Here is a 44,031-nt window from a genome sequence, read left to right on the forward strand (position 1 = left end):
GCGCGACCACTTCCCACAGCACCGCCAGCACAATCAGGATCAGGCCTTTACGCAACCAGCCCTGCTGCCACAGCCGCGTGCCGAGCGACAGTTCGCGCTCGACCGGCACTTCAGTCAGCGGCTCCAGCACAACTTCGAATTCTTCACGCACAGATGATGAATGGCTCATCGGGTAATCCTCCTGGCCGCTCAATAGGCGATACGAATATCGTTGAAGTCGTGGTCACGCTCGGTTTCCGGCGACTGGCCTTCGTCGAACAGCAGACGATGAATGCGCCGTGCCGACTCCTGGAATGCCACGCCACCGAGGCTGTGCAGATCGTATTGATGGCTGTGCACTTCGGCGCGCACTCGGCCGGGATGCGGCGACAACAGCAGGATGCGATTGCCGACCACCAACGCCTCTTCAATCGAGTGGGTGACAAACAGAAGAGTGAAGCGCACCTCTTCCCAGAGCAGCAGCAATTCTTCCTGCATCTTGCGGCGGGTCAGTGCATCAAGGGCGGCGAACGGTTCGTCCATCAAGAGAATTTTCGGCTGCATCGCCAACGCACGGGCAATCGCCACGCGCGCCTTCATGCCGCCAGACAAGGTATGCGGGTAGGCGTCGGCAAACGCCGCCAGTCCAACCTTTTCCAGATATTGCAGCGCGCGCTCTTCAGCTTCCTTTTTCTTCAAGGTGCGCGACGCGAGCAGCGGAAACATCACGTTCTGTTTGACGGTTTTCCACGGTGGCAGTTGATCGAACTCCTGAAACACCACGATGCGGTCCGGCCCCGGCGCGTCGACGCGCTGGCCTTGCAGACGGATCTCGCCTTCGCACGGTTGAATGAACCCGGCCACCGCTTTGAGCAAGGTGGATTTGCCGCAACCGGACGGGCCGAGCAGCACGTAGCGATCGGCAGGGTCGATTTCAAAACTGACCTGGTGGGTGGCGCGCACCACGCGTTGCGGCGTGCGGTATTCGAGGCTGACATGATCGACCGCCAGCAACGCGTCGCTGCGGGCGATCGGGTTGCTGGCCGCGTGGCCTGGCAAGGGAGCGTTCATGATTTGATCAATCTCCGGCGAATCAGAAAGGCGCGTCGCCCTGAATGGTCGTGCGATACAGCTTGCGGCGCAGGTGCGCGGGGCAGCCGGCGGCGAGATGGATCAGCGAACGGTTGTCCCAGAACACCAGGTCGTGGGGCTGCCACTGATGGCGGTAGATGTTCTGCGGCAGCACGCTGTGGGCGTAAAGCTCGGTCAGCAACTGCTGGCTCTCGTCTTCCGGCAGACCGACGATGCGCGTGGTGAAACCTTCGCTGACGAACAGTGCTTTGCGACCGTTTTCCGGGTGCGTACGCACCATCGGGTGCACGACTTCGGCGACTTGTGCCAGTTGCTCCGGGGTCAGGGTCGGGCGCCAGTTGCCTTCGAATTTGGTTTCGCTGTAACGCGCCGTGTAGGAGTGCGCAGCACTGCGGCCTTCGACTGCTTTGCGCAACGCTTCGGGCAAGCTGTCCCAGGCTTTGTGCATGTCGGCGAACAGCGTGTCGCCGCCCTCCTCGGGCAACTCCTGTGCGTGGAGCATCGACCCGAGGCTCGGCAGCTCTTTATAGGACAGGTCGGAGTGCCAGAACTTGCCGGCATCGCCGAGGCCGATGTTCTGGCCGTTTTCGATGATGTTGGAAACGATGAGGATTTCCGGATGATTGGCCAGCAGGAACTGCTTGAGCACATGGATCTGCAACACGCCGAAGCGGCGGCTGAAGTCGATCTGTTCCTGCGGGGTGATTTGCTGGTCGCGGAACACCACGACGTGGTGATCCAGGTGCGCGCGATGAATGCGTGCGAAGTCCTGATCATTGATCGGCCGAGTGAGGTCGAGACCAATGATCTCGGCGCCGACGGCACCGCTGAACGGGCGGATTTCAAAGGATTGCGGCGCGGCGGTCGCGGCGCTTGGGGAAGCAGTAGCTGCGGACATCTTTCCATCTCCCACGCACGGCGCGCTCACGGGCGCGCTCGTCGATCAGACACTCACGCTGGATTGCGTGTTGGTTCAGGTCGTGCGGCGCGCCGATTGGTCGGCAGGTACGCAGGGGGATGACTTTATAGATATAAGAATTGGAAATTAAATACCGTTAATGAATAACGATATGGCGAATGGTGAGGAATGGACTGAGTGGTGAGTGACGGTTTTTGTCACTTCCTGACAGAGATGTGGTGTTTGGGCTGCCGCTATCGCGAGCAGGCTCACTCCTACAGGGATCGCATTCCATCTGGAGAAATGCGATTACTGTAGGAGTGAGCCTGCTCGCGATGAGGCCGGTAAGGCCGCTAGAGAATCAGCGCTCGTGCAACGCCTCGGCTCGCGCGCGGATGATCGGTTTGAGCAGATAACTCAACACCGACTTCTTGCCGGTAATGATGTCCACCGACGCAACCATCCCCGGGATGATCAGCAACGGCTTCTCGTCCGTGCCCAAGTGGCTACGCTCAGTGCGCACCTTGATGATGTAGTAGGTGGTTTTCTTGTCTTCGTCGGTGATGGTGTCGGCACCGATCTGCTCAAGCTTGGCTTTGAGCCCGCCGTAAATGGTGTAGTCGTACGCGGTGAATTTGACGATCGCTTCCTGCCCTGGGTGCAGGAACGCGATGTCCTGCGGACGGATCTTCGCTTCGACGAGCAAGGTGTCGTCCAGCGGTACGATTTCGACCATGTCACTGCCCGGCTGAATCACCCCGCCGATGGTGTTGACCAGCAACTTGTTGACAATGCCGCGCACCGGCGATGTCACCAGCGTGCGGCTGACGCGGTCTTCCAGCGCCTTGCCGGTCGCGCTGGCCTTGTTCAGGTCGGTGCGCGCCTCATTGAGTTGGGTCAGCGCTTCGCTGCGGAACTTGCCGCGTGTCTCGTCGATCTTGCGCTGCACTTCCTTGATCGCCGATTCGGCGCGCGGGATGGCCAGCGTCGTTGCATCCAGCTGACCACGGGTTTCCACCTCGGCACGCTTCAGACGCAAGACCTCCACCGGCGACACCGCGCCCTGCGCCACCAGCGGCTCGGACATGTTGATTTCCTGGCGCTGCAAGCCGAGCTGCTGACGATACTGCGCTTGCTTGGAGGCGAATTCGCGCAGCTCTTGCTGACGCTGAATCAACTGCTCCTGCAACCCACCGATCTCGTCGTGCAATTGCTGCCGGCGGCTGATGTACAGCGATTCCTCACTTTTCGCCTGGCCCGGCACGGCCTTGAGCACGTCCTCGGGGAAATTCAGCGGACGGTCATCGACTTCGGCGCTGAGGCGTTCTACGCGCAGCAGCATCGACAGGCGATCGGCTTCGGTTTCGCCGACGTTGGAGGCAAATCGTGTGTCGTCGAGGCGAATCAACGGCGCGCCGGCTTCAACAATCTGGCCTTCCTTGACGAACAGTTCGGAGATGATCCCGCCCTCAAGGTTCTGGATTTTCTGGATCTTCGACGACGGAATCGCCTTGCCGTCGCCCTTGGTCACTTCGTCGATCACGGCGAAGTTGGCCCACAGCAGCAGGAAGATGAAGAAGCCGATGATCGCCCAGATGGTCAGGCGCACGACGCGCGGGGCGTCTTCGATCAGCGCTTTGTTGACCTCCGGCAGCGGCTGGCCCTGCAGCGATGCCGAGCCCTTGAAGTAGCGACGGATCGAATCCTTGAAACCCGACTTAAGCAACACTGATCTGCCCCTTCTTCAACGCTTCCATCACGGCGGCTTTCGGGCCATCGGCGAGAATCTGTCCACGGTCGATCACCAGCAGACGATCGACCAGCGACAACAGTGAAGCCCGGTGCGTGACCAGCACCACGGTCTTGTTTTCAATCACCGCCGCGAGGCGTTGTTTGAGGCGTTCTTCACCGGTGTTGTCCATCGCACTGGTCGGCTCGTCCATCAGCAAAATCGGAGGGTTGAGCAACAAGGCCCGGGCCAGCGCGACGTTCTGTCGTTGACCGCCGGAGAGGTTCTGTCCACGCTCGCCGACTTGCAGCTCATAGCCTTGCGGATGCAGACGGGCGAATTCGTGGACGCCAGCCAATTCAGCGGCTTGCAGCACCAGTTCGTCTTCTACATAACGTGCGCCGGAGACGAGGTTGTCACGCAGGGTGCCGGCCAGCAGTTGAATGTCTTGCGGCACGTAGCCGATGTTGTAGCGCAGTTCGCTGACGTCGATCTGGCGGATATCCACACCGTCGACCAGCAAGGCGCCGTCGTCCGGCTGATAGAGGCCGACCAGCAGTTTCGCCAGCGAACTTTTGCCCGAGCCGCTGCGGCCGATAATGCCGATTTTCTCGCCGGGACGGATCACCAGGTTGATGTTCTTCAGCGCCGGGTTCTGTTGTTCCGGGTAGGTGAAGCTGAGCTGGCGGCACTCGATCGCGCCTTGCAGAACCTTGCGGCTCAGCGGGCGTTCTTCGAAATTGCGCTCTTGCGGCAGCTCCATCATTTGATCGACCGAGGTCATGGTCACCCGGGCTTGCTGATAGCGGGTCAACAAACCCGACAGCGAAGCCAACGGGCTCAGTGCGCGGCCGCTGAGCATGTAACAGGCAATCAGACCGCCCATGCTCAGGTTGCCGGCGATGATCTGGTACACGCCGAAGACAATCATGATCACCCCGGCCAGTTGCTGGATCAGCAGGGTGATGTTCATCGCCAGACCGGAGAGCATTTTCACCCGTAGTTCGAGGCGACTGAGGGTGCCGATGGTCTGCTCCCACTGATACTGACGTTCGCTTTCGGCGTTGTTGACCTTCACCGCGTCGAGGCCGGCGAGGGTTTCGATCAGGCTCGACTGGCGCTCGGCACCGAGGGCCATGGTGCGTTCCATCGTCGCCACCAGCGGCTTCTGCAAGGCGTAGCCGATCAGCAGAGCAATAGGGAACGCCAACACTGGAATCCACACCAGATGCCCGCCGAGAATGGCGATGACAATAAAGATGAGGATGGTGAACGGCAGGTCGATCAGGCTGGTCAGGGTCAGCGAGGCGAGGAAGTCGCGCAGGCTCTGAAACTCATGGATGTTCTGCGCAAAGCTGCCGACTCGCGCCGGGCGGTACTTCATGGCCATACCGACGATGCGTTCGAACAACGTTGCAGAGATGATCAGGTCGGTTTTCTTTCCGGCCAGATCCAGGCACAGGCTGCGCAGGCTCTTGAGAATCAGGTCGAAGATATAGGCGCCAGTGATACCCAGCGCCAGCACCCACAGGGTCGCTTCGGCCTGGTTCGGCACCACGCGGTCGTAGACGTTCATCACGAACAGCGGCGCGGCCATGGCGATGATGTTGATCAGGAAACTCGCGGCGATCGCATCGGCGTACAGCCAGCGCGAACGCTTCAGGGTGTCACGGAACCACGAGCGTGCACGCGGAATCAGCGTGCCGTGGTTGACGTCGAATTTGTGTTGCGGCTGAGCGAAAAAGACTTTGCCGGTGTAATCGTCGGCGAGCAGTTCGCGACTGACGATGGACTCGCCGCCGTCGGTTTCGCTGAGCAGCACCCGCGCTTCGTTGTCACCCTGCCAGCCGAGCAGGACGGCGCTGCGACCATCCTTGAGCAGCAGCAAGGCCGGCATGGCGATCGCCGGAATTTCTTCCAGTTTGCGCTGCAATACCCGACCTTGCAGGCCGGCGCGAGCCGCCGCGCGGGGCAGCAACTCGACACTCAGACGTTGTTTGGGCAGCGGCAGGCCGGTGGTCAGCATCGCCGCGCTGGCGGGTTTCTGATGAAGCATGCAAAGGGCGAGCAGGCCATCCAGTAACGGATCGTCGTGCAACGCGCGTGGATCATGACTGAGTTGAACTCGACTGACTTCTGATTCCACGCTCGACACTCTTTGACAGTTGAAAAGGGATAACTCAATTCATCCCAGGCAGCTGGACCTTGGGCTTCACGTCGTTCTGCACAACGGATGCCAACGGTGCGACCACTCCCTGGCTTCTGAGCAACTCGCCCATGGTCGCCTTGATTCGGTACTGAGTAAATAACTGAATGTTTTTGATTTCCGCCAGACGCCGCGAAGCGGTGAACAACTCGTTTTCGCTGTCGAGCAAATCGAGCAGGGTCCGTTCGCCAAGGCTGAACTGACGCTGGTAAGCGGTGCGCACCGAGGTGCTGTGATCGACGTATTGCTGCGCAATCGGCACCTGCGCGTTAGCGTTGTTCAAGGCGTTCCAAGCCAGACCGAGTTCTTCGTTCAACTGACGCAGGGCGTTGTTGCGGATGTCCAGCGCCTGGTTCGACAGGTACGACTTGGATTCCAGATCGGCCTTGTTGCTGCCACCGGAATAGAGGTTGAAGCGCATGCGCAGCATGGCTTGCCATTCGTTGTTGTGACCGTTCTGGCCGTCGAGGTCGTTGTCGGCTGTGCGGCCCAGCTCGGCGTCGAAACGTGGGTAGAAGGTCGATTTGGCGGTTTCGTATTGCTTCTCGGCGGCGGCGATGTCGGATTCGGCCGAACGCAGGATCGGGCTGTTTTCCAGCATCTGCTGGCGCGCTTCATTGAGGTTGGCCGGCATCATTGCCATGAACGGCGCCGGACGCTCGAGTTGATCGGGCATCTGGCCAACGGCGCTGAGGAAGTTGGTTTCCGAGTCGGCCAGATTGGTCTGCTCGGTGATCAGGTTGTTGCGGGCCTGGGCCATCCGCGCTTCAGCCTGATCGAGGTCGGCACCGCTGCCAACGCCGCGTTGGGTGCGCAACTGGATCTGGTCGTAGATGCGCTGGTGGCTCTTGAGGTTTTCTTCGGCCAGACGCACGAATTCGCGGCGGGTCAGCACGTCCAGATAGACCTGGGCGACAGTCAGCGCGGTGCGCTCGGAAGTGCCCAGCAAGGAGTAAGCGCGGGAGTTAACGGTGGCTTGTTGACGCCCGACTTCGCTGGACGTCGCAAAACCGTCAAAAACCATTTGCGAGAGACGTAAACTTGACTCGCTGCGGTTCAGGGTTTCGTAGTGGTTACCGGAATTGGCGCGGGTAGTAACGCTGTCGGTGCCTTCACGACCATAACCGCCGAGCAGATCGACCTTCGGCAGGTATCCACCTTTTGCCGCTCTTAATTGATAATCCGCGGCCAAACGACTGTTGACCCCAGCCTGGATTTCCGGATGGACATCCAGTGCCTGCTGCATGGCTTCTGGTAAGGATTGTGCTTGTACAAAAGAGGCGGCGAGAGCGAAGGGTACAGCCATGAAAAGGGGCAAACGCATGGTAATAATTTTCCAGAACTTCTTGTCTTGAATCACAGCAGAATGTCGCGCTGCGTCGGATGATTGGCAACCGGGTTGACCGTATGTCGGAAAGTTCAAAACAGGAACTGGATCACACGCTGAAGGACAGGTCGCCGCGGAAATATCAATGTGACATTAGTGGGGCGATTGTTTAGGATGGCACCCAGAAGGTCAATAGTTTGGCATAAAGTTAATAGCGAAAGAATATAGCCAAATTATTGACGAAAGTAAGCGTCAAACTTGTTTCGCAAAATTTTAAAGTACGTCCAGACTGAATCGGCATCCATGCCATCAGGTCCATGGAAGTCAACTGAACGTGACACCCCGGAGAGTCTTCAATGAGCAGTGTTGTTGCCATCGTCAAAAGCATTGTCGGTCAGGTATTCGTGGTGTCCCCAGAGGGCGTGCGTCGCGTACTCGTTGAAGGCGATCGCCTGTTCGTTGGCGACCAGATCGACACCGGCCTCTCCGGCGCCGTGTCACTTGAATTGGCCGATGGCCGCACCCTTGATCTGGGCCGTGAAACCCAGTGGAGCGCCAACGCGCCCGACTCCAGCACTGACCTGGCCGAGGCCACCGCGCAGGCTGCGCCGTCGGTAGCAGAACTGCAGCAAGCCATCGCCGCCGGTGTCGACCCGACCACCGCCCTCGATGCCACCGCTGCCGGCCCGAGCGCCGCAGGCACGGGTGGTGCCGCCGGTGGTGGCCACAGTTTCGTCATGCTCGACGCCACCGCTGGCCGCGTTGACCCGACCATTGGCTTCCCGACCGCAGGCATCAATGCTGGCGGTCAGGCCGCACAAAACATCACCGGCGGCCAGACCACCGACACCACCACCAACGCCCTGCGTGAGTCGACCCTGAGCCTCAGCGCCACGCCGTCCATCACCGAAGCCGGCGGCGTGCTGGTGTACACCGCGACCCTGACCCAGGCGCCGCTGACCGACCTGACCATCACCCTGTCCAACGGCGCGGTGATTGTGATTCCGGCAGGTTCCACCACCGGCACCGTCAATGTGCCGCTGGCGCCGAACGACACCGTTTATAACGACCCGACCCAGATCGACGTAACCGTCACCGGCACCACCGGCGGTAATGGCATCACCGTGACGCCGCCAACCACTCCGGCCACGACCCAGGTCACTGACACCATCGACACCACCACCGTCACCCTGACGGCCGGGCCGAGTGTCACCGAAGGCGGGCAGATCACTTACACCGCGACCCTGACCAATCCGGCACAAACCCCGGTGACTGTCACCCTGTCGAACGGCTCGACCATCACCATCGGTGCCGGCCAGACCACCGGCACCGTCAACGTGCCGACCCCAGCCAACGATGTCTATAACAACGGCAGCACCGTCACCACCACCATCACCGGTGCCAGCGGTGGCAACTTCGAAAACCTGGTGCCGAACCCGACGCCAGCGGTGACCACCATCACCGATTCGATCGACACCACCAACCTGACCCTGACTGCCACCGGCACAGTGGTCGAGGGTGGCCAGATCACCTACACCGCGACCCTGACCAACCCGGCGCAAACCCCGGTGACCGTCACCCTGTCGAACGGTTCGACCATCACCATCGAAGCCGGCCAGACCACGGGCACCGTCAACGTGCCGACAGCCGCCAACGACGTCTACAACAATGGCGGCACCGTCAGCACCACCATTACTGGCGCTACCGGCGGCAACTTCGAAAGTCTGGTGCCAAACACCACGCCAGCCACCACCACGGTTACCGACTCGGTCGACACCACCAGTGTGAGCCTCACCGCTACCGGTACGGTCGTCGAAGGCGGCCAGATCACTTACACCGCGACGCTGACCAACGCCGCGCAAACCCCGGTGACGATCACTCTGTCGAACGGCTCGACCATCACCATTGACGCCGGCCAGACTACCGGCAGCGTCAACGTGCCGACCGCGGCCAACGACGTTTACAACAATGGCAGTACCGTCAGCACCACCATCACTGGCGCTACCGGTGGCAACTTCGAAAACCTGGTGCCGAACACGACGCCAGCGACCACCACCATTACCGACTCGATCGACGACACCAACCTGTCGCTGACAGCGACCGGGACCGTGTCCGAAGGTGGCTCGATCGTTTACACCGCGACCCTGACCAATCCTGCCGGCACACCGGTAACCGTGACGCTTTCCAACGGTTCGGTAATCACCATCGAAGCGGGCAAGACCACCGGCACCGTGACCGTTCCGGCGCCAGCCGATGACGTCTATAAAGACGCCGGCAAAGTTGAAGTGACCATCAAGGAAGCTTCCGGCGGCAACTTCGAGAACCTGGTGCCGAGCACCGTTCCTGCGGTTACCGAAGTGACTGACACCATCGACACGTCGACCGTGAAACTGACGGCCGACACCTCGGTTGCTGAAGGTGGCACCGTCACTTACACCGCCACCGTCGGCGCGCCGGTGACCGGTTCACCTGTTGTGGTGACATTGGCCAACGGCCAGAGCATCACCATTGAAGTCGGCAAAACCACCGGCACCGTGACCACTACCGCGCCGAATGACGCGTTGACCGGCAATGCGCCGCTGACCAACTCGATCACCGGTGTTTCCGGCGGCAATTACGAAGATCTGGTGGCCGACAAGACTCCGGTTTCGACCAGCGTTACCGATGTTGCCGACACCACCAACCTGTCGCTGAGCGCGACCGGTTCCGTGGCTGAGGGTGGTTCGATTGTTTATACCGCCACGCTGACCAACGCCGCAGGTTCGCCTGTCACTGTGACCCTGAGCAACGGCTCGGTGATCACCATTGAGGCGGGTAAAACCACTGGCACCGTGACCGTTCCGGCGCCCGCCGATGACGTCTATAAAGACGCCGGCAAAGTCGAAGTCACCATCAAGGACGCGACTGGCGGCAACTTCGAGAACCTCGTCCCGAGCACTGTTCCAGCCGTCACCGACGTGACCGATACCGTCGACACCACCACGGTCAAACTGACCGCCACCGAATCGGCTGCTGAAGGTGGCACTGTCACCTACACCGCCACTGTTGGCGCTCCGGTGACCGGTTCGCCTGTGGTCGTGACCCTGGCCAATGGTCAGAACATCACCATCGAAGTCGGCAAAACCACCGGTACCGTGACCACCACGGCGCCGAATGACGCGTTGACCGGCCACGCACCGATCACCAACGCGATCACGGGCGTGAGCGGCGGCAACTACGAAGACCTCGTCGCCGACAAAACCCCGGTCAGCACCACTGTCACTGATACCACCGACACCACCGACCTGACCCTGAGCGCGACCGGTACCGTGGCCGAAGGCGGCCAGATCACTTACACCGCGACCCTGACTAACGCCGCAGGCTCGCCGGTCACTGTGACCCTGTCGAACGGCTCGGTTATCACTATTGAAGCCGGTAAAACCACTGGCACCGTGACCGTTCCGGCGCCCGCCGATGACGTCTATAAAGACGCCGGCAAAGTCGAAGTCACGATCAAGGACGCCACCGGCGGCAATTTCGAGAATCTGGTGCCGAGCACCGTTCCGGCCGTCACCGACGTGACCGATACCGTCGACACCACCACCGTCAAACTGACCGCCACCGAGACTGCCGCTGAAGGTGGCACCGTTACCTACACCGCGACTGTCGGCGCGCCAGTGACCGGTTCGCCAGTGATCGTGACGTTGGCCAACGGCCAAACCATCACTATCGGCGTTGGCCAGACCGAGGGCACCGCAACCACCGTAGCGCCAAACGATGCGTTGAACGGCCACACCCCGCTGAGCAACGCAATCACTGATGTGAGCGGCGGTAACTACGAGAATCTGGTCGCCGACAAAACCCCGGTTTCGACCACTGTCACTGACACCGTCGACACCACCAACCTGTCGCTGACTGCGACCGGCACCGTGGCGGAAGGCGGTTCGATCGTTTACACCGCAACGCTGACCAACCCGGCCGGCACGCCGGTGACCGTGACCTTGAGCAACGGCTCGGTGATCACCATCGAAGCCGGTAAAACCACCGGCACCGTGACGGTTCCTGCGCCAACAGATGACGTCTACAAAGACGCCGGCAAGGTCGAAGTCACGATCAAGGACGCCACTGGCGGCAACTTCGAGAACCTCGTTCCGAGCACCACCCCAGCCGTAACCGACGTCACTGACACCGTCGACACCACCAGCGTCAAACTCACCGCGACCGAGTCGGCGGCTGAGGGTGGCAGCGTGATTTACACCGCAACCGTCGGCGCGCCAGTGACCGGTTCGCCTGTGGTCGTGACTCTGGCTAACGGTCAGACCATCACCATTGGCGTAGGCCAGACCACCGGCACCGCGACCACCACCGCACCGAACGATGCATTGACCGGCCACGCGCCGATCACCAATGCGATCACTGAGGTGAGCGGTGGTAACTACGAAAATCTGGTCGCCGACAAAACCCCGGTTTCGACCACTGTTACTGACACCGTCGACACCACCAACCTGTCGCTGACTGCGACCGGCACCGTGGCGGAAGGCGGGTCGATCGTTTACACCGCGACGCTGACCAATCCGGCTGGCACGCCAGTGACCGTGACGTTGAGCAACGGTTCGGTGATCACCATTGAAGCCGGCAAAACCACCGGCACTGTCTCCGTTCCAGCTCCGGCCGATGACGTCTACAAAGACGCCGGCAAGGTCGAAGTGACCATCAAGGATGCCACTGGCGGCAACTTCGAGAACCTCGTTCCGAGCACCACCCCAGCCGTAACCGACGTCACTGACACCATCGACACCTCGACGGTCAAACTGACCGCTACCGAGTCGACGGCTGAAGGTGGCACCGTTACCTACACCGCTACCGTGGGCGCGCCAGTCACCGGTTCGCCTGTCGTCGTGACCTTGGCCAACGGCCAGAACATCACCATCGAAGTCGGCAAAACCACCGGCACCGTGACCACCACCGCACCGAACGATGCGCTGACTGGCCATGCACCGTTGATCAATGCGATCACCGACGTTTCCGGCGGCAATTACGAAAACCTCGTGGCTGACAAAACCCCGGTCAGCACCACCGTCACCGACACCACTGATACCACCAACCTGTCGCTGAGCGCGACGGGAACTGTGGCTGAAGGCGGCCAGATCACCTACACCGCGACCCTGACCAATGCCGCTGGCAGCCCGGTCACCGTGACCCTGAGCAACGGCTCGGTGATCACCATCGAGGCGGGCAAGACCACCGGCACAGTGACCGTTCCGGCGCCTGCCGATGATGTCTATAAAGACTCAGGCAAAGTCGAAGTCACCATCAAGGATGCGACTGGCGGCAACTTCGAAAATCTGGTGCCGAGCACTGTCCCGGCCGTGACCGAAGTGACTGACACCATCGACACCTCGACCGTGAAGCTGACGGCCGACACCACTGTGGCTGAAGGTGGCACTGTCACCTATACCGCCACTGTCGGCGCGCCGGTCACCGGTTCGCCGGTCGTGGTGACCCTGGCCAATGGTCAGAGCATCACCATCGAAGTCGGCAAGACCACTGGCACCGTGACCTTCACCGCGCCGAACGATGCGTTGACCGGTCAGGCGTCGCTGGGTAATTCGATCACGGGTGTGAGCGGCGGCAACTACGAAAACCTGGTGGCTGACAAGACCCCGGTTTCGACTACGGTCACTGACACCGTCGACACCACTGACCTGTCGCTCAGCGCCACCAACTCGGTCGCCGAGGGCGGTTCGATCATCTACACCGCGACGCTGACCAACCCGGCTGGCTCGCCGGTGACTGTGACCCTGTCGAACGGCTCGGTCATTACCATCGAGGCCGGTAAAACCACCGGCACCGTGACGGTTCCTGCGCCAGCCGATGACGTTTACAAAGACGCCGGCAAAGTCGAAGTGACCATCAAGGACGCCACCGGCGGCGACTTCGAGAATCTGGTACCGAGCACTGTCCCGGCCGTGACCGAAGTCACTGATACCGTCGACACTACCACCGTCAAACTGACCGCCACCGAGTCTGCGGCTGAAGGTGGCACCGTCACCTACACCGCCACGGTCGGTGCGCCAGTCACTGGCTCGCCAGTTGTGGTGACCCTGGCCAACGGTCAGAACATCACCATCGAAGTGGGTAAAACCACTGGCACCGTGACCACCACTGCGCCGAACGATGCGTTGAACGGCCACACCCCGCTGACCAATGCGATCACTGATGTGAGCGGCGGTAACTACGAGAATCTGGTAGCCGACAAGACACCGGTTTCAACCAACGTTACTGACACTGTCGACACCACCAACCTGTCGCTGACCGCGACTGGCACCGTGGCTGAAGGCGGTTCGATTGTTTACACCGCGACCCTGACCAACCCGGCCGGTACCCCGGTCACCGTGACCCTGTCGAACGGTTCGGTAATCACCATCGAAGCGGGCAAAACCACCGGCACCGTGACGGTTCCTGCGCCAGCCGATGACGTTTACAAAGACGCCGGCAAAGTCGAAGTGACCATCAAGGACGCCACCGGCGGCAACTTCGAGAACCTCGTTCCGAGCACCACGCCAGCAGTTACTGACGTTACCGACACCATCGACACTTCGACGGTCAAACTGACCGCCACCGAGTCAGCGGCTGAAGGTGGCACCGTCACCTACACCGCCACTGTCGGTGCACCTGTGACCGGTTCGCCAGTTGTCGTGACCCTGGCCAACGGTCAGAACATCACCATCGAAGTGGGTAAAACCACCGGCACCGTGACCACCACCGCACCAAACGATGCGTTGACCGGCCATGCGCCGCTGACCAACGCGATCACCGACGTGAGCGGCGGCAATTACGAGAACCTCGTGGCCGACAAAACCCCGGTCAGCACCAACGTGACTGATACCGTCGACACCACCAACCTGTCGCTCAGCGCCACCGGTTCGGTGAACGAAGGCGGCCAGATCACCTACACCGCGACCCTGACCAACGCCGCTGGCTCGCCAGTCACCGTGACCCTGAGCAACGGCTCGGTGATCACCATCGACGCCGGCAAAACCACCGGCACCGTCACCGTCGACGCGCCGAAAGATGACGTCTACAAAGATGCCGGTACCGTTGAAGCGACCATCAAGGGCGCGACCGGTGGCGACTTCGAAAACCTGGTCACCAGCACAGCGCCAGCCGTCACCACCGTTAACGACACCATCGACACCTCCACCGTGTCGCTGACCGCCACCGCCAACGTCGCTGAAGGCGAAACCGTGGTCTACACCGCGACCGTGACCGCGCCAGTCACTGGCTCGCCGGTTGTCGTGAACCTGTCCAACGGCCAGACCATCACCATCGCCGTCGGTGAAACCAGCGGCACGGTGAACTTCGTCGCGCCGAATAGCCCGTTGGCCGGCGGCAGCTCGCTGAGCGTGACCATCGACGGCGCTACCGGCGGCAACTACGAAAAACTCGCGGTCGACGGCAAGTCCGCCGACACCGCAGTGTCGGACACCAACGACACCACCAACCTGAACCTGACCGCGACCGATTCGGTGGCTGAAGGCGGTTCGATCGTTTACACCGCGACGCTGACCAACCCGGCCGGCACGCCGGTAACCGTGACCCTGAGCAACGGTTCGGTGATCACCATCGAAGCCGGTAAAACCACGGGTACCGTGACCGTCGCTGCTCCAGCCGATGACGTCTACAAAGACGCCGGCAAAGTCGAAGTGACCATCAAGGATGCAACCGGCGGCAACTTCGAGAGCCTGGTGCCGAGCACCGTGCCGGCCGTGACCAACGTCACCGACACCCTCGACACCACTACCGTCAAACTCACCGCGACCGAGTCGGCGGCTGAGGGCGGCAGCGTGACTTACACCGCAACCGTCGGCGCGCCAGTGACCGGTTCGCCTGTGGTCGTGACCCTCGCTAACGGTCAGACCATCACCATCGGCGTCGGCCAGACCACCGGCACCGCGACCACCATCGCGCCGAACGATGCATTGAGCGGTCACGCGCCGATCACCAATGCGATCACCGAGGTGAGAGGCGGCAACTTCGAAAACCTGGTGGCGGACAAGACCCCGGTTTCGACCAATGTCACCGACACTGTCGACACCACTGACCTGTCGCTGACGGCGACCGGCACCGTTGCGGAAGGTGGTTCGATCATCTACACCGCGACGCTGACCAACGCGGCTGGCTCACCAGTCACCGTGACGCTGTCGAATGGCGCCGTGATCACCATCGAAGCGGGCAAGACTTCCGGCACAGTCACCGTTCCAGCTCCGGCTGATGACGTCTACAAAGACGCCGGCAAAGTCGAAGCGACCATCTCCACCGCTACCGGTGGCAACTTCGAAAACCTAGTGCCGAGCACTGTTCCAGCCGTCACTGAAGTGACTGACACCATCGACACCTCGACCGTGAAACTGACGGCGACCGAGACCGCCGCTGAAGGTGGTACCGTCACTTACACCGCGACAGTCGGGGCGCCTGTGACAGGCTCTCCGGTTGTGGTGACCCTGGCCAACGGTCAGACCATCACCATCGAAGTCGGTAAAACCACGGGCACCGTAACCTTCATCGCACCGAACGATGCGCTGACCGGTCATGCGCCGATCACCAACTCGATCACCGGTGTCACTGGCGGCAACTACGAAAATCTCGTGGCCGACAAGACACCGGTCAGCACCACCGTGACCGACACCGTCGACACCACTAACCTGTCGCTGACTGCGACCGGTTCTGTGGCTGAGGGCGGCTCGATCACCTACACCGCGACATTGACCAACGCTGCCGGCTCGCCAGTCACCGTGACCCTGTCGAACGGCGCGGTGATTACCATCGAAGCCGGCAAAACCACTGGCACCGTGTCTGTTCCAGCGCCAGCCGATGATGTCTACAAAGACGCCGGCAAGGTTGAAGCGACGATCTCCACCGCTACCGGTGGCAACTTCGAAAACCTGGTGCCGAGCACTGTTCCGGCCGTGACCGAAGTCACCGATACCATCGACACCTCGACCGTAAAACTGACGGCCGATACCTCCGTGGCTGAAGGCGGCACCGTCACTTACACCGCCACGGTTGGCGCGCCGGTTACCGGTTCGCCGGTTGTCGTGACCCTGGCCAACGGTCAGACCATTAACATCGGCGTCGGCCAGACCACAGGCACCGCCACCACCACCGCGCCGAACGACGCATTGACCGGCCACGCGCCGATCACCAATGCGATCACTGAGGTCAGCGGTGGCAATTACGAGAATCTGGTGGCCGACAAGACCCCGGTTTCGACCAATGTCACCGACACTGTCGACACCACTAACCTGTCGCTGAGCGCGACGGGTTCTGTGGCCGAGGGTGGTTCGATTGTTTACACCGCAACCCTGACCAACGCGGCTGGCTCACCAGTCACCGTGACTTTGTCGAACGGCGCGGTAATCACCATCGAAGCCGGCAAAACCACAGGCACTGTGACCGTTCCAGCTCCGGCCGATGATGTTTACAAAGACGCGGGCAAAGTTGAAGCGACGATTTCGACTGCCACCGGTGGCAACTTCGAAAACCTGGTGCCGAGCACTGTTCCGGCTGTGACCGAAGTCACCGACACCATCGACACCTCGACCGTCAAACTGACGGCCGATACCTCCGTGGCCGAAGGCGGCACCGTCACTTACACCGCCACTGTCGGCGCTCCAGTAACCGGTTCGCCGGTCACCGTAACGCTGGCCAACGGTCAGAACATCACCATCGAAGTCGGCAAAACCACCGGCACCGTGACCACCACCGCACCGAACGATGCGCTGACCGGTCAGGCGCCACTGACCAACTCGATTACCGGTGTTACTGGCGGCAACTACGAAAACCTGGTGGCCGACAAGACCCCGGTTTCAACCACGGTCACCGATACCGTCGACACCACTAACCTGTCGCTGAGCGCGACGGGTTCGGTTGCTGAAGGTGGCTCGATCATCTACACCGCAACGCTGACCAACGCCGCGGGCTCGCCAGTCACCGTGACCCTGTCGAACGGCGCCGTGATCACCATTGAGGCGGGTAAAACCACTGGCACCGTCACCGTCGCTGCGCCGGCGGATGACGTTTACAAAGATGCCGGCAAAGTCGAAGCAACCATTTCGACCGCGACCGGTGGCAACTTCGAGAATCTGGTGCCAAGCACCGTGCCGGCCGTGACCAACGTCACTGACACCATCGACACCACCACCGTCAAACTGACAGCGACAGAGTCGACAGCAGAGGGTGGCAACGTCACCTACACCGCGACTGTCGGCGCGCCAGTCACCGGCTCGCCGGTTGTCGTAACCTTGGCCAACGGTCAGACGATCACCATCGGCGTCGGCCAGACCACCGGTACCGCGACCACCACGGCGCCAAACGACGCATTGACTGGCCACGCTCCGCTGACCAACTCGATCACCAACGTGACCGGCGGCAACTACGAAAACCTTGTTGCCGACAAGACACCGGTTTCGACCAACGTCACCGACACTGTTGACACGACCAACCTGTCGCTGAGCGCGACCGGCACCGTGGCTGAGGGTGGCTCGATTGTTTACACCGCGACGCTGACCAACGCGGCTGGTTCGCCAGTCACCGTGACCCTGTCGAACGGCGCGGTGATTACCATCGAAGCCGGCAAAACCACCGGTACCGTGACTGTTCCTGCGCCAGCCGATGACGTCTACAAAGACGCGGGCAAAGTCGAAGCGACGATTTCGACGGCAACGGGCGGCAATTTCGAAAACCTGGTGCCGAGCACGACGCCGGCTGTGACCAGCGTCACCGACACCATCGACACCACCACCGTGAAGTTGACCGCCACTGAGTCGGCGGCTGAAGGCGGCAACGTTGTCTACACCGCTACCGTAGGCGCGCCGGTTACCGGCTCGCCCGTTGTCGTGACTTTGGCCAATGGTCAAACCATCACCATCGGTGTAGGCCAGACCACGGGCACCGCAACCACTGCGGCGCCAAACGATGCCTTGACCGGTCACGCGCCGCTGACCAACGCGATCACCAACGTGACCGGCGGCAACTACGAAAATCTCGTGGCCGACAAGACGCCGGTCAGCACCAACGTCACCGATACTGTCGACACTACCAACCTGTCACTGAGCGCGACTGATTCGGTTGCTGAAGGTGGTTCGATCGTTTACACCGCGACCCTGACCAACGCCGCTGGCTCGCCAGTGACCGTTACTCTGTCGAACGGTGCCGTGATCACCATCGACGCCGGTAAAACCACCGGCACCGTGACCGTTCCGGCACCGGCCGACGATGTCTACAAAGACGCCGGCACCGTGCAGGCCACGATCAGCACCGCCACCGGTGGCAACTTCGAAAACCTGGTGCCGAGCACGACGCCGGCTATCACCAGCGTCACCGATACCATCGACACCACCACGGTGAAACTGACCGCGACCGCCACTGCCGCTGAAGGCGGTAACGTCGTCTACACCGCGACGGTTGGCGCACCAGTAACCGGTTCACCAGTCGTAGTAACCCTGTCGAACGGTCAGACCATCACCATTGGTGTTGGCCAGACCACCGGCACCGCGACCACTACCGCGCCAAACGACGTTTTGACTGGTCATGCGCCACTGACCAACGCGATCACCAACGTGACCGGCGGCAACTACGAAAATCTCGTGGCCGACAAGACCCCGGTCAGCACGAACGTGACCGACACTGTCGACACCACCAATCTGTCGCTGAGCGCTACCAATTCGGTCGCTGAAGGCGGTTCGATTGTTTACACCGCGTCCCTGACCAACGCCGCAGGCTCGCCAGTCACCGTGACGCTGAGCAACGGCGCCGTGATCACTATCGACGCTGGCAAGACCACCGGCACCGTAACCGTTCCAGCGCCAGCCGATGACGTCTACAAAGACGCCGGTACCGTGCAGGCGACCATCAGCACCGCCACCGGTGGCAACTTCGAAAACCTGGTGCCGAGCACGGCGCCGGCTATCACCAGCGTCACCGACACCATCGATACCACCACGGTGAAACTGACGGCAACGGCCACTGCGGCAGAGGGCGGCAACGTCGTCTACACCGCGACCGTCGGAGCTCCAGTCACTGGCTCGCCTGTGGTTGTAACGCTGGCCAACGGTCAAACCATCACCATTGGCGTTGGCCAGACTACGGGGACTGCGACCACTACCGCACCGAACGATGCGTTGACCGGTCACACGCCGCTGACCAACTCGATCACCAACGTCACTGGCGGCAACTACGAAAATCTCGTAGCCGACAAGACGCCGGTATCGACCAACGTCACTGACACCGTCGACACCACCAACCTGTCGCTGTCCGCGACCGGCACCGTGGCCGAAGGTGGCTCGATCGTCTACACCGCGACCCTGACCAACGCCGCTGGCTCGCCAGTGACCGTGACCCTGTCGAACGGCGCCGTGATCACTATCGACGCTGGCAAAACCACCGGTACCGTGACCGTTCCAGCGCCAGCCGATGACGTCTACAAAGACGCCGGCACCGTACAGGCGACGATCAGCAACGCCACCGGTGGCAACTTCGAAAACCTGGTGCCGAGCACGACGCCGGCCGTGACCAGCGTCACCGACACCATCGACACCACCACCGTCAAACTGACAGCCACCGCCTCGGCGGCAGAAGGCGGCAACGTCGTCTACACCGCGACCGTCGGTGCTCCGGTGACCGGTTCGCCTGTGGTTGTAACGCTGGCCAACGGTCAAACCATCACCATCGGCGTTGGCCAGACCACCGGCACCGCGACCACCACTGCGCCAAACGACGCTTTGACCGGCCATGCACCGCTGACCAACTCGATCACCAATGTGACTGGCGGCAACTACGAAAACCTCGTGGCCGACAAAACTCCGGTTTCGACCACCGTCACCGACACCGTCGACACCACGAACCTGTCGCTGTCCGCGACCGGCACCGTGGCTGAAGGTGGCCAGATCACCTACACCGCGACCCTGACCAACGCTGCCGGTTCGCCAGTTACCGTAACCCTGAGCAACGGCTCGGTGATCACCATCGACGCCGGCAAAACCAGCGGCACCGTAACCGTTCCAGCGCCAGCCGATGACGTCTACAAAGATGCCGGCAACGTCCAGGCAACGATCAAAACCGCGACTGGTGGCAGCTTCGAGAATCTGGTGACCAGCACCACGCCAGCCGTGACCAGCGTCACCGACACCATCGACACCACCACCGTGAAACTGACCGCGACCGGCTCTGCGGCTGAAGGCGGCAACGTCGTCTACACCGCCACTGTCGGTGCAGCCGTGACCGGTTCGCCGGTCGTGGTGACCCTGGCCAACGGTCAGACCATCACCATCGACATCGGCAAGACCACCGGCACCGCAACCACCACGGCGCCAAACGACGCACTGACTGGTCACGCCCCGCTGACCAACTCGATCAGCAACGTCACGGGCGGCAACTACGAAAACCTCGTGGCCGACAAAACCCCGGTCAGCACCACCGTGACCGACACCGTCGACACCACCAACCTGACGCTGTCCGCGACCGGCACCGTGGCTGAAGGTGGCCAGATCACCTACACCGCGACCCTGACCAACGCCGCTGGCTCGCCAGTGACCGTGACCCTCAGCAACGGCTCGGTGATCACCATCGACGCAGGCAAAACCACTGGCACCGTGACTGTTCCTGCACCGGCTGACGACGTCTACAAAGACGCCGGCACCGTGCAGGCAACCATCACTGGCACCAGCGGCGGCGGCTTCGAAAATCTGGTGACCAGCAACACGCCAGCCGTGACCAACGTCACCGATACGATCGACACCACCACCGTCAGCATCACTGGCAGCAGTTCGGTGACCGAAGGCCAGACCGCCAGCTACACCGTCAGCCTGAACCACCCGGCGCAAACCGAAGTGACCCTGAAAATCGTCTACAGCGGTACCGCTGCCGACGGTTCGGATTTCACTGGCGTATACACCGTGAAGATCCCGGCAGGTGCGAGCAGCGCGCAGTTCAACGTCGCCACCATCGATGACAAGATCACCGAAGGCACCGAGAACTTCGTGGTCAAGATCGATTCCGCCACCGGCGGCAACTTCGAAAACCTCGCGGTCAGCAGCACCAACGGCAGCGTCAGCACCTCGATCATCGACAACGATGCGCCGCCGGTGCTGGACCTGGATGCCAACAACTCCAGCGGCGCTACCGGTGCCGACTACAAGGTGACCTTCACCGAAAACACCCCGGGCGCGGGCGTGTCGATTGCTGACACCGACATCAGCATCACCGACCCGGACAGCACCATGCTCACCGGCGCCACTGTGGTCCTGACCAACCGTCAGGACGGCGATGCGCTGAACCTGGGCAACAGCGTCAACGGCATCACCATCAACGCCAACAGCACCAACGGCACCGTGACCCTGACGCTGTCCGGTAACGCGACGCTGGCCGACTACATGCAGGCCATCAAGAACATCAACTTCACCAACAGCAGCGAAAACCCGAGCACCGTGCCGCGGGTCATCACCGTGACCGTGACCGATGGCGGCAACTACTCCAACACCGCGACCACCACGGTCAACGTGGTGGCAGTCAATGACGCGCCGGTCGCTGCGCCGAGCAATGTCACCGGTACCGAAGACACCCCGCTGGTGCTCGGCTGGTCAACCTTCGGCGTGACCGACGTCGACAGCCCGGCCAGCAGCCTCGGCATCAAAATCACCCAGCTGCCGGGCGAAGGCAAACTGCAGTATCTGGACGGTTCGACCTGGAAAGACGTCGCCAACAACCAGACCTTCAGCAAGGCTGACATCGACGCGGGCAAGCTGCGCTTCCTGCCGGATGCCAACGAGTCGGGCGTCAACGGTTACGGCGGCACAGGTCTGGGCAACAACCAGGCTGACTACGCACAGATCAAGTTCCAGCCAACCGACGGCCAACTGCTGGGTAACACCGGCACCGTGAAGATCGACATCACGCCAGTGGCGGATGCGCCGACCGTGAGCGTGGCCGACAACAGCGTGAAGTCCACCGGCCTGATCAAGGAAGTCTGGACCGGCCTGTCGGGTCTGGGCACCAACGGCAATGGCGCGGATTCGACCACGTTGAAAAATGTGATCGACGGCGCTGGCACTCCGAACACCAGCACCAATGTGAACAACGTGCAGTCCGACGGCAGCGTGACCGCCGGCACAGCGTCGAAGACCTCGGGCCTGATCTATCTGGAAGCCGGCAAGACCTACACCTTCAGCGGCATCGCCGATGACAGCTTGCTGATCACGATTGGTGGCAAGAGTGTGGCTTCGGGTACCTGGGGCGCGGGCGGCGCCATCAATGGCTCGTTCACCCCGACCACCAGCGGCTACTACACCCTGGACATCTACCACCACAACCAGAGCGGCCCGGGCAGCTACGACGTCAATCTGTCGGTCAACGGCAGTACGCCGATCGACCTGAGCAGCGCCGGCGTACCGATCTACACCGGCGTGAAGGATCTGGTGAATTCGGGCGTGACCGTCTCCGATCTGCACGGCACTAACGGCGAAGGCTATTACGACGGCTACAAACTCAACACCGGCGCCGAAGGCACCACGGTGAAACTGTCGGCAATCACCACCGCGCTGACTGACACCGACGGCTCGGAAACCCTGAGCGTGAAGATCAGCGGCGCGCCGGTCGGCTCGGTGCTCAGCGATGGCGCGGGTCACACCTTCACCGTCACCGCCAGCAGCGGCGACGCCAACGTCACCGGCTGGAATCTCGGCAGCCTCACCGTGACCCCGCCGCCGTACTACAACGGCCAGTTCAACCTGACCGTGACCTCGACCTCCACCGAGATGGTCGGCGGCTCGGCCAGCAGCACCGCGACCATTCCGGTCACGGTGGTGCCGGCGGTCTACAACGCCGTGGTTGCTACATCGGGCGATGACACCGTCACCGGCACCGATGGCAACGACATCATTGTTGCCGACATCGGTGGTCTGACCGTGGTGCCGGGCACCAACTACAACATCGCGTTCATGGTCGACAGCTCCGGCAGCATGAGCGCGTCGTCACTCAACGCGGCCAAAGACTCGCTGACCTCGGTGTTCAACAGCCTCAAGCAGAGCCTGGGCGGCAGCAATTCGGGCACGGTGAACATCTTCCTCGTCGACTTCGATACCCAGGTCAACAAGTCGGTGTCGGTGAACCTCAACGACCCGAACGCGCTGACACAACTCAAAGCGGTACTGGACTCGATGGCCTCCGGCGGCGGCACCAACTACGAGGACGTGTTCAAGACCACGGCCAACTGGTTCCAGAGCGCTGACGCGGTGGCCAACACCGGGGCGAAGAACCTCACGTACTTCATCACCGATGGCCAGCCGACCTACTACCAGAGCGGCGAGCAGACCAACCCGACGCTGTACGGCAACGTGAAGCTCGACGATGTGGTGAAAACCAGCAACTACAAGCCGGGCGACACCTTCAGCACCTACATCGACAATACCCACGCGTTGACGATCAACAGCGCCGGCACCGTAACCCTGCAAACCTACAATTCGTGGTGGGGCTGGAGCGGCACTAATCTGGGCACCATCCACGCGCAGGGCGACGGCACTTATGAGTTGTCGAGCCTGGCGGGTACCGGCAACAGCACCAACTCGTCAACAACCAGTAACTCGACCAGTGGCTTTGCCTTGCTCAGCGGTCTGTCGAACGTCGAGGCTATCGGACTGAACAACGATGTCAGCCTCAACGATCTGAAACCTTACGATTCGGATAAAACCCCGCAGACCAACATCGATCCGAAGGATCTGGCCAACTCGATCATCGGCCACACCGAAGCGACGATGCCGGGCAACGACACCGTCAGCGGTGGCGACGGCAATGACATCCTGTTCGGCGATCTGGTGAGCTTCAACGGCATTGCCGGTGAGGGTTATCAGGCGATGCAGGCGTTCGTGGCCAAGGAAACCGGGGTCGACGTCAGCAAAGTCACCACCAGTAACGTGCACCAGTACATCACCGAGCACTATCAGGCGTTCGATGTGTCCGGCGCGCATGACGGTAACGACACGCTGTTGGGTGGCGCAGGCAATGACATCCTCTTCGGCTCGGGCGGCAACGACTGGCTCGATGGCGGCAAAGGCAATGACATCCTGCTCGGCGGCACCGGCAACGACACGCTGATCGGCGGTCAGGGCAACGACATCCTGATCGGTGGTTCGGGTGCCGACACCTTCGTCTGGAAAGCGGGCGATACCGGCAACGACGTGATCAAGGACTTCAAGGCCAGTGAAGGTGACCGTATCGACCTGCGCGATCTGTTGCAGGGCGAGACCGGCAGCACCATCGATAACTTCCTGAAGATCACCACGGTCGACGGCACGTCGTCGCTGCAAGTCAGCTCGGCGGGCAAGTTCAATTCGGGCGACGCCGCTGCGGCAACCCCGGATGTGACGATCAAACTGGAAGGCAACAACTGGTCGAGTGCCAACATTCACAACCTGATTGCCGGCAGCGACCCGACCATCAAGGTCGACCACAACAACAGCTGATACGTGAACAAAAACGGCCGCCGTTCTGGTGCGGCCGTCACGTTTGTGCGGTCCGGACCGGTGACGATTGCGTCGCCGCCCCGCATACTCGCGTGCAGTTGGCTATGCTGCTGACAGCATGACGCTGGTTCATTTCCGAGGGATGCTCAATGTTTTACGTGCAACGCGATGCGCAAGGTCTGTTGATTCGCGTGGAAGCCGCGGCCTACGCCGAGGCCACGGAAACGCTGCCGGCCGACAGCCATGAAATCCAGGCCTGGTTCGCCAACGAAGTGGTGGAAACCAGCCTGAAACAGCTCAAGCAGAGCGACTTCGAAATGATTCGGGTACTCGACGACCTGATTCAGGTGCTGACCCAGAAAGGCGTGATCCGCGTCACCGACCTGCCACCGGCGGCTCAGGCCAAGTTGATGGACCGGACACAGGCGCGGGAAGCGTTGGGCGGGTTGAGTCAGTTGATCGATGAGGATGAGGGCGGGTTGATCTGATCCGCTCAGAATCAAAGGCCTACCCTCACCCCAGCCCTCTCCCCGAGGGAGAGGGGGCCGACCGAGGTGTCTGGCGTTATACATCGACCTGAGAAATCGAGTCGATTATGGATTCAGCGCAAATCGTTCACGTCAGCGTATTTCCCGAATATCCCCCAATCAGTCCCCTCTCCCTGACCGAGAAGGGCCGATCGAGGTGTCTGGCGCCATACATCGACCTGAAAAACCGGGTCGATTGTGGATTCAGCACAAATCGTTCACGTCGGCGTATTTCCCGAATATCCCCCAATCAGTCCCCTCTCCCTGACCGAGAAGGGCCGATCGAGGTGTCTGGCGCCATACATCGACCTGAAAAACCGGGTCGATTATGGATTCAGCGCAAATCGTTCACGTCGGCGTATTTCCCGAATATCCCCCAATCAGTCCCCTCTCCCTGACCGAGAAGGGCTGACCGAGGTGTCTGGCGTCGTACATCGACCTGAGAAATCGAGTCGATTATGGATTCAGCGCAAATCGTTCACGTCGGCGTATTTCCCGAATATCCCCCAATCAGTCCCCTCTCCCTGACCGAGAAGGGCCGATCGAGGTGTCTGGCGCCATACATCGACCTGAAAAACCGCGTCGATTGTGGATTCAGCACAAATCGTTCACGTCGGCGTATTTCCCGAATATCCCCCAATCAGTCCCTTCTCCCTGACCGAGAGCGGCCGATCGAGGTGTCTGGCGCCGTACATCAACTTGAGAAATCGAGTCGATTATGGATTCAGCGGAGCTCTTTCACGTCGGCGTATTACATCAATATCCCAAGGTCAGTCCCCTCTCCCTCTGGGAGAGGGCTAGGGTGAGGGTTGCTTTTGCAATGACTCACCGCCAAGGCTTCGGCTCACCCAACAACTGCCCTTGAACCCCATACAAACCCATCTCGCGAATCACCGCCAACTCCCCCTCCGTCTCGACCCGCTCGGCAATCAGCGGCAGATCGATGCTGTGCGCCGCACGCTGGATCGCCTCGATGAACAGACGCTTGTCGCTCTCCTGATCAATCGCACGAATGTAGCTGCCATCGATCTTCAAGTACGCCAGCCCCAACCGCGCCAGGTTACCGATCATGCTGAAGCGCCCACCAAAGCGCTGCAGGCTCAGGGAGAAGCCGAGTTCACGCAGGCGCCGGGTCAACTGCTCCAGCACCGCTTGCTCCGGCAATTGCTCCTCGCCGATTTCCAGGGTCAGGCGCTCGCCGAGGTTGGAATGCGCGCGCAAAATCTCGAAGACTTTGTTCAACGCCTGCGGATCCGCCAGGGTCGCCGAAGACAGGTTCAGCGCCAGCGAATCTTCATGTTCTTTCATCTGCTCCAGCACGCGCTCAAGCATCAGGCGATCCAGCCGCGCGGTCCAGCCAAAGCGCTCCAGCCACGGCAAGAAGCGCCCGGCCGGGATCGTCTGGCCCTGATCATCGAGCAAGCGCGAGAGCACTTTGTAATGCAGCACCAGTTGCGTGTCGGCGGCAGCCACCACCGGCTGGAAATACAGCTCGAAACGCTGCTGACTCAAGGCCTGATCGAGCAAACGGTGCCAAGCGTGATGATCGTCGCCAACGTCCGCCGTCAGGCTCTGATCGATGCAGGCCCAGTTCTGCTCGCCCTGCCCTTCGGCTTGCGCCAGCGCCTGATCGCCAAGCGTCAGTACCTGTTGCGGCGAATCGCCGTGAGTGAATGGCGCCAGGCCGATCGACGCCACCGCAGCAACGTCGGTCGCGCCGGTGGCATGCAGACTGCTCAAGGCATTGTCGAGGTTCTGCGCCAGTTGCAGCGCTTCTTCACGAACCAGCCCCGGCGCCAGCACGGCAAATTCGCCGCCGCGAATACGGGTGACGAGATTCTGGGTTTCCGGGTACTTGGCGCATTCGCGGGACAATTGTTCGCCAACTGCTTTCAGCAGTTCATCGGTGCGCTGGCCACCGAGACGCTGGTTGAGCCCGGCCAGATCCTTGACCCGCAACAGCAGCAGATAACCGGAGCTGGCCTGCTCCGGGTTGCTCACCCGATTGTTCAACTGCATCTCGAAATATCGCCGGTTGGCCAACCCCGTCAGATTGTCCTGATAAGACTCGGCCCGCAGTTTTTCACTGCGCTCGGCCTGCTCCTGAAACAGCGCTTTGAGCTTCTCGACCATCTGGTTCATCGCCTGCACCACACGGCGCAACTCAGGCGTGCGCGGCAGATCCGGCAGGCTGAGGAATTCGCGGCGGGCGATGGCGTGGGATTGCTTGACCATGTAATCCAGTGGCTTCAACTGCCGGCGCAGCAGCAGCGCACCGAGGACGGCACTGATCGCACCGCAGATCAGCAGCCAGCCAAGGCTGCCCAACGCGCTCTGCCACAGCTTGGCCACGGCAAACATCGGATGGCTGACCACTTCGACCCGCGCTGCCTGTTCCCAGCCACGACTGACCAGCGCGTCGCCACCGGCAGGTTCCAGGCCAATCAGTTTGACGAACCAGTCCGGCACGTTAGTGACGGCCGGAATGCCGTTGCGCTCGACGATCGTCTGGTCAGTCTTCAGATCGACCACGCGGATGCTCGCGTAGTAACCGCTGTCGAAAATCGAGCTGACCAGCAACTCGACCATCGCCGGGTCGTCGATATTCGGCGTCAGCGACAAGGCCAACGCGGTCGCGGCGTCTTGCGCGTGGGAACGCAACTGGTTGACGTACTGGGTACGCGAGCTTTCCAGACTGACCATGAAGCTGCCGGTGAAGGCGACCACCAGGAACAGACAGATAGCGATCAACAGCTGTTTGAACAAAGACATCTGAGCGCGTGCTCCTAGTTAGTCGTCTCGACCGGGAAACCTTCGGCCTGCATTTTCTTCAACACATCCTGCCAGCGTGACAGGCGTTTGGTATCACCGACCTTCTTGTTGCCCTTGGCGCCCGGCAGATACAACCCCTCAGCATTGAAAGAGTAGACCGGCAGCAAATCGGTTCGCTGCGACGCCGGCTGGATCGGGTCGATCAGGCTGTCGAGCACCAGCGGCATGGCATCGGGGGTGGCATAGTAAGTCAGGACCATGTGCGCGCGGTTCTGGCGCAACGCTTTGACATAGGTGATGCGCAGCTTGTCACTGGAAACCCCGAGGTGGCGCAGGCTGAAATACTTGGCGATCGCATAGTCTTCGCAGTCGCCGGCGCCTTTCCACAGCGCCTCGATGGGCGTTTCCCAGTAATCGACTTCGTGCCACAGATCGATGTCCTCGACGTAGCGCACCTGTTTGTTGAAAAACAGGTTCACTACTTTGAGCTTTTCCATCTCGTTGACTTGTTTCTGTGTAGCCAACAGATTTTGCCAGGCATCGATGCGCTGCTGCCCGGCACCCAGTGGCCCGTAGAGAGCCGTGGCTTTGCGGCTGATCGTGGAAAAATCCCAATCGGCATGCAGACCGCCCAGCATGACGCCGGCCAGCAGCAGTGCGCAGCCTAGCCAGCGCAGTGTCCGGGGGATCGCGAAACATACCGCCACAGCAGGTTTCCAGAGGGCAGGGAGGAAAGCGTTTGATGGTGAAGCTTAGCCGGCGAAAAAACAATGGCACCATGAGATCATCGCCGGCGCGCTAAACTTCAGTTGCCAGCGCATTGTTTTACAAGGTTTGACAACCTGTAGAGCAATCACTAGTGTCATTTGGATCCAAATCAGGCCGACATACAGGGTGCGTAGTCGTGACACAGAAGCCCAAACCGCTGCACAGCATTAAAGTCGATGGACCGATTCCTGCGCATCTGGCCCGGTCGGTGATCGAAGAAACCCTGCGCTCGGCGATCCTCGATGGGCGTCTGCCCTGCGGCACGGCGCTGCGCCAGCAGGATCTGGCCGATCTGTTCGGCGTCAGCCGCATGCCGGTGCGCGAAGCGTTGCGCCAGCTCGAAGCCCAGGAACTGCTCAGCGTTACCGCGCACAAAGGTGCGGTGGTTGCGCCGCTGATTCAGGGCGATGCGACCGAAACCTACGAGCTGCGCATCCTCCTCGAGTCCGAAGCCATGCGCCAGTCGATTCCGTTGCTGACCGCTGCCGATCACACACGCGCCGCCGGTTACATCGAAGAGCTGGAGGCGCAACACGACTACACGGAAATCGGCCGGCTCAACCGCTTGTTCCACATGGCCCTGTACAGCAAGGCGCCCAACCAACGCTTGCTGCGCCTGGTCGAAGACGGGCTCAACGAAGAAGAGCGTTTTCTGCGCTTCAATCTTGAGGCCATGGGCCTGGGCAAATTGTCCCAGGACGATCACCGGGCGATGCTGCAAGCCGTGCAGGAGCGCGACATTGAACGGTCGATCAAACTCCTCGAGCAGCACCTTAATCGGGGCGTCGAGGTGATTACCCGCTATCTGGCTACCCCCGCCGCGCAAAGCCGCAAAGCCGCGCGTTGAGCGCGCACCCTCCGCGAATCACTCTCTTACAAATCCCCAAGCGATCTGCCAGCCCTCGGGTGGGCGGATCCGCCTGCCCGCTCTAACCTCCCTGCGCCGCTCAGCTCAAAATTTGCACCGTGCCGATGACGAATCGGTAATAGCCGTGGCGCTCATTTACCCGCACTCTTGAACGGCCAACCCCATAAAGAACGGGCGACGCGCCGCCCTGACGGCGCAGTCCCCGCACCAGGAACCTACGGAAGGAGCCTTGCCACGGGAAAAAGGAAGTCATGGCGCGGGGTCACGGCCAACTTCCGCCCTTTTAAATCATTCAACTCTTATTACTGGAAAGTTGCTTCGAGTGAGGCATTCACTCTTGTCGATCAATTTTGGCCGTTATTCGCCGAAAGGAGCAACTACGCCCAAATAAAACTTCAGCCAAAAGTTTTATCGGAACTACTCAACTTCAAAAAACAGCAAACTTAAAATAATTAAAAATGTACTTGTTAAATACTTTGTCGGTGTATTAGTTTTTCCTCGCCAAGTTTGAACTTCACCCTTCACCTCGGCACCCAACCAATGCCTGCGGTACAACAGCAGCGCCTTATGGGCAGACATGAAGCCATGTCACAGATATATCCGGTCCGCACTTACCCATCAGGAAGGAAGGCTGTCGTCCGCCGACAGAAAACAAGTAAGCCGTAGTTTTACAGATTGCGCAGTTACCCGAGCAGTTCCATTACATATCAACGATAAAGGACATCATGATGCCCACCAAGAACCAACTCGCCCTGAAGAAAGCCGAACTTAGCATTCACCCGATCTTTTCCGAGATCACTTCGCTATCGGTATTGCGACGTTTCATGGAAACCCACGTATTTGCCGTTTGGGATTTCATGTCGCTGACCAAACGCCTGCAGCAGGAACTGACCTGCACGCGTTTGCCGTGGCTGCCGCCGCGTGACCCTCACGCCGCCCGGTTGATCAACGAGATCGTTCTGGGTGAAGAGTCGGATGATCGCCTGACCGAAGGTCATTACAGCCATTTCGAGCTGTACCTGGATGCGATGCGCGAAATCGGCGCGAGCACCACGGCCGTGGAGCGCTTTGTCGCCCTGCAACAGGAAGGCGTGAGCTATGACATCGCGCTGCAAAGCGTCGAGGTTGATCCGGCCGCCGCGCAATTTGTCCGCGACACCTTGCGCACCGCCCTGCATGCACCGGGACACAGCGTGGCGGCAGCGTTTCTGCATGGTCGCGAGAGCGTAATTCCGACCATGTTCCAGCGCATTCTCGACGATTGGGGTATCGGTATCGAACAGGCGCCGACCTTTCGCTACTACCTGGAGCGCCACATCGAGGTCGACTCCGAAGATCACGGCCCGGCGGCAGAACACCTGCTCGAGCGTCTGGTCGACGGCGATCCGCAGCGCGAGGCCGAGGTCTACGCCAGCGCCATCGCCGCCGTGGAGAGTCGCATCGCCCTGTGGGACGGCCTGCGCCTGAGCATGCGCGAACCGTTGGCGGAGGTGGCCCAATGAACGCCACCGACTATCAATCCTTTGCCGACGCCTGGGAGAACCGCGCGACCATCCGCACTCGCCCGCGGCGCGTGCTCGAAGACGACGAGCGGCTGATCTATCCGCTCAGCCGCCAGCCGCTGGTGCTCAGCGAAACCTTCTTGCACGAGTGCCCGCAGCAGCGAGATTTCGCCTTGGTGCAGACGCTGTACAAATTCATCAACGACGTAGTGATTTTCGAGACCGAGATCGTCGACAAGACTGCGCGCAGCATCGCCAAGAACCGCTTCGCTGTAACCTTCCCGTTTGCCTGTCGTTACGACGCGATGACCGTGGTGGTCGACGAGGATTACCACGCCTTGGTGGCGATGGATTTCATGCAGCAGACGGTCGCGATGACCGGCATCGAACCCATTCAGTTGCCCGATGAAATCGAACTGAGCCGGGCCATTCCTGCGGCGGTAGCGCTGGCACCGGAACACCTGCGCAGCGCGATGGAATTGATTTGCGTGGCCATCGCCGAAAACACCGTGACCGGTGATGTCGCAGCGTTCGCCCGCGACGACACGGTCAAGCCGTCGATCAAAGGCCTGATGGCCGATCACTTGCTCGATGAGGGTCGCCATTCGAGTTTCTGGGCGCGAATGGTGCGCATCTATTGGCACACCGCCAGCGCGGCGGATCGCGAAACCATCGCGCAGATTCTGCCGGTGTTCATCGGCCATTACCTGACCAACGATATTCAGAAAGCCTTCGACCTGCGCCTGATCGACACACTGCCGGTCAGCGAGACCACGCGCCGTTCGCTCAGGGATGAAATGACCGGGCTCGCGTTCCCGATCAATCGCCACCATCCGCTGGTGGGCAACATCGTCAAGTTCTTCCACAACAGCTCGCTGCTCGACACGCCCTGCGTGCAGCACGCCTTGCGCGATTACCTGGTTTGACAAGGAGGCCGACATGAAACGTCTCGACATTTTGCTGATTGGCGCCAGCCAGGCCATGACCGACCTGGCGCTGGAACTCGAACAACACGGTCACTCCTTGCAGCGCAGCGCTGCCAGTGCATCGACGGTGGATCTGATCATCGACGATGGTTTTATCGGCGCCGGTGATTTTTGCTCAATCCCGCACCTGCATCTGCGTTTGGGTGTCGGCCTGCAGAGCCTTGGCGGTTTGCCGACACTCGATCTGCTGTGCTTCCTCGGCTCGTCACTGATCAGCCGCGTACCAATTGCCGATGAGCCGTCCGGTAACGGTCAGGCACTGCGCCAACGGGTGCTGACGCAAGTAGTGGACGAAGTGGCGCTGCTGGTCAGCCGCATCTCCCGCGATGCGGAATATCTTCAGCAGGTCGCGCCGGTGACTGCGCCGGATTTCGAGCGGATGGAAAACCTGCTGTTTCTCGACAGCCTGGCTTACGTCCATCGCCTCAATGACACGGCCAATTCAGTGCTGCTGCAACAGGCGCAGATCCCGGTGATCGAGCGCCTGCAACAGAGCCTGATCCGTCATGCCGAACGACCGGCGCTGCACCTCGCCGAACAGTCGATCAGCTATCGCCAACTGCACGCCCACAGCCGCGCGATCCAACAGCGTTTGCAGCCTTTGCTCGAGCAACATCCGCAACCGTGGGTGGTCGGCATCTGCCTGCCGAAAAGCCCGGCGCTGTTCGCCTCGATTCTGGCGGTCCTCGGCAGCGGCGCGGTGTACTTGCCGCTGGAGCCGAGTCATCCGTTGCAGCGCCAGCAGTACATTCTGCAAAACTCGGGCGCGTTGTTGTTGCTGCATGATGGCGAGCATCCGCTTGGCGAAACCATGGCGGGGCTGGATGTCAGTCACATCGCCAGCGCAGACGCGGATCTGAGCCAACCGCTGATGTGCCGACGCCCAGAGCTCGATGCGCCGTGCATGGCGCTTTACACTTCGGGCACCACTGGCCATCCAAAAGGCGTGCTGCTCAGTCAGGCCAACCTCGCGCACTTCACCGCGTGGTACGCCGATTACGTGCAGTTGCAGGCAGAAAGTCGAGTCTTGCAGTTCTCGTCACTGAGCTTCGACTCATCACTGATCGACATCTTCCCGACCCTGCTCGAAGGCGCCGAACTGGTGGTGCCCGATGACACGCAGCGGCGTGATCCGCTGCAACTGATCGCGCTGATCCGTCGTCGACAACTGACCCACGCATTCCTGCCGCCAGCGCTGTTGAGCATTCTGCCGTTGGAACAACTGGAAGGCGTGCAAGTGATGACCGGCGGCGACGTCTGCGAGCCGTTCGTCATTGAGCAACTGACCCGCCAGGGCACGCTGCACAACCTTTACGGCCCGACCGAAGCGACGGTGCTGATCACTGCGCGTCAGCTCACACCGGGCGACAGCAACCGCAGCCTCGGCGCGCCGATCGGCAACAGTCAGGTGCTGATTCTCGATGACGATCTGCAACCGGTGCCGCAGAACACCGTCGGCGAATTGTTCATCGTCGGCCCCGGCGTTTGCCTCGGTTATCTGAACAATCCACAGCAGACCGCCGAGCGTTATCTGACCTTGAATCTGCCGGACGGCCAAACGTTGCGCGCCTACCGCAGCGGCGACATGGCCAAATGGGGCGAGCACGGAATCGAGCTGTGCGGACGGCGCGACAATCAAGTGAAGATCCGTGGTTTTCGGGTCGAGCCGGAAGAGATCGAACGCTGCCTGCGCGAGAGCCAGTTGTACCGGCAAATCGCAGTAGTGATCGACACTCAGCGACGCATTCTGGCGTTCCTCGCCCAGCCGCAATCGGACACCGCGCGCGAAGCACTGAAGGCCCACGCCCGGCAGTTTCTGCCCGACTACATGCAACCCGTGGCGTGGACTGAGCTGTCGAGCATGCCATTCGCCAGCAACGGCAAGGTCGACCGTAAAGCGCTGCTGGACCTGCCGGTGAGCGTGCAGGGCAGCGGGCCGAAATGCCTGCCGGCGAATGCTGATGAAGCACTGCTGCTGGAGATCTGGGCGGAGTTGCTGGAGCTGCCGAACAGCGATATTTCCACCGATGAAAGTTTCTTCAATCTGGGTGGTCACTCGATTTTGCTGTCGCGCATGTTGCTGCGTTTGCGTGAGGAATTCGGTCGCAGCATTTCGATCAATCGCTTCATCGAACTGCCGACCATCATCAAACTGGCAACGCTGGTGCGCGGCACCGATGACAACGCGGTGCTCAGCGCCCAGGCCATGGCCGACGCCGAGCGTGCGCTGGAAATCGAACCGCTGCCGGTCAGCCGCATGGGCGATGTGCACAAGGTCATCGTCACCGGCGCCAACAGCTTTGTTGGCGTGCACATCGTCGAAGCGCTGCTCGGCTGGGGCGCCAGCGAAGTCGCGTGTCTGGTGCGCGATGGCGGCGGGCAAACGGCGGCGCAGCGCTTTGTCGAGTCACTGCGGGAAAACCGTCTGGAGCATCTGGATCTGAGTCGTGTGCGGGTTTACGCGGCAGACATTACCCGCCCACAACTGGGCTTGAACGACGAGGACTATCAACGCTTGGATCGCGAGTTCGGCGCGCTGGTGCACAACGCCGCCAACGTCAATCACGTCCTCGATTACGAGTCGCTGGCGGCGGACAACGTCGAACCGATTTTCGCCCTGCTGCGCTTGTGCGAAGGGCAGAGCAAAAAGGTCTTCAACTTCGTCTCGACGCTGTCGGCTTCAAGCACGGTCGATGATGCCGGCCAAGTGCTGGAACTGCCTGCGGCACTGACGCCACCGATCTACATTCGCAACGGTTACAACCTGTCGAAATGGGTCGGCGAGCGCATCCTCGAACGAGCGCGGGAACGCGGCGTACGGGTCAATCTATATCGCCCCGGCAACATCAGTTTCAACAGCTTGAGCGGCGTTTGTCAGCCGCACAAAAACCGCTTGATGCTGATGCTCAAAGGCTCGATCCAGCTCGGCCAGGTACCAGCCTTCGCGCTGAATTTCGACCTGATGCCAGTGGACTTTCTCGCCCGTTTCATTGCCTTCCACGCCAGCCGTTATTCGCCGGAACGTGCGGTGTTCAACCTGCATAACCCCGAACCATTGAGCTGGGACGCCTACGTTGCTTCGTTCCGCGAAACCGGCAGCGAGTTCGCGTTGGTCAGCGTCGCTGACTGGCAACAGCAACTGGGCCGGGTTGACGCCGACAACGCGCTGTTCGGCGTGCTCGGCTTCTACCTCAACGGCTTTGAGGAAGACATCGGCGACATCTCCCTGATCGGCCACGCCAACGCTGAAGCCGGCGTGCAGCAGATGGGCGCGCACTACCCGCAGAAATCCCCGGCGCTGCTGCGTCGCGGCTGCGACTACCTGAAACAAATCAACTTCATCTGATCCAACAAAAGGAGCAACACCATGAGCACTCTGCAACCCGATACCCTGATCAAAAACCCGCATGGCTGCCACGTTGTGTCGTCAGTGGAAGTACCGGCGGACGCGGCGCAAGTCTGGGCGGTGGTCGGCGATTTCGGCGGATTCGACCGTTTCATTCCGGCGCTGTCGCACATCGAAATGACCGGCGACGGCGTGTCTTCGCTGCGCAAGAAATTTTTCAAGGACGGCAACGTGGTGGTCGAGCAACTCAACTCCCGCGATGAGCAGGCGCGGAGCATGACCTGGACGACGATTTACAACACCTTGGGGGTGGCGAATCTGTGGGCGGCAATGAATGTCGAATCGCTGGGCGCGGGTAAGTCTCGGGCGACGTGGACGATCATTGCCGAGCCTGCTTCGGGGGGTGAAGAGGCGTTGCCGGGATTCAAGGAGTTTGTGCAGGGGTTTGCGGATGATGCGATGGGGAATGTGTTGAGGCTGTTTGTTTAAGGCTTCGGTGTTGCGGTGAATGCACCACCGCTTTCGCGAGCAGGCTCGCTCCCACAGGGAAATGCATTCCAAATGTGGGAGCGAGCCTGCTCGCGAAGAACGATAACGCGGTCTGACTTGAGGTCAGATCTTGAAGCTGTCGACCAGTTGCTTCAGGCGGTTGGCCTGCTGCGACAACGCATCACAATCCTTCAGCGTTTCATTGAGGTTGGCCACGCTCTGCTGGTTCAGCAGGTTGATCTGGTTAACGTCGACGTTGAGGGTTTCCACCACGGCGGTCTGCTCTTCGGTCGCCGCTGCCACCGACTGGTTCATCCCGTCGATTTCACCGATGCGCTGGGTCACGCTGACCAGACGCAAACCGGCCTGGTTGGCCACTTCCACGCTCTGTTCACTGGACGCCTGACTGGCGTTCATCGTGGTCACCGCTTCACGCGAACCGATCTGCAGCGAAGTGATCATCTTGTGGATCTCTTCTGCCGACTCCTGCGTGCGGTGGGCAAGGTTACGCACCTCATCCGCCACCACGGCAAAACCACGTCCGGCTTCACCGGCACGCGCCGCTTCAATCGCGGCGTTGAGCGCCAACAGGTTGGTCTGTTGCGAAATGCCTTTGATCACATCAAGGATGTGGCCGATGTTGTCGGTGCTGGCGTTCAGGGTTTCGATCTGCGTGCACGACAGGCTGATCTTCTGCGACAACTCGGTCATCGCCAGAATGGTTTGCTCGACCACCTGACGCCCGTCATCGGCCTGCTCGCTGGCGCCGCTGGCGTGTTGCGAAGCATCAGCGGCGTTGCGGGCGATTTCCTGAGTAGCAGCGCCCAGTTCGTTGATCGCGGCAGCCACGCTGTTGGTGCGCGCACTTTGCTCGTCGGAGCCGACGATCGAGGCGTTGGACGAAGCCATCACCCGTTGCGACAAATCATGCACGTGGCGGGTTGCCGAGGACACTTCGGAAATCGACGCATGAATTCGTTCAACGAATTGGTTGAACGCGCTGCCCAATTCACCGAACTCGTCTTTGCTCTCGACCACCAGACGACGGGTCAGGTCGCCTTCACCCTGAGCGATGTCCTGCATCGCACGACCCATGGTGGTCAGCGGACGCATCAACACATTGATCAACAGGCTCAGCAGCAAGGCAATCGCGGCCACGGCGACAAACATCGCGATCAATGCCGAGGTGCGGAATTGGCTGAGTGCGGCGTAGGCTTTGTCGCGATCGATCGACAGACCGATGTACCACTGCGCATTCGGCAGGTCGCTGACCGGGGTAAACGACAGAATACGTTCCTGGCCATTGAGCACGACGTTCTGGTTGCCCTTCTCAATGCGCACGCTGGTGTTCGGGTAGATGTCTTTCAGGTTTTTCATCACCTGATCTTTGTCCGGGCTGACGATCACCTGACCGTCGGCGCTGACCAGGAACGCATGGCCAAGGCCACCGAAGTCCACCGAGTTGATGATCTTCACCAGGGTTTCCAGGCTCAGGTCACCACCGACCACACCGAGCAGCTCGCCGTTCTTTTTCACCGGCATGGCGATGGTCACTACCAGGCCACCGACAGCGGCCATGTACGGCGGCGTCAGCATGGTTTTGTCGGCGACAACCGCTTGCTTGTACCAAGGACGCTGACGCGGGTCATAGCCGTCCGGCATCTTCGCGTCAGGGCGCTGGGTGAACACACCGTTGGCCTGACCGACGTAGGTGAACTGGAAGTTCGAAGTGAACGCTGGTTGATCGACCAGACCCGGGAAATCGGCGTCCTTGCCCTGATGGGCAACGTTCTGCGCGAGGTTTTCCAGCACCAGAATCCGCCCGCTCATCCAGTTCTGCACGCTGCTGGCGGTCAGATCACCGGCCTGCTGCACAGAAGACTGAAGGTTCTGGCGAATGGTGTTTCGCTGCAGATAGTCGTTGTAGAGCGTGAACAGCGCGAACGCCAGGACCACGACGCCCGAGGCGGCCAACAGGATTTTATGGCTGAACTTGAGATTCATTTCATGGGACTTCTTATGCGAAAAGTGGGGATGCGTTCCGGATGCAACATTCCATGTACAGCGCAGGCAGCATTCTTCAGGCCGCTCTACTTTGGTGCACGCATGTCTCACCAGTCTGTCGGCACGTGTCGGAGAAATCTTAGGGCTGAGCGGGAAATGGATGGCATTTCTGGTGGATTCCCGCCGAACGGCGTGCCAGAGCGTTCGCCCCGATGTTTTTCAGGGCTGATGTTCGGGTGACAGTTGCAAATTCCGTAACCCTTGATGACAATGCGAGTAATTATCATTTGTGACGTTCGCGTTCATGTCCTCACCTGAATTTGCAGTGCAGGCGCTTTACAGTAGTCATCATGGCTGGCTTAACGCTTGGCTGCGCGCACGGCTGGGCAATGCGGCGGATGCGGCAGATCTGGCTCAGGACACCTTCGTCCGCCTGCTGCAACGCACCGAACGTCTCGAACTCAAAGCCCCTCGCGCCTTCCTGCGTACCATCGCTCGCGGGTTGGTGATCGACCATTGGCGCCGTGAAGAAATCGAACGCGCTTATCTGGAAACCATCGCCCATTTGCCCGAAGCCGAAACACCGAGTGCCGAAGCCCGGGCGCTGGTGATCGAACTGCTCGAGAGCATTGCGCGGATGCTTGAAGGACTGAAGCCGAAAGTGCGTCAGGCGTTTCTGTTGGCGCAGTGCGAAGGGTTGACCCACAAGCAGATCGCCGAACAGATGGGCCTGTCGTTGCGTTCGGTTGAACGTTACGTCGCCGATGCGCTGTATCACTGTTATGTGCTGCGGTACGAAAGCTGATGCCTGTGGATAATCTTTCTCTGAGCCGCCGCACCGAGCCGCAGCAACAGGTGGTCAAGCAGGCCATTCACTGGCTGTTGCGACTGCGCAACAATCACGGCAATCCGCGCCTGAACCGCCAGTGTGAACAGTGGCGCGCCGAACACCATGAACATGAATTGGCCTGGCAGCGGGTGCAGTCGCTGCAAGCCGAACTGAGCAACAACCTGCGCGCAGTGCCCGGTGCGCAAGTGGCGTTCAACACCCTTGAAAACAGTGCGCAGGGTTTGGGCCGGCGACAGGCGTTAAAGCTATTGTCTGGCGCATTGCTGATGGGCTCCGCTGCATGGCTGGCCAAGGACACTGCCGCTTGGCAGCAATGGAGCGCCGATTACGCCACCGCGACGGGCGAGCGGCGCGGCTTCCAGTTGCCGGACGGTACCCGGATCGAGTTGAACACTGCCAGCGCGGTGGATCTGGATTACACCGCGCAACAGCGCCTGATCAAACTGACTCGCGGTGAAGTCATCGTCACGTGTGGTGGCTCCGACGAGGGCGCGCCGTCTGATCGGCCGCTGCGGGTACAAAACCGTCACGGCACTTATGAGCCGGTCCATGCCCGATTCATCCTGCGTCAGGACAATGACTGCACGCGGCTCAGCGTCACCCATGGCCAGGTGGCCATCCACTCCGGCGGCACCTCGGTAGAAGCACTCGCCGGGCAGAGTTATCTGATCGACCGCCATCAGGTACGCCCGGCCCCGACGCTGGATATGGATGCTGGCGCCTGGATCGATGGCTTGATCGTCACACGCAATATGCGTCTGGGCGACTTTCTCGCTGAAGTCGCGCGTTATCGTCAGGGCTTTCTGAACTGTGTGCCGCAAGTGGCGGAGTTACGACTGTCCGGCGTATTCCGCCTGGAAGACACCGACAAGCTGTTAGCGATTCTGCCGCAGACGTTGCCGGTGCAATTGCGCTATCGCACGCGTTGGTGGGTGACCCTGGAACGCGCGGTTTAAAATTTTTTGGCGGGTTTCTGCAGCATGTCCGGCTTAGTCAGTAAGCACTTCAACTCAGCCTTCGCGACTGCCTACGGAAACCTACAATGACTGTCCGCGCCACCTGTAAGAACTCTCCGAATTTCACTGCCGAATCGGGATTGCTGCGCCACGCCATTCGCGCTGCGCTGTTGTCGACTGCATTGGGCGTTTGTGTGATGCCTTCCTTGAGCATGGCGGCTACTCCCGCTGGCGGTGAAGTCAGCCATCGCTACAGTGTTGCTCCGGGCCCTCTCGGTGAGGCGCTGAATCAGTTTGCCCGTCAGGCCGGCATCACGTTGTCGATGACCCCGCAGCAGACTCAGGGACTGCAATCGCCAGGTGTACAGGGTGAGTACTCGACCGATCAGGCGCTGAGCCATTTGCTCGGCGGTTCGGGTCTGGACGCGGTCAGCCAGGACGGCAGCAGCTACGTCCTGCGTCCGCTCGCTGAAACCGAAGCACTGGCCCTGCCGACCACCGACATCAAAGGCTTCGCCCTCGGCAACGCCTTGGGCAGCATGGATGGCTACAACGCCACTCACAGCCAGATCGCCACCAAGACCAGTACGGCGTTGCTGGAAACCTCGCAGAGCGTGTCCGTGGTCACTCGCGAGCAGATGGACGATCAGGGTTCGCAGACTGTCTCGCAAGCGATGCGCTACACCCCGGGCGTACTGACCAATCCGTACGGCGCGACTCATCGCTATGACTACGTGGCAATGCGCGGCTTCAACGACGGCTCGGTGGACAACATCTACCTTGACGGCCTCAAGTCGATGGGCGACAGCGGCACTTACAGCACCATGCAGGTCGATCCGTATTTCCTTGAGCGCGTGGACATTCTCAAGGGACCCTCGTCGGTACTGTACGGTCGCAGTTCGCCAGGTGGTCTGGTGGCGCTGACCAGCAAGAAACCGCTGTACGAGGCTTACCACCAGATTCAAGCGACGGTCGGCACGCAAGGTCAGCGCGGGGTCGGTTTTGACTTCAGCGGTCCAGTCGATGACGACAAGCGTATTGCCTATCGTCTGACCGGGTTAACGGATCAGTCCGACACACAGTTCGACCACAACAAGGAAAAGCGCTTCGCCCTGGCACCAACGCTGAGTATCGATTTCAGTGAAGACACTTCGCTGACCTTGCAGGCTTATCTGCAACATGATCCGGATGGTGGCTACCACGGCGGAGTGCCGGCCGAAGGCACGATCCATCAGCGCAATGGCAACCGCATCTCGCCACACTTCTTCGAAGGTGAGCCAGGCATCGATGGTTATTCGCGTGATCAGCAATCGTTCGGTTATCAGTTTGAACATCGCTTCAACGACGTCTTCACCGCTCGCCAGAATTTCCGTTACCTGGATTCCAAAGTGAACATGGATCAGGTCTACGCCTATGGCTGGACCTCGCCGACCAGCAACGAGCTGAACCGCTACTACACCGGCGGAGATGAGCGTCTGCATGCGTTTATCGTCGATAACATGCTCCAGGCTGAATTTTTCACCGGCGCAACCAAACATACTGTGCTGATGGGCGCGGATTATCAGCGGCGTAAAACCGTGGTCGACTGGACCAGCGGCGGTCTTGCACCGATCAATACGTTCAATCCGGTGTACGGCAATTCGGCGATCGACATGTATGGCGAAACCAGTTACCTGCGCCGTCTGGAACAGACCGGGGTTTATCTGCAAGACCTGATCGAGATGGACAAATGGCGTTTCTCGCTGGGCTTGCGTCAGGACTGGGTCGAGACGTCGGACGAAAACCGTATCGCTGAGGCCGGACGTCCGGTTGGCACAGAGATCAATGATCGCCGCACCAAACTCACCGGCCGTGCCGGCGCGCTGTACCTGTTCGATAACGGTTTGGCGCCCTACATCAGCTACTCCGAATCGTTTAACCCTAACTCCTACGCCGACAGCGCCGGTAACCCGCTGGCTCCTACCGACGGAACACAATGGGAAGTCGGCTTGAAGTATCAGCCACCGGGTACTGACAACCTGTTCACCGCGTCGCTGTTCCGCATCGATCAGGAAAATCTGGCAACCAAACTGCCGCAGGAAAACTTCTATCGCGCGGTCGGCGCTGTGCGCTCGCAAGGCCTGGAACTGGAAGCGCACATGCAGCTGACAGACAACCTCAAAGTACTCGGCAGCTACACTTTCACCGATATCGAATACTCGAAGTCGATGGTCAGCACCTTGAGCACACCGACCGATGTGATCGAGAACAAAGGCAACTCACCGACGCAGGCCCCGCGTCATATGGCGTCGTTGTGGGCGGACTATAAGTTCGACAGTGCCGCACTCGATGGCCTGCGCCTGGGCGGCGGGGTGCGGTATGTCGGCTATAGCTGGGCGGATGCGGAGAACACCATGAAGGTGCCCTCCTACACGTTGTTTGATGCCTCGATTGGTTATGACTTGGGCAAGGTCGGTTTGAAGGGCGTTGATGTGCGTCTGAATGCGAACAATCTGACCAACGAATCCTACGTCGCCTCCTGCGCCAGTCTGAACTTCTGCTACATGGGCGAAGAGCGCAACGTGGCGGCGACGGTCAGCTACCAGTTCTAAGCCTTTTGTCCTGTGCGTAAAAAAGCCAGCCCCTGAATGTTCAGGGGCTGGCTTTGTCGTTTCTATGGGGAAATTCTCATGCGTGCGTTTTTGGTGTTGTTGCATCGTTATATCGGCTTGGCCACGGCGGTTTTTTTATTGCTGGCCGGGGTTACGGGAAGCATTCTGGCGTTCAATCATGAATTGGATGAATGGTTGAACCCGGAGTTTTATGCGGCCTCTGCGCAGGGCTCTCGACTGCCGCCGGGCGAATTGGTTGATGCGGTGCAATCTGCGCATCCAAAGCTGCAGGTCTGGTACATGGAGTACCCGAGTGAAGCTGGACACACTGCGTTGCTTGCAATGGTCCCGCGTAATGATCCGTCAACCGGCAAGCCGTTCGATGAACGTAATCAGGTGTTTTATCTGGACCCGGTGAGTGCTGAACAAAAGGGTCAGCGGTACTGGGGTGAGTGCTGTTTTCAGCGAGAGAACTTTGTCCCTTTCATTCTCGAGTTTCATTACAACCTGACATTGCCGGGAAACTGGGGATTATTGCTGATGGGGTTGGTTGCGATTGCGTGGGTGTTCGATTGCTTCGTTGCGCTATGGCTGACATTGCCGCGAGGAAAGCCGTTCTGGAAGAAGTGGTCGAAAGCCTGGAAAGTGAAGGGTGGGCATGCCTATCGGCTGAATTTCGACCTGCATCGCGCCGGGGGTTTATGGCTATGGTTGTTGCTGCTGCCGATCGCGGTCAGCAGCGTCGCCATGAACTTGCCGAGTCAGGTGTTCAAGCCTGCGGTGTCGTTGTTTTCGCCAATTGAGCCGAGCGTCTACGAAGCCAGAGGGCGAATGCCCACCTCAGAGTTGGGGGTGACGAAATTGAGCTATCAAAAGGCATACGAGAGGGCATTACAGGAGGGGGAAAGGTTAGGGCTGACAGCGGCGATCGGAGAGTTGTATTACAGCTTTGAATACAACTTTTACGGCGCAGGATTTGGACAGCACGACACAGAAGCTCATGGCAAATCCTGGTTGTTCTTTCATGGTACGGACGGGCGCTTGTTAGGGCAGGAGATTGCAGGACAGGGGACGTTGGGAGAGCAGTTTTATCGGTTGCAGCTACCGATACATGGAGGACGGATCATTGGAGTTACAGGTCAGGTAATGATCGCGTTGCTAGGTATTTTGATTGCAGGCTTATCGGGGACTGGCGTCTACATCTGGTGGCGCAAATGGCAGGCTCGACGTATCAGCAAAGTACGTAAAGCTGTTTGATCATTGGTTTTGCAGGCCCTGAAATGACAAAACCCCTGTCTGCGTTAGCAGACAGGGGTTTCGGAATTCAATCTTGACGATGACCTACTCTCACATGGGGAAACCCCACACTACCATCGGCGATGCATCGTTTCACTACTGAGTTCGGGATGGGATCAGGTGGTTCCAACGCTCTATTGTCGTCAAGAAATTCTGTATCTGACCTGTCAACACGGTAACAGGCCAGCAAAAACGGATGTTTCTACTAAAACAAAACCCCAATTGCTTTCGCAATTGGGGTTTCGGAATTTAATCTTGACGATGACCTACTCTCACATGGGGAAACCCCACACTACCATCGGCGATGCATCGTTTCACTGCTGAGTTCGGGATGGGATCAGGTGGTTCCA

At 60.2% G+C, this 44,031-nt stretch carries 20 protein-coding genes and 2 rRNA genes (1 of these 22 cut by a window edge); 11 read left to right on the forward strand and 11 right to left on the reverse strand.

The window, feature by feature from the left end; translation table 11 throughout:
* From CKW17_RS24955 to CKW17_RS24980, 6 genes are all read right to left on the reverse strand, one after another.
* Positions 1–169, reverse strand: the start of a protein-coding gene (locus tag CKW17_RS24955) for an ABC transporter permease (protein WP_016985558.1). Its footprint begins 698 nt before the window's first position; only the first 169 of its 867 coding nucleotides appear in the window; its start codon is at positions 167–169; its stop codon lies off the left edge, out of view.
* A gap of 20 nt (positions 170–189) precedes the next feature.
* Entirely contained in the window at positions 190–1,050 is an 861-nt protein-coding gene (locus CKW17_RS24960) for an ABC transporter ATP-binding protein (RefSeq protein ID WP_095122332.1), read from the reverse strand.
* 22 nt (positions 1,051–1,072) lie between these two features.
* Positions 1,073–1,969 carry a TauD/TfdA family dioxygenase gene (locus CKW17_RS24965; protein ID WP_095122334.1) on the reverse strand — a complete coding sequence of 299 codons (897 nt, stop codon included), beginning with the start codon at positions 1,967–1,969 and terminating at the stop codon, positions 1,073–1,075.
* Positions 1,970–2,330: 361 nt separating this feature from the next.
* Complete coding sequence (locus tag CKW17_RS24970; protein WP_007918311.1) at positions 2,331–3,698, reverse strand: HlyD family type I secretion periplasmic adaptor subunit; 1,368 nt, start codon at positions 3,696–3,698, stop codon at positions 2,331–2,333.
* Positions 3,688–5,844 (reverse strand): type I secretion system permease/ATPase, encoded by a 2,157-nt coding sequence (locus tag CKW17_RS24975; RefSeq protein ID WP_095122335.1) that lies wholly within the window; start codon positions 5,842–5,844, stop codon positions 3,688–3,690. The genes CKW17_RS24970 and CKW17_RS24975 overlap by 11 nt, the downstream gene beginning before the upstream one ends.
* A 34-nt stretch (positions 5,845–5,878) precedes the next feature.
* Entirely contained in the window at positions 5,879–7,228 is a 1,350-nt protein-coding gene (locus tag CKW17_RS24980; protein ID WP_095122337.1) for a TolC family outer membrane protein, read from the reverse strand.
* 359 nt (positions 7,229–7,587) lie between these two features.
* On the opposite strand from CKW17_RS24980, the gene CKW17_RS24985 reads away from it, so the two are divergent.
* Both CKW17_RS24985 and CKW17_RS24990 read left to right on the forward strand, forming a co-directional pair.
* The gene (locus tag CKW17_RS24985) at positions 7,588–24,726 is read left to right on the forward strand and encodes an immunoglobulin-like domain-containing protein (RefSeq protein WP_095122338.1); all 17,139 of its coding nucleotides are present in this window, start codon (positions 7,588–7,590) and stop codon (positions 24,724–24,726) included.
* Positions 24,727–24,875: 149 nt separating this feature from the next.
* A complete protein-coding gene (locus CKW17_RS24990; protein ID WP_007918987.1) occupies positions 24,876–25,214 on the forward strand; it encodes a hypothetical protein in 339 nt (112 codons plus the stop codon).
* Between the two features lie 864 nt (positions 25,215–26,078).
* Here the strand turns inward: CKW17_RS24990 and lapD are convergent.
* Positions 26,079–28,025, reverse strand: a complete 1,947-nt coding sequence (gene lapD, locus CKW17_RS24995; protein WP_095122340.1) for a cyclic di-GMP receptor LapD — start codon at positions 28,023–28,025, stop codon at positions 26,079–26,081.
* A gap of 14 nt (positions 28,026–28,039) precedes the next feature.
* Positions 28,040–28,732 (reverse strand): cysteine protease LapG, encoded by a 693-nt coding sequence (gene lapG, locus CKW17_RS25000; RefSeq protein ID WP_095122342.1) that lies wholly within the window; start codon positions 28,730–28,732, stop codon positions 28,040–28,042.
* Between the two features lie 197 nt (positions 28,733–28,929).
* Here lapG and CKW17_RS25005 point away from each other — a divergent pair, with 197 nt between their 5' ends.
* From CKW17_RS25005 to CKW17_RS25025, 5 genes are all read left to right on the forward strand, one after another.
* Positions 28,930–29,640, forward strand: coding sequence for a GntR family transcriptional regulator (locus CKW17_RS25005; protein ID WP_095122344.1), 711 nt, complete (start codon positions 28,930–28,932; stop codon positions 29,638–29,640).
* A 746-nt stretch (positions 29,641–30,386) separates the two neighbouring features.
* On the forward strand, positions 30,387–31,163 hold the full coding sequence (locus CKW17_RS25010; protein ID WP_095122346.1) for a DUF3050 domain-containing protein: 777 nt from the start codon (positions 30,387–30,389) through the stop codon (positions 31,161–31,163).
* Positions 31,160–32,089, forward strand: a complete 930-nt coding sequence (locus tag CKW17_RS25015) for a diiron oxygenase (protein WP_095122348.1) — start codon at positions 31,160–31,162, stop codon at positions 32,087–32,089. The genes CKW17_RS25010 and CKW17_RS25015 overlap by 4 nt, the downstream gene beginning before the upstream one ends.
* Before the next feature lie 13 nt (positions 32,090–32,102).
* Positions 32,103–35,495 carry a non-ribosomal peptide synthetase gene (locus tag CKW17_RS25020; protein ID WP_095122350.1) on the forward strand — a complete coding sequence of 1,131 codons (3,393 nt, stop codon included), beginning with the start codon at positions 32,103–32,105 and terminating at the stop codon, positions 35,493–35,495.
* Positions 35,496–35,516: 21 nt separating this feature from the next.
* Complete coding sequence (locus tag CKW17_RS25025; protein WP_095122352.1) at positions 35,517–35,984, forward strand: SRPBCC family protein; 468 nt, start codon at positions 35,517–35,519, stop codon at positions 35,982–35,984.
* 123 nt (positions 35,985–36,107) lie between these two features.
* Here CKW17_RS25025 and CKW17_RS25030 read toward each other — a convergent pair whose 3' ends face one another.
* On the reverse strand, positions 36,108–37,988 hold the full coding sequence (locus tag CKW17_RS25030) for a methyl-accepting chemotaxis protein (RefSeq protein ID WP_077570036.1): 1,881 nt from the start codon (positions 37,986–37,988) through the stop codon (positions 36,108–36,110).
* Between the two features lie 304 nt (positions 37,989–38,292).
* Between CKW17_RS25030 and CKW17_RS25035 the strand changes: the two genes are divergently transcribed.
* The 4 genes from CKW17_RS25035 to CKW17_RS25050 all read left to right on the forward strand — a co-directional run bounded on the left by CKW17_RS25035 (position 38,293) and on the right by CKW17_RS25050 (position 43,642).
* Complete coding sequence (locus tag CKW17_RS25035; protein WP_026000801.1) at positions 38,293–38,793, forward strand: sigma-70 family RNA polymerase sigma factor; 501 nt, start codon at positions 38,293–38,295, stop codon at positions 38,791–38,793.
* Positions 38,793–39,794: a FecR domain-containing protein gene (locus CKW17_RS25040; RefSeq protein ID WP_095122353.1), complete on the forward strand. Its 1,002-nt coding sequence runs from the start codon at positions 38,793–38,795 to the stop codon at positions 39,792–39,794. Before CKW17_RS25035 ends, CKW17_RS25040 begins: the two co-directional genes overlap by 1 nt.
* Positions 39,795–39,880: 86 nt before the next feature.
* On the forward strand, positions 39,881–42,385 hold the full coding sequence (locus CKW17_RS25045) for a TonB-dependent siderophore receptor (protein WP_095122355.1): 2,505 nt from the start codon (positions 39,881–39,883) through the stop codon (positions 42,383–42,385).
* A 78-nt stretch (positions 42,386–42,463) separates the two neighbouring features.
* Positions 42,464–43,642, forward strand: a complete 1,179-nt coding sequence (locus CKW17_RS25050; protein ID WP_095122357.1) for a PepSY domain-containing protein — start codon at positions 42,464–42,466, stop codon at positions 43,640–43,642.
* 71 nt (positions 43,643–43,713) lie between these two features.
* On the opposite strand, the gene rrf (CKW17_RS25055) is transcribed toward CKW17_RS25050, so the two are convergent.
* Positions 43,714–43,829: ribosomal RNA gene (gene rrf / locus CKW17_RS25055) — 5S ribosomal RNA — on the reverse strand.
* Between the two features lie 105 nt (positions 43,830–43,934).
* A 5S ribosomal RNA gene (rrf, locus tag CKW17_RS25060) occupies positions 43,935–44,031 on the reverse strand; the annotation flags it as partial.

The organism is Pseudomonas sp. Irchel s3f10 (assembly GCF_900187515.1).
GTDB lineage: Bacteria > Pseudomonadota > Gammaproteobacteria > Pseudomonadales > Pseudomonadaceae > Aquipseudomonas > Aquipseudomonas tensinigenes.

Coding starts and splice junctions, on each gene's coding strand:
- CKW17_RS24960 (WP_095122332.1), bottom strand. CDS start 1,050: ATGAACGCTCCCTTGCCAGGCCACGCGGCCAGCAACCCGATCGCCCGC.
- CKW17_RS24965 (WP_095122334.1), bottom strand. CDS start 1,969: ATGTCCGCAGCTACTGCTTCCCCAAGCGCCGCGACCGCCGCGCCGCAA.
- CKW17_RS24980 (WP_095122337.1), bottom strand. CDS start 7,228: ATGCGTTTGCCCCTTTTCATGGCTGTACCCTTCGCTCTCGCCGCCTCT.
- CKW17_RS24985 (WP_095122338.1), top strand. CDS start 7,588: ATGAGCAGTGTTGTTGCCATCGTCAAAAGCATTGTCGGTCAGGTATTC.
- CKW17_RS24990 (WP_007918987.1), top strand. CDS start 24,876: ATGTTTTACGTGCAACGCGATGCGCAAGGTCTGTTGATTCGCGTGGAA.
- lapD (WP_095122340.1), bottom strand. CDS start 28,025: ATGTCTTTGTTCAAACAGCTGTTGATCGCTATCTGTCTGTTCCTGGTG.
- CKW17_RS25010 (WP_095122346.1), top strand. CDS start 30,387: ATGATGCCCACCAAGAACCAACTCGCCCTGAAGAAAGCCGAACTTAGC.
- CKW17_RS25015 (WP_095122348.1), top strand. CDS start 31,160: ATGAACGCCACCGACTATCAATCCTTTGCCGACGCCTGGGAGAACCGC.
- CKW17_RS25020 (WP_095122350.1), top strand. CDS start 32,103: ATGAAACGTCTCGACATTTTGCTGATTGGCGCCAGCCAGGCCATGACC.
- CKW17_RS25025 (WP_095122352.1), top strand. CDS start 35,517: ATGAGCACTCTGCAACCCGATACCCTGATCAAAAACCCGCATGGCTGC.
- CKW17_RS25030 (WP_077570036.1), bottom strand. CDS start 37,988: ATGAATCTCAAGTTCAGCCATAAAATCCTGTTGGCCGCCTCGGGCGTC.
- CKW17_RS25035 (WP_026000801.1), top strand. CDS start 38,293: ATGTCCTCACCTGAATTTGCAGTGCAGGCGCTTTACAGTAGTCATCAT.
- CKW17_RS25040 (WP_095122353.1), top strand. CDS start 38,793: ATGCCTGTGGATAATCTTTCTCTGAGCCGCCGCACCGAGCCGCAGCAA.
- CKW17_RS25045 (WP_095122355.1), top strand. CDS start 39,881: ATGACTGTCCGCGCCACCTGTAAGAACTCTCCGAATTTCACTGCCGAA.
- CKW17_RS25050 (WP_095122357.1), top strand. CDS start 42,464: ATGCGTGCGTTTTTGGTGTTGTTGCATCGTTATATCGGCTTGGCCACG.